A 55993-nucleotide genomic window follows, 5' to 3' on the forward strand; every position below is an offset into this window, starting at 1 on the left:
CAGTTGGACCTTTCCAACGACCACACCCGCGAGGTGACCGCGCTCGACGGCGTCGAGGATTTCAGCCTGTCGCCAGACGGTGGCCGCCTGCTGGTCCGCCACTCGCGAAGCTACCTGCCGCCGCAGCTGTCGGTGGTCGGCCTGGACGGCACCGTGCGTGCGCTGACCGACACCCGCAGCGCCGCGTTCAAGGCGCGCCAGTGGATCCAGCCGGAAATCGTGCAGGTGCCGTCCAAACACGGCGCCGGCACCATCTGGGGCAAGTACTACGGCCCCCGCAACCCCGAAGCCGGCAAGCGCTACCCGGTGGTGCTGTTCGTGCACGGCGCCGGCTACCTGCAGAACGTGCACCAGCGCTATCCGGCGTACTTCCGCGAACAGATGTTCCACAACCTGCTGGTCGAACGCGGCTACATCGTGCTGGATCTGGACTACCGCGCCAGCGAAGGCTACGGCCGCGACTGGCGCACCGCGATCTACCGGCAGATGGGTCACCCGGAACTGGAGGACTACCTGGACGGGCTGGACTGGTTGGTCGACAACCGCCAGGGCGATCGCGACCGCGTCGGCATCTACGGCGGTTCCTACGGCGGCTTCATGACCTTCATGGCGCTGTTCCGCGAGCCGGGCGTGTTCAAGGCCGGCGCCGCGCTGCGCCCGGTGGTCGACTGGACCCAGTACAACCACGAGTACACCAGCAACATCCTCAACACGCCGGAGCTGGACCCGGAAGCGTTCCGCAAATCTTCACCGATCGAGTACGCCGACGGTCTGCAGGGCCATCTGCTGATCGCCCACGGCATGATCGACGACAACGTGTTCTACAAGGATTCGGTGGTGCTGGCGCAGAAGCTGATCGAGCTGCGCAAGGACAACTGGGAGCTGGCCTCGTATCCGCTGGAACGTCATGGCTTCAGCCGCGCCGATTCCTGGCTGGACGAATACAAGCGCGTGCTGAAGATTTTCGAAACCAACCTGAAATGATTCTGAGAGCCGATACATGAGCGTACCCACCCCCCCCGCCCCGCCGCGGCCGTCGCAACTGGTGACGGTTGCAGCCAAGATCTCCATCGTGCTGGGCATCGCCGGCACGCTGTACGGCGTGTTCCAGGCGGCGCTGATCACGCTGGTGATGGGACGCGGCTGGCTGCAACAGATGCTGACGCGGGCTCACGGCGAGGACATGCCGCCAGCGGCCGACTGGCTGCTTGCCAACCTGCCCACGATAGGCTGGGCGCTGGCCGCCAGCTCGGCGCTGTTCCTGGCAGTGGCCATCGGCTTGCTGAAACGGCACGAGTGGGCGCGCTGGGGTTTCATCGTCTTCATGGTGCTCGGCGCGCTGTGGAACTTCGCCGGCGTCTGGCTGACCGTGCATGTGTTCGACTGGCTGCAGACGATGCCGCTGTTCGCCGACCTGCCGGACATGCAGGCCGAACTGCTGCAGATGCGCTGGATGTCGCTGGCGACCAGCGTGGTCACCGCCACCGCGTTCGCCGCGCTGCACGGCTGGATCGTCTGGAAGCTGTGCACGCCCGCCATCCGCGCCGAGTTTGTCCGCTGACGCCGGCGACTGCTCATGCGGGATCGGAGTATCGGAAAGATGCGGGGAAGTTTTTGACCCGGATCGGAGCGGATAGGAACGGGCAAGGCTGCGCCAGCAAGCCAGAACCCGTTGTCCCGGCGGCTTGCGCTGCGTTGCCATAGCGACAGCAGCTGAAGTGCTCGCAAGATTCCTGTTCGTTCCTATCCGCTTTGATTCGGTTCGAAAGCTTCTGCGCCATCGCGATGCCCGGGGCATCCGGCGCAACCGGCCGGCGGCAATCGCATCGCCGGGCGGCGTGCTGCTCTAGAATGCGCGCCATGAACGACATCAGCCCCGTACGCGACTACCTGACCGATCTGCAGGATCGCATCTGCGCCGCCATCGAAACCGCCGACGGCCAGGCGCGCTTCCATGAGGATGCCTGGACGCGCGCGCCCGACGGCGCCAGCGGCAGCCCGTCGATCCGCGGCGGCGGCCGCACCCGCATCCTGCGCGAAGGCGCGGTGTTCGAGCAGGCCGGCATCGGCTTTTCCGATGTTTCCGGCAGCAAGCTGCCGCCTTCGGCCTCGGCGCACCGCCCCGAACTGGCCGGCGCGTCCTGGCGCGCGGTTGGCGTGTCGCTGGTGTTCCATCCGCGCAACCCGCACCTGCCTACCACGCACGCCAACGTGCGCCACTTCCGCGCCGAGCGCGACGGCCAGACGGTGGCATGGTGGTTCGGTGGCGGCTTCGACCTGACCCCGTTCTACCCGGCCGATGAAGATGTGCTGCACTGGCACCGTACCGCACGCGCGCTGTGCGAGCCGTTCGGCGGACAGGCGCGCTACGACGCGCACAAGCGCTGGTGCGACGAGTACTTCTTCCTCAAGCACCGCAACGAGACCCGCGGCATCGGCGGCTTGTTCTTCGATGATCTGTGCGACGACTTCGACCGCGACTTCGCCTACCTGCGTGCGGTCGGCGACGGTTTCCTCGATGCCTACCTGCCGATCGCCGCACGCCGCAAGGACACGCCCTATGGCCAGCGCGAACGCGATTTCCAGCTGTACCGGCGTGGTCGCTACGTCGAGTTCAACCTGGTCTACGACCGCGGCACGCTGTTCGGCCTGCAGAGCGGCGGCCGCGCCGAATCGATTCTGATGAGCCTGCCGCCGCTGGTGCGCTGGGAGTACGGCTACACCCCCGAGGACGGCAGCGCCGAACAGCGCCTGTGCGACTACCTGCGCCCGCGCGACTGGCTGGGCGAGCTGGGCTGACTTCGCACGCGCGCTTGTAGGAGCGATGCAAGTCGCGACCGCGCCCCGGCGGCCGTCCGGCCGGGCGGCGGCGAATGCGCCGCAGCGCGACCGGATGGCGGACATCGGCAGCGGCACCGCGCCAGGTAACTGGTCTCGACTCGCATCGGTCCGGCATGGACGGCCTACCCTTCGCGCGCGACCAGGGTGATGTGGCCGTTGTTCTCCAGCACCGCCAGGCGGATGTCGGCCACGTCCAGGCAGCCGGCCCCGCGCATCGCCTTCTCGAAATCCTCGTTGCTGATCAACTCCCGACGCAGCACGTCGCGGTAGACCTGGCCGTCGCGCGCCAGCAACACCGGCGCGCCTTCTACCCAGGTCTCCACTTTCGCGCTGCGCGCCGATGCCAGGCCCACCAGCCAGTTCATCGCGATCAGCGTGGCCGCCAGCAACATCCCGCCAGCCATCGAGGTGTCGCTGCCCAGCAGCGCGTTCTGCACTGCGTTGCCCAGCAGCACCACCAGCAACATGTCGAACGCGGTGAACTGACCCATCGTGCGTTTGCCCGACAGCCGGATCAGCGCCAGCAGGATGAAGTACACCGCGACAGCGCGCAGCACGAACGCCCACCACGGCATGGAAAGATCGAACATTTCCGCGAATGCGTGTTGCATGGCCGAGCTCCGGAAGGACTGCGCGCACGTTAGCGCATGCGATGTTCCGGAAAGCGCAAATAAAAAGCCCCGCGGACCAGGGGGAGGTCAGCGGGGCCAGGGAACGGGACCTGGGGAGGGGTCGCCGTTCCGGGGAGATCGCTCCAGGGGATGGGAGAGATCCAGCGACAGACCTTGCATCTGTCGCGAGCTATATGACCACTTTCCACATGGATGGTTCGTGAAGATTGTCGTTAAAAAACCGTGATATTTACACTCGATTCATTTTAATAAACTACGCAGTTCACAATTTATCCTGAACCGATTTTCGGGGCGCGCGGCCAAGTCCGTGTTTGCCAAGGATTTCCCGGCTAATGCGCCTGATCCCAGTTGTCGCCCACCCCGCTGTCGACCACCAGCGGAACGCTGAGTTGCGCCGCCGCCGACATCCGCGCTGTCGCCTCTTTCAGCAAAGTCGGCACGAACTCCGCATCGGTTTCGAACACCAGCTCGTCGTGCACCTGCAGGATCATCAGCGCCTGCGCGCGGTGATCGGCCAGCCACGCATCCACCGCAATCATCGCCCGCTTGATGATGTCCGCGGCGGTGCCCTGCATGGGCGCGTTGATCGCCGCGCGCTCGGCGCCGGCGCGCAGGTTCTGGTTGCGCGCGTTGATCTCGTTCAGGTACAGCCGGCGACCGAACAGCGTTTCCACGAATCCGCGTTCGCGCGCTTCCCGGCGCATCCGCTCCATGAAATCGCGCACGCCCGGATAGCGGCTGAAATACAGCGCCACGTAATCCTGCGCCTCGCCGCGGCTGATGCCCAGGTTGCGCGCCAGGCCGAACGCGCTCATGCCATACATCAGGCCGAAGTTGATCGCCTTGGCGGCGCGGCGTTCGTTGGGGGTGACCTCTTCGATCTTGCGGCCGAACACTTCCGCCGCGGTGGCCTTGTGGATGTCGGCGCCGGACTCGAACGCGCGCACCAGGCCCGGGTCCTCGGACAGGTGCGCCATGATGCGCAGTTCGATCTGCGAGTAGTCGCAGGCGACCAGTTTGCGTCCCGGCGGGGCGACGAAGGCGCGGCGGATGCGGCGGCCATCCTCGGTGCGGATGGGAATGTTCTGCAGATTGGGATCGGTCGAGGACAGCCGGCCGGTGGCGGCGCCGGACTGGTGGTAGCTGGTATGCACGCGGCCAGTGGCCGGATTGATCATCTCCGGCAGCTTGTCGGTGTAGGTGCTGCGCAGCTTGGCCAGGCCGCGGTACTCCAGGATGATGCGCGGCAGCTCATGCTGGTCGGCGATGGCCTCCAGCGCGTCCTCGTTGGTGCTGGGCTGGCCCTTGGGCGTCTTGACCAGGGCCGGCAGCTTCAGTTCGTCGAACAGCAGCGCCTGCAACTGCTTGGGCGAATCCAGATTGAAACTGCGCCCGGCCAGTTCGGTGGCCTTCTGCTGCGCGGCCAGCATGCGCTTGGACAGATCCGCGCTCTGCCGGCGCAGTTCGTCCATGTCGATGTTGACGCCGTTGGACTCGATGCGCTGCAGCACCGGCACCAGCGGCATTTCGATGCTGCGATACACCGACTCCAGCGTCGGCGCGGCGGCAAGCCGGGGCGACAGCACGTTGTGCAGGCGCAGGGTGATGTCGGCGTCCTCGGCGGCGTAGCGGGTGGCATCGTCGATGGCCACCTGCGAAAACAGGATCTGCTTGGCGCCCTTGCCGGCGACCTGCTCGAACTTGATGGTCTGGTAGCCCAGGTAGCGCTGCGCCAGCGAATCCATGTCGTGGCGGCTGGCGGTGGAGTTGAGCACGAAGCTTTCCAGCATGGTGTCGTCGGCATAGCCCTGCACGTCGATGCCGTGGCGCGACAGCACATGCAGGTCGTACTTGCCGTGTTGGCCCAGCTTGGGCTTGGCCGGGTCCTCCAGCAGCGGCTTCAGCGCCGCCAGCGCCGCGGCGCGATCCAGCTGCGCCGGCACCCCGGGATAGTCGTGCGCCAGCGGCAGATAGGCGGCCTGGCCGGGGGCGACGCAGAAGCTCAGCCCGACCAGGTTGGCGCGCATCGGGTCCAGCGAATCGGTTTCGCTGTCGAACGCGAAGCGTCCGGCCTGCCGCAGCCGTTGCAACCAGTCATCGAGCTGGGCCTGGGTCAGGATGGTTTCGTACTCGCCGGGCGCCGACAGCGCCGCATCCGGCGCCTCATCGCCGGCGCCGGAGGACTTTACGTAACCGGCTGCGGTGCCGCGCACGCTGAGTGTATCGCTGCGCGCATCGGCGGGCGCATCGCCGGCGCCGCCGCCTTCCAGCTCCTTCAGCGCCTGGTTGAACCCGTAGCGGCGGTACAGTTCGCGCAGGGCCTCCACATGCCGCTCGCGCGGCGCCAGCGTCTCCGGGCCGCCGTCCAGCGCCACATCGGTCTTGATGGTGACCAGTTCGCGGTTCAGCGGCAGGCGCGGCAGCGCCGCGCGCAGGTTCTCGCCGATCTTGCCCTTGATGCCGTCGGCCGCGGCGATGACGCCATCCAGCGTGCCGTATTCGCCCAGCCATTTGGCCGCGGTCTTGGGCCCGCACTTCTCCACGCCGGGCACGTTGTCGATGGTGTCACCCATCAGCGCCAGCAGGTCGACGATCTGATCCGGGCGCACGCCGAACTTCTCCACCACCGTGGCGTCCGAATCCAGCCGGCTGCCGCTCATGGTATTGACCAGCGCGATGGAGCCGCCGTTCGAGGCCGCGGGGCGCACCAGCTGGGCGAAGTCCTTGTCGCTGGTGGAGATGGTCACCTCCATGCCCTGCGCGGCGCCCTGCAGCGCCAGCGTGCCGATCACATCGTCGGCCTCGACCCCTTCCACCCGCAGCAACGGGAACCCCAGCGCCTGCACGATGGCGATCATCGGCTCGACCTGCGCGCGCAGTTCCTCCGGCATCGGCGGCCGGTTGGCCTTGTACTGCGGATAGAGCGCTTCGCGGAAGGTCGGGCCGCTGGCGTCGAGTACGAACGCCATGTGATCGGGTTTTTCCTTCAACGTGGCGCGCAGCATGTTGACCACGCCGAACAGCGCCCCGGTGGGTTCGCCATCGGCGTTGGTCAGTGGCGGCAGCGCGTGAAAGGCGCGGAACAGATAGCTGGAGCCATCAATCAGGACGAGTCGGGTCATCCGGTGATTCTACGCGCACCGTCGCGCGGCACGTCATGTGCGCATGGCCGCTTTCGGCGCATAATCGGGGCCTCGAATGCTGCCAGGAGCAGGCCATGTTGCGCACGACTGTGGAAATCGCCCTGCTTGCCGGCCTGCTGGCGCTGGCCGGTTGCGCTTCGTTCGGCGGCGCGGACGTCGACCCCGGCGTGGACCTGGCCGATGCCCAGGTCGCGGTGCGCACCGAGAAGAACGGCGACGTCATCGAGGAGTACCGGGTTGGCGGCCAGCTGCGGATGGTCAAGGTCACCCCGGTCCGCGGCCCGGCCTACTACCTGATCGACGAGAACGGCGACGGCCGTCTGGACAGGAGCAAGGGCAACAACGACGTCTCGCCGGTGTACTGGAAGCTCTACGGCTGGTGAAGGGCCCGGGGTCCCACGCGCTGCCGGACACGGAGAAACCGGCGGATCAGCGGATCACCAGCACCGGAATCCTGCTGCGCGCCAGCACCTCGCTGGTCTGGCTGCCCAGCACCAGCCGCCCCAGACCGCGCCGGCCATGCGAGGCCATCACGATCAGATCGCTGCCGCGGGCTTCGGCGGTCTCGATGATGGCATCGGCGGCGTAGCGGTCCGGTACGTGCACCACCTCGGCGGCGATGCCTGCCGCCTGGGCCTTCTCGCGTGCCGCATCCAGGACCCGCGTGGCGGCTTCCTGCTGGGCGCGTTGGTACTCCGGTAGCAGGTTGTAGGCGCCGCCCCAGCCCAGAGCGCCCTCGTAGCCGGTCACCTGCGGCTCGCTGACGGTGACCACCGCCACTTCGGCCTGCAGTTGCGACGCCAGCACCAGTCCCTGCTCGAGCCCGCGCGCGGCCAGCTCGGAACCATCGACGGCAATCAGGATGCGCTTGTACATGGCGTGCTCCAACGGCGGACGATGGCGTCATTACACGCCAGAACCGCCGCCGCGGTGTTGATCCGAATCAAGTTTCCGATGGCCGGCCGCGCCGGCTCAGGCCAGTTGCAGGTTGGCGTAGGCCAGCACCAGCCACTTGCTGCCTTCGTCGTCGAAATTGACCTGCACGCGCGCATGCGCGCCGGCGCCTTCGTAGTCGGTGACCACGCCTCGGCCGAACTTGGCGTGGACCACGTTCTGGCCCAGCTTCAGGCCTGGCGCCTCAATGGCGGCATGGCCGGGATCGCGGCGCGGCGCATAGCTTTGCACCACCCGCGAAACCTGCACCCGCGGGCGCACCTCGTGCAGCAGGCCGGAAGGAATCTCGCGCAGGAACCGCGAAGGAATGCCGTACATGTCCTGCCCGTGCAGCCGGCGGGCCTCGGCATAGCTGAGCACCAGCTTCTGCCGGGCGCGGGTGATGCCGACATAGGCCAGGCGGCGCTCTTCCTCAAGGCGACCGCTTTCGTCCAGCGAGCGGTTGCTGGGGAACAGGCCTTCCTCCAGACCGGCCAGGAACACCAGCGGGAACTCCAGGCCCTTGGCCGAATGCAGCGTCATCAACTGCACGCCGTCCTCACCGGCCTGGGCCTGGCCCTCGCCGGCCTCCAGCGCCGCGTAGGCGAGGAAGGCGACCAGTTCGGACATGCCTTCACGGCCGTCATCCGGCATGTCCTCGTCGTCGCGGCGGACGAAGCGCGAAGCCACCGAGACCAGTTCGTCCAGGTTGTCGGTGCGCGAATCGAGCTGGCCGCGGCTTTCCTTTTCGTAGTGATCGCGCAGGCCCGAGCGCATCAGCGCATGATCGATCTTGTCCTTGAGTTCCAGCTCGGCGGTTTCGACCGACAGCGCTTCGATCAGCGCCAGGAACGCCGCCAGCGCATTGCGGGCGCGGCCGGCCAGTGCGCTGCCGGCGCTGAGCCGGCGCGCAGCCTCCCACAGCGGCACCGCATCCTCGCGCGCGCAGCGGCGCACTTCGTCCATCGTGCGATCGCCGATGCCGCGAGTGGGCGTATTGACCGCGCGTTCGAACGCCGCATCGTCGTCGCGGTTGGCCAGCAGGCGCAGATAGGCCAGCGTGTCCTTGATTTCTGCGCGCTCGAAGAAGCGCATGCCGCCGTAGACGCGGTACGGCACCTGTTCGGACAGCAGCGCTTCCTCGAACGCGCGCGACTGCGCGTTGCTGCGGTAGAGGATGGCCGCATCGGCCAGACTGCCGCCATCGCGCACCCACTGGCGGATGCGTTCGATGACGAAGCGTGCCTCGTCAACCTCGTTGTAGGCCGCGTACAGGTCGATCGGATCGCCATCGCCGGTATCGGTCCACAGTTGCTTGCCGATGCGGCCCGGGTTGTGCGCGATGACGCCGTTGGCGGCGTTGAGGATGTTGGCGCTGGAGCGGTAGTTCTGCTCCAGCCGGATGGTCGAGGCGCCGGGGAAGTCCTGCAGGAAGCGCTGCACGTTCTCGACCTTGGCGCCGCGCCAGCCGTAGATGGCCTGATCGTCGTCGCCGACCACGAACACATGCCCCGAGTCGCCGGCCAGCACCCGCACGAACGCGTACTGGATGGCATTGGTGTCCTGGAATTCGTCGACCAGGATCTCGCGAAAACGCGTGCGGTAGTGCGCCAGCAGCGCCGGCGTATCGCGCAGCAGTTCATGCGCGCGCAGCAGCAGCTCGGCGAAATCGACCAGGCCGGCGCGGTCGCAGCGCTCCTGGTACAGCACGTAGGCGCGGCGCAGCGTGTCCATCCACACGTCCTCGCCCGGCTGGATATGCGCCGGGCGGCGGCCCTCGTCCTTCTGCGCATTGATCCACCAGGCGATCTGGCGCGGCGGAAAACGCGCCTCGTCCAGCTCCATCTGCTGCACGACGCGCTTGATCAGCCGCAGCTGATCGTCGCTGTCGAGCACCTGGAAGCTTTCCGGCAGCTTGGCCTCCTGCCAGTGCAACCGCAGCAGGCGATGGGCCAGCCCATGGAAGGTGCCTATCCACATGCCGCGGCTGCCGTTGCGCAGCTGCAGATCCGCGCGCGCGCGCATTTCGCCGGCGGCCTTGTTGGTGAAGGTCACCGCCAGGATGCCGTGGGTGGGCACCCCGTGGACCTCGTTCAGCCAGGCGATGCGGTGGGTCAGCACGCGGGTCTTGCCGGAGCCGGCGCCGGCCAGCACCAGGTAGTGGCCGGGGGCGGCGGAGACGGCCTCGCGCTGGGCCGGGTTCAGATCATCGAGTAGGTGAGAGACATCCACCGCGGCATTTTACAGGAGCGGCGGATGCACCGGCTGCGACAGCCGCGCATGCCATTCCGGAAAACGCAGCGTTTGGCCGAATTCGCCCGGCCCGCCGCGGGCCGGAGCCGACACAGCAGCCAGGCAAGCCCGGCTCTGCGAAAGCTTCAGTGCGTGGCGTGTTCGCGCTTGGTCGAGCTTTGGGTCATCAGCTTGTCGGTGTAGGCAATGCCGACCGCCGACAGGATGAAGACGATATGGATGATGGTCTGCCACATCACGCCCTGGGCGGTGAACTTGCTGCCCGGCATGCCCAAGTCGCCCACTTCGATGAACGTCTTTAGCAAATGGATGGAGGAGATGCCGATGATCGCCATTGCCAGCTTGACCTTCAGCACCGAGGCATTGACATGGCTCAGCCATTCCGGCTGATCCGGATGGCCTTCCAGGCGCAACCGCGAAACGAAGGTCTCGTAGCCGCCGACGATCACCATCACCAGCAGGTTGGAGATCATCACCACGTCGATCAGGCCCAGCACGATCAGCATGATCGCGACTTCGGCGGTCGGCCCGCCCTCGGCCAGCGCCGCGGCCTGTGCCTCCTCATTGCCGTTCAGGAAAACCTGATGGATCAGATGCACCAGTTCCACACCGAACTGCCACACATACACCGCCTGGGCGAAGATCAGTCCCAGATACAGCGGCAGTTGCAACCACCGCGAGGCGAAAATCAGGTTGGGCAGAAAACCGAGACGGGCAGGAGGTTGCGACATGGGCGGGACACTGCTTTCCAAGGATGCGGCAGAGTACCGGCCCGCGATGACACTGCCAAGCGGAACCGGCGGCTAAACTCGCACATCGCACCCGCCATCCCCACTCAGGAGCCGCCTCATGATCGATCTGCACTATTGGCCAACGCCCAACGGCCACAAGGTCACGCTGCTGCTGGAGGAAACCGGCCTGGACTACACGATCAAGCCGGTGAATATTGGCGCCGGCGATCAGTTCAAGCCGGAATTCCTGGCCATTTCGCCCAACAACAAGATGCCGGCCATTGTCGATCACGCGCCGGCCGATGGCGGCGCGCCGCTCGGCGTGTTCGAATCCGGCGCGATCTTGCTGTACCTGGCCAACAAGACCGGCCGCTTCTTCGGTGCGGACACGCGGCAGAAGGTGGCGGTGAACCAGTGGCTGATGTGGCAGATGGGCGGCCTGGGTCCGATGACCGGGCAGTATGGCCACTTCAACGTCTATGCGCCGGAAAAGATCGCCTACGCCATCGACCGCTATACGCGCGAAGCCCAGCGCCTGCTTGGCGTGCTGGATCAGCAGCTGCAAGGCAGGGCGTTCGTGGCCGGCGATGACTACAGCATCGCCGACATGGCCATTTTCCCGTGGGTCAACCCATACGATGCGGCGCCGCTGGACCTGCAGCCGTATGCCCAGGTACGCCGCTGGCACGCCGCCATCGCCGCGCGCCCGGCCACTGGGCGCGCCTACGCATTGAAACAGCAGGTCAATCCCAATGCCGGCCAGCCGCTGAGCGAGGAAGAGCGCAAGCATCTGTTCGGCCAGGGGACAAAAAGCCCGGTGTAGGAGCGCCGTCCCCGGCGCGAGCTCTGGCTTTGTGGCAGGGTCAAGGGAAGATCTCGCGGCCGGGAGGCCGCTCCCACAGCCCGCGCTCCCACAGGCATCGCCTCCGATCCGGGTGATAATCCGGGGCTGACCGGCCCCGCCGCCCGAGATCGCCCATGCGCTTTGCCCTGCTGACCCTGATGACGCTCGCCACCGCCCTGCCCGCCCACGCCGAAAAACTCACGCTGGAAGCCATTACCGGCAGCGCGCCGCTGTCCGGCCCCACCCTGACCAAACCGCAGATTGCCCCGGACGGTTCGCGGGTGACCTTCCTGCGCGGCAAGGACAACGACCGCAACCGGCTGGATCTGTGGGAGTACCACGTCGCCGATGCGCAGACCCGGCTGCTGGTCGATTCGTCGCTGCTGCTACCCGGCCAAGAGGTGCTCAGCGATGAAGAAAAAGCGCGCCGCGAGCGCCAGCGCATCGCCGGGCAGAGCGGCATCGTCGATTACCAGTGGTCGCCCGACTCCAAGGCGCTGCTGTTTCCGCTTGGCGGCGAGCTGTATCTGTACGCGTTGGACAAGGCGGCTCCACAAGCGGTGCGCAAGCTGACCGATGGCGGCGGCTTTGCCACCGATCCGAAGATCTCGCCCAAGGGCGGTTTTGTCAGCTTCATCCGCGACCGCAACCTGTGGGTCATCGACCTGGCCAGCGGCAAGGAAATCCAGCTGACGCGCGACGGCAGCGAGGTCATCGGCAACGGCGTGGCCGAATTCGTCGCCGACGAGGAGATGGATCGCCATACCGGCTACTGGTGGGCGCCGGACGATTCGGCCATCGCCTTCGCCCGCATCGACGAAACCCGGGTGCCGGTGCAGAAGCGCTACGAGGTCTATCCGGATCGCACCGATGTGGTCGAACAGCGCTATCCGGCGGCGGGCGAAACCAATGTCGCCATCCGACTGGGGGTGATTGCGCCCAGCGCCGCAGCCAAGCCGCAGTGGATCGATCTGGGCGCCGATACCGACATCTACCTGGCCCGGGTGGATTGGCGCGATGCCAAGCGGTTGACCTTTCAGCGCCAGTCGCGCGATCAGAAAAAACTGGAACTGATCGAAACCGACCTGGCCAGCGGCAAGCAGCGCACGCTGATCACCGAGACTTCAAAGACCTGGGTGCCGCTGCACAACGATCTGCGTTTCCTGAAGGATGGCCGCTTCCTGTGGTCGTCCGAACGCAGCGGTTACCAGCACCTGTATCTGGCCTCGGAAGACGGCCGCCAACTGGTGCCGCTGACCCAAGGCGAGTGGGTGGTGGACAAACTGCTGGCGGTCGACGAGCCCGCGGCGGCGGTCTATTTCAGCGGCAGTCGCGAGTCGGCCGTGGAAAGCCAGGTCTATTCGGTGCCGCTGCAGGGCGGCGACATCCGCCGGCTGTCGCAAACCGCCGGCATGCATACGGCCACCTTCGCGAAGAATGCCAGCGTCTTCGTCGACAGCTGGTCCAACCATGCCACCCCGCCGCAAATCGAGCTGTTCGCCGCCGATGGCAGCAAGCTGGCCACCCTGTTGACCAACGATCTGGCCGATCCGCAGCACCCCTACGCGCGCTACCGCGATGCGCAGCGGCCGATCGAATTCGGCACGCTGACCGCCGCCGATGGCGCAACGCCGTTGCACTACAGCCTGATCAAGCCGGCCGGTTTCGATGCGAACCGGAAGTATCCGGTGGTGGTATTCGTCTACGGCGGCCCCGCCGCGCAGACCGTGACCAATGCCTGGCCCGGACGCAGCGACAGCTTCTTCAACCAGTATCTGGCCCAGCAGGGTTATCTGGTGTTTTCGCTGGACAACCGCGGCACGCCGCGGCGCGGCCGTGAGTTTGGCGGTGCGCTGTACGGCAGGCAGGGCACGGTGGAAGTGGACGACCAACTGCGCGGGGTCCATTGGCTGAAGTCGCAGGGTTTCGTCGACCCGCAGCGCATCGGCGTATACGGCTGGTCCAATGGCGGCTATATGACCCTGATGCTGCTGGGCAAGCACAGCGACGCCTATGCCTGCGGCGTTGCTGGCGCGCCGGTCGCCGACTGGGCGCTGTACGATACCCACTACACCGAGCGCTACATGAACCTGCCGGAGGCCAATGAAGCCGGCTACCGCGAGGCCAGCGTGTTCACCCACCTGGACGGGCTGACTTCGCAGCTGCTGCTGATCCACGGCATGGCCGACGACAACGTCCTGTTCACCAACTCCACCCAGCTGATGAGCCAGCTGCAGCAACGCGGCACGCCGTTCGAACTGATGACCTACCCCGGCGCCAAGCACGGCCTGCGCGGCGCCGATCTGCTGCACCGCTACCGGCTGACCGAAAACTTCTTCGACCGCTGCCTGAAGCGCTGATCGCGCGCAAGGATCCGACGATGAACATGAGCGCAACCGCGCAACCCAACTGGTGGACCCGCAACTGGAAGTGGTTCGTGCCGGTGCTGGCGGTGACGCTGGCGTTGCTGTTTGCGGCCGCCATCGCCGGGTTCCTTGCGCTGGTGATGGGAATGATGAAATCCTCCGAGCCCTATCGGCAGGCGATGGCGCGCGCGCAGGCCGAGCCGGCGGTGATCGCGGCATTCGGCGAGCCGATCGCCGATGGCTGGTTCGTGCAGGGCAATATCAACATCAGCGGCAGTTCCGGGGACGCCAGCCTGGCCATTCCGGTGCGCGGCCCCAACGGCGAAGGCAAGATCTATGTGGACGCCATCCGTACGGCAGGGGCGTGGGAATACCGCACGCTGATCGTGGAGCTGGGCGATGGCGAACGCCGCATCGATCTGGGCGACAAGGCTCGGGCCGGGATTGCCGCGTTGCCGGAACGGGAACCGCCGCTGTGACCTCCGCCTGATTGTCCGCTCCGGAGTAGCGGCGTAGCGGGGCCGGACTTTTCCGGAGAAAGCCGCCCATGAAGCCGCTCGTCCCTGCCATTGCGCTGATCCTGGGCGCGCCCTGCCCGCACTGGCGCAAGCCGTTCGTGCCGGCGCAGCGGAAGAAAAAGTAGCGGGCTTCGGGTCGGTGCATCGATAGCCCGATCATCCCGGTGGCTGGGACCCTGATGCCGGAACGCCGCTGGGGCCCGGCCTGCGCCGGGATGACGAAGGTATCGCCGCCTGGCCCGCAACGTTCCTGGATGCGTCGATGGCGGCAGCGCGGACCCTTCCGTGCTGCCGCCTCAAGCCTGGCGGGATCAGTTTTCCGGTTCGGGCTGCACCAGCGAACCCGGCTCCACCGGCGTGCCCGGCGGCACGTAGATGGCCACGCCGGCCGCGCGCCGCTGGGTGGTGGGGATGCCGATGCCGACACCGCCGCCGCTGTGACGGCCGTAGCTGCCGGCGCCGACCGACATGCCGACCGGCGAACCGCTGGAACCCACCCCCATCAGCACCACGCCGTTGGCGCCCAGCGCGGCCGCTTCCCGTTTCAGCCGGGCGACCGCGGCATCGGTCTGGCCTTGGGTGCCGAACCCGACCGCGCTGGTGGACTCCAGTTGCGCGATCTCCTGCGAGCCGGCTGGCGGAGTGCGGTAGATCTGGACCTGGGCCGGGTCGACCGGCGGACGCGGCTGCCCGAGCATGACCTTGGAACTGCCGGCGCACCCGCCCAGTACGGCAGCCAATGCAAGGGTTGCGACAAGACGTAGCGCCATGACGAAGGTCTCCGTTGGAACCTGCGGCCCATGTTCCGCCGCGGCCGCTGAATATCGCATATCCGCTGTCGACGGCGGGGTTGCCCGCAGCGGGCGCGTTATCATTGCGCCCCTGAATGTGCCATTCCCGTCCCCGATGAGTGTTGTTCCCGAGCCCCAGTCCGGACCGCTGCGGCTGGCCGTCGATTATGTGCATGCCAGCTCGCCCGGCGCCCTGCTGACCCTGCCGGAAACGCTGGCGGTGTTCGGTTTCGGCGGGCTGACGCCCGAGCGCTCCGAAGTCGCCGATGCCCGCTACCTGCGGGTGCCGCTGTCGGCACCGGCGGGGAGTGCGCCGCTGGAAGTCTGGCGCGCAACCGGGCCGGTGAGGCACGGCTTCAGCGACGGCATCGCCCACAGCAGCGATGGCGAATTGCAGTTTGGTGCGCTGGAAGTGGCCGAGCACCAGGGCGACATCCTGCAGGCCAGCCAGACGCTGTATGCGCGGCTGGCCGCCTTCTGGCGCGGCAGCGGCTATCCGCACCTGCTGCGCATCTGGAACTATCTGGACGCCATCACCGATGGCGAAGGCGACGACGAGCGCTACCGGCAGTTCTGCGTCGGCCGGGTGCGCGGGCTCGGGCAGCTGGATACCCGTGCATTGCCGGCCGCCACCGCGATTGGCTGCCGCGACGGCCGGCGCGTGTTGCAGGTGTACTGGCTGGCGGCGCGCACGCCGGGCACGCCGGTGGAGAATCCGCGCCAGGTCAGCGCCTACCGCTATCCGCGCGAATACGGCCCGCAATCGCCGAGTTTCGCGCGCGCGCTGCTGCCGCCATCGGCGCAGATGCCGCTGTTGCTGTCCGGCACCGCCAGCATCGTCGGCCACGCATCGCAGCACGCCGAATCGTTGAAGGCGCAGTTGGACGAAACCCTGACCAACCTGGACAGCCTGATCGCGGTGGCGCGTGCGCGCCGCCCGGATCTGCCGGCGCACCTGGGGCCGTCATCGCGGCTGAAGATCTACCTGCGCGATGGCGAGGACGCCGATGCGGTCAAGGCGCAGCTGGCGGCCCGGCTCGGCAACCAGGTGCCGTATCTGCTGCTGCAGGCCGACGTGTGCCGGCGCGAACTGCTGGTGGAAATCGAGGGCATGCACGGCGTGCTGGCTTGATCTTGCGCGCCGCGGGCCTATAGTCGTCACGCGCCAGCGCTTTGTCCCTTCAACCTTTTACGGAGCCAGAACCGCCATGGGCCTGATCAGTCTGCTGTGGGGCATCGTCTCGATGATCTGGATGATCCTGGCGCTGATCCCGCTGCTGGGATGGGGCAACTGGTTCCTGATCCCGTTCGCCGCGGTCGGCGCGATCATCGCCGCAATCGGCATCCTGTTCACTTCCCCCGGCAATCGCGGCCGCGCCAAGACCGGGCTGGTGCTCAACGGCATTGTCATCGTGGTGGGCATCGTCCGCCTGTCGCTGGGTGGCGGGGTCATCTAGCCCTGGATTCCTAGGGGCTGTTGCCGTTTCCCGAGCAGGGCCGGCCGCGTCCGCATGAGGGCCGATCCATGGCGTGAGCGCGATGCCCATGCGGTGGCCCCTTCCTTCCCGATCTGGCCGTTCGGCGCCGCAAGCGACGTGGCGCTTGAACCGCGGTCGCGTGCGGGCGCAGACTCGCCAACGGCCAGGCCTTCCCCCGGCACCAACGCCTGGTCATGTCCTCCTGCGGTCCCGCGTGACCCACGGGCATGCGGACTGCGGGTATTCCACCGTTGCCCGGAGAGCACGATGAAAAGCATGACCCACCCCTGGTGGCTGCTTGCGGGACTGGCTGTCTTCCCTGCCGCACAGGCCGGCAGCCAGAGCACCGACAGCAGCACTGAAGCCGCCGTTCCCGCAACCGCCGACAGCAAGATCGCCATCGATCCCGCCACCGGAAAGCCTCGCCCGCTGACCGCCGAAGAACGCCAGCAACTGGCCGCACAGCGGCCTGCCGCAGCGGCAAAATCGCGCCGCAGCGAGCCGCTGGGCGCCGGCAAGCGGGGGTTCGTTGCGCCGGCCACCGAAGCCGAAGCGCAGGCGAGCCTGCGCACCCTGCCCGGGGGCGCGGTCATGCAGCAGGTACCGGAATCCATGATGTCCGAGCTGACCGTGTACCGCGATGCCGAAGGCCGGCTCCATCTTCGCCATGGCGACAGCAGCGCTGCACCGCAGTCGACGGAGGAGCCGCCCCATGAATAGGCTCTCCCATGGTTTGCGCATCGCCCTGCTCGCTTCCGCGCTGGGCGCGGTTCCGGCGATTTCGGCGCACGCCGCCGAGCTGGTGCTGGTCAGCGGCGATGCCGGCACCGGCCTGGGCCTGGAAGATCCCACGCCCAAGGCGCCGGAAGGCTTCAACCCCGGCACCACGCTGGGCCAGCAACGCACCATCGCCTATCAGTTCGCGATGGACCTGTGGGGTTCGGTGCTGGAAAGCGAGGCCACCATCTTCATCGGCGCCAGCTTCCAGCCGCTGGCCTGCACGCCCACCAGCGGCACCCTTGGTTCGGCCGGCACCACGTTCGTGTTTTCCGATTTCGCCGCCGGCATCCTCGCCGACACCTGGTACCCGTCGGCACTGGCCGACGCGATCGCCGGCTCCGACCTCAATCCCGGCTTCATCGACATCAATTCGCGCTTCAATGGCGACATCGGCGTCAACCCGGACTGCCTGACCGGCTCGGACTGGTACTACGGCCTGGACGGCAACACCCCGGCCGGAAAGATCAATTTCCTGAATGTGGTGATGCATGAAATCGGCCACGGCCTGGGTTTCCAGGGATTCACCAACTCGACCGGCGGCTTCTTCAGCAACCGGCAGGACATCTATTCCACTTTCGCCTACGACAACGTACTGGCCAAGACCTTCCCGGAAATGACCGCGGCCGAGCGCAGCACCGCGTTGCGCAACACCGGCCAGCTGGTCTGGACCGGCGACGACGTGACCTCGCAGGCGGCGCTGATCCTGGACAACCGCAACGTGCTGCGGGTGACCGCACCGGCCGCCATTGCTGGCAGCTACGAGGTGGGCCTGGCCGGTTTCGGCCCGGCGCCGACGGTGGCCAACTTCAGCGGCACGCTGGTGGCGGCGCTGGATGGCGGCGGCGTCAGCACCACCGACGCTTGCGAACCGATCGCCAATGCGGCCGAGGTGGCCGGCAATGTCGCGCTGGTCGACCGCGGCACCTGCACCTTCGTCATCAAGGCGGCCAACCTGCAGGCCGCAGGCGCCACCGCCATGCTGCTGGCCAACAACGCGCCGGGGGCACCGGCACTGGGAGGCGCCGATCCGTCCATCACCATTCCCAGCATGAGCGTTTCGCTGGCCGACGGGGCGCTGCTGCGTGCCAACCTGCCGGCGCAGGTGGGCTTCTTCGTGGACCCGGATCTCTACCAGGGTGCCGACAGCCAGGGCCGTGTGCGCCTTTACGCGCCCAACCCGTACGAGTCCGGATCCTCGTTCTCGCACTACGACACCGCGCTGGCGCCCAATGCGCTGATGGAACCGGCAATCACATCGACCCTGCGCGGCGACGTGAATGTGGACATCACTCCGGCGCTGTTCAGCGACATCGGTTGGAGGCTCAATTCCGGCAACGCCCGCATCGGCAACTGCGATACCACGGTCGATGTGATCGGCGATGGCGGACTGATGCCGGGCGCCAACGTGCAGGCATGGAGCAATCTGTGCCTGCGCACGCAGCCGCGCAAGGGCGACTACCAACGCTGCATGGATGCCTATAAGACGCGCGCATTGGCCGATGGCATCCTGGTCGGCAACCAGGGCGGCAAGGTGATGACGTGCGCGGCAAGGATCAGCCGGCCGTGACCCTGGCGTAAGCGCCTGGGTGGAAACGCGCAACGGCGCCGCAAGGCGCCGTTGCTGCGCAGGCAGGGCCGCGCCTTTGGCGGGAAGCGTATGATCGACCCGATCGCAAAGGAGTCGATGATGGCCTATCCGTACACCCGCCCGCGGCGCTTGCGCCGCGATGATTTTTCCCGCCGTCTGATGCGCGAACATGTGCTGACGACCAACGATCTGATCTACCCGGTGTTCGTGCACGAGGAAAAGGGACGCGCGCCGGTACCGTCGATGCCGGGCGTGGAGCGGCTGTCGATAGACGAACTGTTGCGGGTGGGCGAACAGGCACTGGAGCTGGGTGTGCCGGTGCTGGACCTGTTCGGCGTGCCCGACGCATCGGCCAAGACCGCCGACGGGCGCATCGCCTGGGACGAGGACGGCATCATCCCACGCGCGATCCGCGCGCTGAAGGCGCGCTTCCCGGAACTGGGCGTGATGAGCGACCAGGCGCTGGACCCGTACACGACCCATGGCCAGGACGGGCTGATCGACGACAGCGGCTACATCCTCAACGACGAAACCATCCAGGCGCTGGTCAAGCAATCGCTGGCGCACGCGGCCGCCGGCGTCGACATCCTCTCGCCCAGCGACATGATGGACGGCCGCATCGGCGCAATCCGCGCGGCGCTGGAGAACGCCGGCTTCATCAACACCCGCATCATGTCGTACGCGGCCAAGTACGCCAGCGCGTTCTACGGCCCGTTCCGCAGCGCCGTGGGCAGTGCCGGCAACCTGGGCAAGGGCAACAAGTTCACCTACCAGATGGACCCGGCCAACTCCAACGAAGCGCTGCACGAGATTGCGCTGGACCTGGAGGAAGGCGCGGACATGGTGATGGTCAAGCCGGGGCTGCCCTACCTGGATGTGATCCGCCGGGTGAAGGACGAGTTCGGCGTGCCGACCTTCGCCTACCAGGTCAGCGGCGAGTACGCGATGCTGAAAGCCGCCAGCGCCAACGGCTGGCTGGACGAAAAGGCCTGCGCGCTGGAAGCGTTGACCGCCTTCAAGCGCGCCGGCGCCGACGGCGTGCTGACCTACTTCGCGCTGGACGCGGCGCGCTGGCTGCGCGAGGGCTGATCGCCGTCTTCGTTGACGGTATTCGCCCTGTGCGAGCGGCATGGCTCCCGCCCCGCCGTGCGCGCCTACGCTGGACGGAAACGGCAGCCCTCGGCTGCCGTTTCCGTCGCGCCCGGGAAGATTCTCAGAAGCGCGCTTCGATGCCCAGCATCACCGTGTCGGCGCGGTTGAACCGGCAGTCGCCGAAATCGTCGCAGTCGTCGTAGTAATAGTCGTCGGCATAGACGAAGGCGGTGTAGCCAAGACTGATGTTGAAATGGCGGTTGATGTCCACGCCGATGCCCAGTCCGGCGTAACCGCCGTCGGTGGAGAAATCGCCGCCGTAGGGATTGTCCTGATCGGCGCTGAAGTAGCCGCCGCGCACCACCGCAAACCAGCGGCTGTTGCCGAAATTGAAGCGCGCATTGGCGCCGATTGCGCCATAGGTGGCCTCCGGGATCAGGTAGCCATCCTCACGGGTACTGTCCAGCCGGCCGCCGGAGATCTCCACGCCCACCTGTGCCCAGGGACCGGTCTGCCAGCGGTAGCCGGCGCTCACCGCCGCCGCCCGTTGCTCGATGTCCTCGTAGATCCAGCCCCGCCCGCCATGCGCGCCGAGAAAGAAACCGCCATCGTCACGCCCGCGGGCAGGAGGGGTGCGCGATGCGGCCGGCGCCGCGTAAGGCTGGGCCTGCGGCGTCGCCGCGCCCGGCGGCGCGGCCGGCGCCTGCGGTTGCGCAGGCCGTTGTTCCTGCACCGGAGCCTCGGCGGCCTTGTCTTTCTTGCGGTACTCGTCCCAGGCGGGCGACAGGGATTGCGCGTTTACGTGCAGGGCAAAGGCGGCCAGCACGAGCGGCAGGTAACGGATGGGATGTTTCATGGATGACTCCTCTTCCTTGGCGATTCGGGATGTTTCCCAGGTCCATGCGTGGTCGAACGACCAAGCCAGGCAGATGCCGGTGCGGCCGAACTGGAATGTGCACACGCCGACCGCACCGCCAGCGATGGCAGGCGCTTTCGACGGAATCGATGAAAGGCAGGCCAGATGCCGAACCCGCCAGCTTCATGCGATGGAACGCCCACTCCCCTGGGCGGGAGCAACATTGGAGTGCGGCGTGAACGCTGTCAAGCGCCTGTAGGAGCGGCATCCTGCTGCGGACCTTTTTCCCCGTGGCGCCAAGCACGGGCTTGCGGCGAGGATGCCGCTCCGGGGGTGGGATGGGTTACCGCAGACATCCCGCTGTGCCGCGGCCAACAGGCGCCAGCGTGCGGTAGATATCCAGCTTGCCGGCCCTGGGGGCGCGTGCCGAACCGGTCACCACGATCTCCGCCGGCTTGGAAGCATCCAGCACCGGCGCGCGGGTCATGCCCTCGGCGGTGTTGAACGAGAGCGCCCACGGCTGCGCATCGACGTAGGCGTGGCCGTCGCAGGCCGCCGCGTACAGCCGGGTCGCTTCGCCGCCGGCCTGCACGGAGCGCGAGAACAACAGCGCGCGGCCTTCGTCCAGCCAGGCGCCGTCGATCTCGTCGGCCGCGGTGTTCACGCCGGGCACCGGCCGCGGGTCGGCGAACGCCTCGCCATTCCAACGCGCGAGAAACAGATCGTATCCGCCCGCGTGCTTGCGCCCGTCGCTGGCGAACAGCAGCCAACGGCCGTCGGCGCTGACCGTCGGCGAACGCTCGTTGCCGCGCGAATTGACGCCCGGCCCCAGCGATTCGACGGAACCGTACCCGCCATCGGCCTGTATGCGCACGCGGTACAGATCATGGCCGCCTGCGCCGCCAGCGCGGTTGGAGGAAAAGTACAGCCAGCGGCCATCGGCGCTGAACATCGGTTCGGCATCGTCGGCCGTGGAGTTGGACGGCAGCGGCGCGGGCTCCGCCCAGCGCTTGTCGATCAGCCGCGCCTGCCACAGATCCCAGCCGCCGGCGCCACCGCTGCGATCGGCGCTGCCCCAGACGATCCGCTGGCCATCGGGGCTGACGCTGGCGCGGACCTCGTTGTCGCGCGTGGAGACCACGCCCATGCCCTCGATGCCGTACTCGGCCAGCTGCGCCGCCGCGGCGGCACAGAGTAGACTGGCCACTACCGCGGCCGCCATCTGCCCGTATTTCATGTGATGGTCCCCGTTTCCGTTCCCAACCGGATTTATACCAAGCCATGTCCACACGTCGTTATGCCGTCTTCGGTCATCCGGTCGCCCAGTCGCTGTCGCCGCGCATCCATGCGGCGTTCGCCCGGCAGACCGGGATCGACCTGGAATACACCGCCATCGATGCCGAGCCGGCGGATTTCGTTGCCGCGCTGGAGCGCTTTGCCGCTGACGGCGGAGGCGGCGCCAACGTCACGCTGCCGCTGAAGGAGGCCGCATTCGCGCTATGCCAGCACAGCAGCGAGCGCGCACGACGGGCCGGTGCGGTCAACACGCTGACCCGCAACGATGGCCACTGGCATGGCGACAACACCGATGGCGTGGGCCTGGTGCGCGACCTGACCGACCGCCAGGGACTGGACCTGCGCGCGCGGCGAACCCTGCTACTGGGCGCCGGCGGCGCCGCGCGCGGGGTCGCGCCGGCGCTGCTGGATGCCGGCGTGGAGGAATTGATCATCGTCAACCGCACGCCCGAACGCGCCGACGCGCTGGCCGATGCGTTGGGCGAGCCGGAACGCGCGCACTCGCGCTACTGGGAAAGCCTGCGCGACGAGGGCGACTTCGAATTAATCATCAATGCCACATCCGCCGGCCGCAGCGGCGGCCATCTGCCGCTTCCGTCCACGCTGACCAACAGCCGCACGCTGGCGGTGGACTTGAGCTACGGCGAGGGCGCCATCGCGTTCCTGGCCTGGGCCCGTTCGGTCGGCTGCCGCAGCGTGGTCGACGGGCTGGGCATGCTGGTCGAACAGGCCGCCGAGAGCTTCCGCATCTGGCACGGCGTGCGCCCCGATACCGACGCCGTCTACGCCGCCTTGCGCGAACAGAACGCGATACTGGTGACGGCCGACTGACACGCCGACGAAGGATAACGACATGGATGGAATGGGCATGCAGTTGCTGACGATGGCGGGCTATCAGTTGCCGGAGTTGATTGCCGCGTTGGTGGCGTTGGCATTGCTGTGGACATCGGCGCAGTCCGGCCCGGCCCGCAGCAAAGGCATTGCCGGCGTCGGGCTGGTGCTGTTTTCCGGAATCGGCCGCTTGGGAATGAGCGTGCTGCAAACCTGGATCATCCAGCAGCGCGATGCGGTGCTGGACCTGCAGCATTTCTTTGCGGCCATGGGCATCGCCGGGATGCTGCTGAACGCGCTGTCCGCCGTCGGCCTGGTGCTGGTGGTCTGGGGCCTGTGCCAGGCCACGCGAGCGCCAGCTCGGCCTGCATAGTTCGGTACCGCAGAGCCTGCGCGCTGACCGGAATAGCGGATCGCGCGGATCGGCATTGCCGCTGCGCTAGTGTGGTGTCCCGCAAATAGCTTGCTTATATGGCGCAGTGGATTGGCCTCCGAGCCAAGGCGCGAGGAGGAGGCATAGCGGGACTATGGTGACGACGAGCAACGCGGGATCGGGGGCCAGGACCAAGTCAGATGGGTAGGTTATTTGCGGGACACCACACTAGGATGCGGCAATGAAAACGATCGTCCTTACGCTTGTCAGCGCGTTGGCGCTGCTGGCCGGCCCGGTGCAGGCGCAGCAGCAATACAAGGTGCTGGTCGCCGCCATCCCCAACAGGTACCACAACGACTATGCCGTGGTGGCCAAGCCGTCGTTCGAACGGATGGCGCGCCGCCACAACTTCGAACTGGTCTGGGCCTGGAACACGGCGCCGTTCGATGGCGAGTTGTCGCAGTACGCCGCCATCGTCTTTCTCAATACGCCCGGCGAGGAACTGCAGGGTGCGCAGCGGCAACGGCTGGAAACCTATGTGCGGGCCGGCGGCGGAGTGGTGGCGGTGCACCGTGCGTTGATCGCCGCGCCCGGGCAATGGCCGTGGTTCGAACGGCTGATCGGCCGTCCATTCCGCACCCACCCGTATATCCAGACCGCCGCGGTCGATGTGGTCGACCGCAATTTTCCCGCCACCTTCGGATTGCCGCAGCGCTGGCTGTGGACGGACGAATGGTACGAGTTCGGCCCGCCGCATTCGCCCGACCTGAAAGTGGTGCTGACGGTGGACGAGTCCAGCTACGATCCCACCCTGATCTGGCCCGGGCAGAAGGCCGAGGGCATGGGCAAGCCGCACCCGGTGGCGTGGTATCACCACTACGATGGCGGCCGCAGCTTCGTTACCGCACTGGGGCATACGCCGGATCTCTACAGCGATTCGCTGTACCTGGAGCATCTGTACGGCGGCATCTACTGGGCCGCCACCGGGCGCGGCATCGTGCCCGAATAACGTGAAGCGGAGCTTGCCCGAGCGCCGCCGGACAAGCTTGGGGTTGCATCACCGCCGCGGGTTTGCGGTTCCGCAAAGGTTCGGCTCTTCCAGCCGCTCGGCCGCTTCGCCGCACAAGAATGCCAACTGCGCTTCACGCGTGTCGGCGCCGTCATACGGCAGCACCGTCCACCGCTCCGCAGCCTCCATCGACTGGCCCGGCTGCAGCGTGCGATACGGCGCATGCACTTCCATTTCCAGCAATCCGTCGCCGGGGTCGGCCGCATCGTCCAGGTACAGCTCCACCTGCCCCTGTTCCGGATGGATCGACGACCGTGCCTGATGCGGGAACCGGATGATGAAAAGCTGATCGCCCGCGAAGCCGGCCATCCACCCCGCCGATGGCTGCAGGAACACCTTGCCGCGGCGGGTGGTCGCGCCAGCCGGCAACGGCGAGCGTTCGAACGAAAACAGCCCGTCGCCGACACGCGGCAACAGCGGGGCGATGGTCGCGCCGGTGGACGGCTCCACCCGGACATCCTGTTGCCCCGCCACCGGCACATAGACCCGCGTGGACGGCGCCACACGGGTGTTGAACCATAGGTCCCAGGCCACCGGGGTGTCGCGGACATTGCGCGCTTGCGCCCGCAGCTCCACCGTATCGGGCCGCTCCGGGTCCAGCGCGAAGATCTTGCGCAACTGCACGCCCGACACCGGGCTGGGCGCGCCTTCCAGCACCAGACGCTGGCCAGTAGCTTCCACGATGCGGGTCGTGGCCAATGCCAGGTAAGGATCCGGTGGCCAGTTGGCCGCGGCCTTACGCCGCGCCCGGTTGGCGTCCTGTTGCAGCCACCACTGGCTTTGCGGGCCCAACCAGACATCGTGGCCCAGGTAACCGATATCGTCGGCCGTCGCCGAAACCTCCGGAGCCGGCTGGGTCTCCACGGCCGCGCCCACCTTGAGCACGTTGCCGCGTCCCTGCAGCGAGAACCACAGGCCGCGCCCGCCCAGCTCAGGCGTCACCTCCAGCACGACGGCATCGCTTTCCAGCCGTATGGTTTCCACCGCCAATGCCGTCATCGGCGCGCCCAGCAACATCGCAATCAGCCAGCGCTTCATGGTGCCTCCCCCGCGAATGCGTCGCCGCACTTTAGCAAGCCGCGGCGTTGTTGATCGCGAGTGCCGCGTTCTGGCGCCGAACCGAGCCGGCGCTGTGGGAGCGACGTAAGTCGCGAAGAAGCCTTCCGATGAAAGCCTCATCGCGACTTACGTCGCTCCCACAAGATGAATGTGCTGGCGCCGCAGCAACCACTCGGCTACAGCAAACCGTCGCGCTTGAATGCCAGATAGCGCTCCACCAGCGCGGCTGGCAGATCCTCGCTGCCGACATCCAGCACCATCACCCGATGGCTGCGCAGCGCTTCGTGCGCGGCGGTGCGCTGTTCCAGGTAACGGGCGACCGCGCCGGCGCGGATGGCGCCGGACAGGTCCTGCACCTCGTCTTCCAGCGCCAGGTCCAGCGCCTTCTCGCGCAGGCTGGCGACGCAGACCAGATGGCGCTTCTGCAACAGCCGCACCGCCGCCAGCAGATCCTCGATGTCCTCGTCGCGCACGTTGGTGACCAGCATCACCAGCGAACGCCGGCGCTGGCGCAACGACAGTTCGGTGGCCGCGGCCAGGTAGTCGGTGGCCACCGCGCGCGGCTGCAGGTCGTAGCCGGCGCGCAGCAGCGTATCGATCGCGCCCATGCCGCGCTGCGGCGCCACCCAGCGGCTGTCGCCGCCGGTGGCGAACAGCCCGACCGCGTCGCCCTGGCGCAGCGCCAGATAGGACACCACCAGCGCGGCATTGAGCACATGGTCGAAGTGGGCCAGTTCGTCCTCGCGCGCCAGCATGCGGCGGCCGGTGTCGATCATCATCACCAGCTGCTGGTTCTTTTCGTCCTGGTATTCGCGCGAAATCAGCTTGCGCGAACGCGCGGTGGCCTTCCAGTCGATCTGGCGCAGGCTGTCGCCGACCCGGTATTCGCGCATCTGATTGAAATCGGTGCCCTCGCCGCGGCGCCGCTTGAGGTGCGCGCCGACCAACCGCGAGGCCTGTTCGGCGCTGAACAGCGCAAACTTGGTCAACGGCGCGAAGTTGGGGTAAACGCGCACGCGCTGCGACGCGCCGGCCATGCGCGATTGCCGCCACAGCCGCAACGGCGAATGCAGGCGCAACTGGATGCCGGCGAACTGCGCATCGCCGCGCTCGCTGGGTCGCAGCCGATAACTGAAGGTGCTGGCGCTGGCCGCCGCCAGCGTCAGCCGCTGCGGCAACCCCTGCGACGGCCAGTTGCCCGGATGCAGATCGAACACGTCCAGCCGCTGACGTCCGTTGGCCGATTCCAGCCGCAACTGCACATCGCGCTCGATGCCCAGCGGCAGCGCCTCGGGAATCTCGCGGATCGCCAGCGGCGTGGGCCGCCGCCGCAGCCACAGCCAATCGGCCAAGGCCAGCAGCGCCAGCGCCGCGCCAGCGAGTTGCCATGCCGAGGATGGCGTATCGAGAAACAGCACGGCAAAGCCGGACAGGCCCCACAAGATCAGCAACGTTATCAGCAGCGGTGCAGGTCGCATGGCATGGCCCTTGTGGGAGCGACGCAGGTCGCGATCAAAATTCCACGCGCAGCTGCAACCTGTCCGCGGGCCATCGCGCGGTCGCGGCTTAGATCGCCCTCACAGCAGAAACGGACCGTCGCGGAAATACTCAGGATCATTTCCGTGGCGCTTCCACCTTGGCCAGCAGCGCGTGCAGGGCATCGTCGGGCGACTGGCCTTCGATCTGCAGTTCCGGCGCCAGCATGATGCGATGGCGCAGCGCCGGCTTGGCGATCTCGCGCACATCGTCGGGGGTGACGAAGTCGCGCCCCTGCAGCACCGCCTGCGCACGCGCCGCGCGCACCAGCGCGATGCTGCCGCGCGGGCCGGCGCCGAGCGAAATACCGGGCCACTGACGGGTGGCGGCGACGATCCTCACCGCGTAGTCGACCACCTGTTCGTCCACCGCGACCGCGGCGGTGCCGCGCAGCATGGCGATGATGTCGCCGGCACCGAGCACGCGCCGGACCTGCGACAGATCGAAATCGCCGGCGCTGCGGCCGGTGGTGATGGCATCGACCATGCGCTTTTCGTCGTCCAGCGCCGGGTAGTCGATCAACACCTTCAGCAGAAAGCGATCCAGCTGCGCTTCCGGCAACGGGTAGGTGCCTTCCTGTTCCACCGGGTTCTGCGTGGCCAGGGTCATGAACGGCGGCTCCAGCGCGAACGGCTTGCCTTCGATGGTGACCTGGCCTTCCTGCATCACTTCCAGCAGCGCCGACTGGGTCTTGGCCGGCGCGCGATTGATTTCGTCGGCCAGCAGCAGATGAGTGAACACCGGGCCGCGGCGGATCTTGAAGCTTTCGGTCTTGGGGTCATAGACGGCGTGGCCGCTGACATCGCTGGGCATCAGGTCGGGGGTGAACTGCACGCGCGCATAGGTCAGCTCCAGCGCCTGCGCCAGTGCGCGTACCAGCAGCGTCTTGCCCAGTCCCGGCACGCCTTCGATCAGCACATGGCCGCCGGCCAGCAGCGCTATCAGGATCTGGTCCAGCACTTCCGGCTGGCCGATGAAGGCCTTAGATACTTCCTCGCGTACGGCGGCGGCGCGTTCGGCGAGCGCTTCGCCGGTCAGCGGAATGGCGGCGGTGTCGTTCATAGTCGGTTTCTCAGTTGAACCAGAGTGGAAATTCGGTCGCGAAACGCGGCCTTGTCGTGCGAGGACGGAGTCTGCAGCGCGCTGCGCACACTCTCGGCCGGCAGCGACAGGCGCTGCGCGATGGCCGCGATCTGCGGCTCACCGCTCAAAGCGGCGGCCACCGGATCGCGGCGGCGCAGGCGCATCAGGAATGCCTGCCGCACCGCCGCGTACAGCATCACCCCGCGACCGTAGCGGAACAGGTGCTCGCCGCTGGCGCGGACGTGTTCCAGCAACGACCGGCGCTCGCCGGCCGGCGCCGGCAGCTGCGGCCCGAAACGCTGCATGCGCGACCACAGCCACGCCAGCAGCGCCAGCGTCAACGGCAACCACACCATCCAGCCCTGCACCAGGATCATCCGCAGCAGCGACGGCATCTGCGCGTCATAGACCAGGTGCATGGTGCCCTTGCCGTAGTTGGGTGCCAGCACCTGCCGCGCCAGCGCGCGATGCGGACCGTCGCGCAACCCGCCCTTGGGCGCGTCCAGGCCGCCATCGGCGAACAGGCCGCCACTGGCTTCGCTGTTGATCAGGAAATCGAAGTCGGCCAGTACGTCGACATGGCCCTGGCCATGGGCAAGGCGCGCGTAGACATAGCCGGATTTCAGGTCGCCCCAGGCCAGCTCGGGCTCGACGCCGTCCAAGCGGAAGCGCTGCCCGCGGCAGAATTCGACGTGGTGGTCTTCGCCTTCGACCTGGAACGGCTCGCACTGGCGCGAACCGGACATCGGCACGACATCCAGTTGCGCCAACAGTGGCGAGTACGCGTCGTCTCCCCAACGCGCCAAGCCGGGCGTGCGCACCAGCAGATGGCCGCCACTGTCCACCCATTGCAGCAGGCGGCGAGCCTCCGGCGGTGCCATCGATCGCGGATCGTTGAAGATCAGCAGCGTATCGGCCGGCGTCAACGCGTGGCCGGCCAGGTTCAGGCGTTGCCGGGATTGCACCGCCACGTCATCGGCCAGCAGCGTCTGCTTCAACGCATACAACGGGTTGTAGCCGGCTTCGCCGCGCGGCGGCAGATGGATGACCTGATCCACGCGCTGGTAGCGATGCAGGAACCACCACACGCTGGCCGCCACCAGCGCGACCGCCAACACCGCGATGGCGACCGCGCGCAGCAGGCGCATCGTCCGGCTCATGCTGCCCACCGGTAGCGTTGCTGCAACTCGGCCAGCAGCGTATCGAACTCGTCCTGCCCCGGCAGCCGCTGCGCATACGCCGCGTACTGCCACACGCGCACCATCCGCGCGAACAGGCTGCGGTCGCCTTCATCGGGCATGCGCCGCGAAGCGCGCAGGCATTGCGCCTCGGTGGCGCCGGGCGGCAGCACGATGTTGGCGCGGGAGGCCATGGTTTCCACACTGGCGCGGTACAACAGCGCCAACGCATGCCGCGGCCGGCCTTCGACCCACAGCTTGCGAGCGGCGGTGGCAATGTCGTCGGGCAGCGTCTCGGGAACCTGCAAGGCCTCGGTTTCCACCTGCGCCGGTAGCTCCGCGCGGCGCCTGAGGGTGCCGCGCATCCACGGCAGCCAGTAGCGCATCGTCGCCAGCAGCAACACGACCAAGACTGCGACCAGCAGCCACAATCCCCACTCGGCAACGAAGGCCAGCAACGCGGCAGGACCGGACAGCCAGGCCGGCAAGTTGTTGCCTGCAGACGGTTGTTCCTCTTTTTCGTCCTTTGCGCGCTGTTCCCAGACCCGGCGGGTGCGCTTGCCGTCCAGCAACGGATCCCGATAGGCGCGGTCGGCCGCTTCGCGGAAGCGGCGGTCGTCGACCCGCTGCTCGCCGAACACGATCGGCAGGGTCGGCGGCGTCCCGGGCTTTTCCACCTGCCCGGCCGGCTGCTGCGGTGGCGCGGCCGAACGCTCCTGCGCCTGCGCCAGCGGTGCCCATGGGATTTCCGCCAGCAACAACAGCGCCAGCAGCGGAGCGCCCGCCGCCAGCAGCCGCTTGCGCAGCTTGCGGAAGGCGATTTCCACGTCCCAGGCTTCGATCTGGGTGCGGCGGTTGAGGTAGAGCCCGAAGCCGGCGCCGACGAAGAACGGTTCGATCAGGCTGGTCGCCAGCCACAGCAAGGCGTTGCGGCCGATCTGCGCCCACGCCGGCGGCTGTTCGCTGACCAGCGCCCAGGCTGCGCGCGCGGTTTCCGGCAGGTAGTCCAGCGGCACGAACAGGAACACCGCCATCGCGCAGGCCAGCACCAGCGCGCCCTCGAAGTGCAGGCACACCAGCGTCAGCAGCGCGGCATTGCCATAGACTGCGCCGCCCAGCACGCTGCGGCGTTCGCCCAGCCGCGCGCCGCCCACGCCCTCCAGCAGATCGATCGGCAGGTACAGCGAACGCGCCGGGCCAAAACGGCGCCAGCTCAGGTAGTGCAGCATCGGCTTCCAGCCCCAGCGCCATTGCGCGATCAGCGTTTCCTTCGGCGCCGGCGTCGCGCCGAACACCGCGCGCGAGATCACGAACAACGGTATCCGGTCGAACACCGGCTTCAGCCACCACATCAGCAGCGCCGCCAGCCAGATCTGCCCTATCGCCCATGCCGCGGCGTTGAGCAGCGCGAACGCCGGCAGGGTCAACAGCCACCATGGCTTCCAGATGGCGGCGGCATGCCGTCGCACCAACGCCATGCCCAGTTCCATCGCCTCCCACGACGAGCGCGCGCGCAGGCGCACGGTCAACAGATCAAGGCGCATCGACGCCTCCGCGGCCACCGCGCCACAGCCACGCCAGCACCAGCGCCCACAGCACGCCCGATACGCTGTACTTGATCGCTGCAGGAACCGATTGGGTCGAGGACCAGAACGCTTCGATGAAGGCGGCGATGAAGAACATCACCGCCGCGCCCAGGCAGATCCTGGCGCCCTTGCTGCCGGCATACACCAGCGCGTCGATGCGCCGCCTGCGACCCGGCGCGATCAGATTGAAGCCAAGCCGCAGGCCGGCGCCGCCGGTCAAGACGATGGCGGTCAGTTCGAACGGCGCATGGCCGGCGATGAAGCGCCACATCGGATCGCCGGAACCGATCTGCTGCAGATGCCCCAGCGTGGCGCCGATGCCAACGCCGTTGAAGATCAGCACGTAGACCGTGCCCACGCAGGCCAGCAGGCCGCTGGCGAACGTGCGCAGGCCGATGCTGGTGTTGTTCATGATGTAGTGGCCGAACATCTGCCAGTCGCTGCCGCTTTCGCGGCCCAGCTTGGAATGCGACGCGGCCGGATCGAAGCTGCGCTCGGCCTGGACGATGTGCTCGGGCGCCATGATGCCGTGGATCAGTTCGGGAAAGTACTGCAGCAGCGCGAATATCGTCAGCAGCGGCACCGCGAACAATGCCGTGGCCGCCCACATGCAGCGCGCCTCGCTGCGCACCAGCTGCGGGAAATCGGCCAGCAGGAATTCGGCCGCCCGCCGCCAGCGCGGCGCCGGCGTGCGGTACAGCAGGTTATGGCCGCGCTGCATCAGTTGTTGCAGGCGGTCGGTGACCGCCGGGCTGTAGCCGCGGCTGCGCGCCAGCGCCAGTTGCTGGCACAGCCGCCGGTAGCGCGTCGGCACGTCCTCGTCGCTGAGCGCGCCGCTGTTGCGTTCGCGGCGCGCAGCCCTGGCGTTGCCGCCGCGGGTTTCCAGCCAATGCTCGAACGCCTGCCATTCGCCCTGATAGCGGGCCAGGAACTGTTCCTGCCTCATCGCCGCCCCAGCAACCAGTTGGCCATGCCGTACAAGCGCAACACGCCGGTCTGTCCGTGCGCCTGCGTCAGCGGCTCGGCAATGTCGGCCAGTTCGGCCTGGCGTGCCGGGGTCAGCAGCGGCGCGCGTTCGCCGAAAGCCACCACCGCGGCCTGCTCTTCCGGCTGCAGCGCCACCGACGGCGCCAGCACCGCATTGACCGGCGCGTTGGCGGCATCGCGATGCGACTCGACATGCACGACCAGCGTACCGGCCACCATGTCGCCCAGGCGGCGGCCATGCGGATCGATCAGGCTGGCCGCCAGTCCGGCCGCATAGCCGAACGGCAGCATGTCGACCGTACGCAACAGGTTGCGGGTGATCGCCGCCAGCCAGCCCACCGGGGCGCCGTCGGCAGCGACCACGCGCAGGCCCAGCGCCTTCTTGCCGACGGTCTGACCGTTCCACAACGCTTCCAGCACGATCGGATAGGCCCAGAAAATCAGGAACAGCGCGATCAGATGGATGCCCTGCCCGATCCGCCCCAGCATGGCCAGGATCATTGCCAGGATCACCAGCACGCCGAGCCGGATCGCCAGATCCAGCGCCCAGGCGATCGCCCGCGGCACCGGCCCGGCGGCGGGCAGGTGCAGGGCCACGCCCTCGGGCGTGATTACTTCGCGGTAGGTGTCCAGCATCGTACGGTCATCCGGCACGGAGCAGCTCTCCCGCCGACCGATCTGGTATTGAGCGGCATCCTGGCCGGACGCCCGCAGTGCGCGGCGGCATTCCTTGTTGTCCTTGTCTCCCGAGCGACGACTTTAACGGCCAATCCGGTCCTTGCCCAGCCCGCTACACTGGGCGCGCCATGCCATCCACGCCCTTTCCCTGCCGCGGCGGCTGCGGCGCCTGTTGCACGGCGCCGTCGATCGCTTCGCCCATCCCTGGCATGCCGCAGGGCAAGCCGGCCGGCGTGCCCTGCGTGCAACTGGACGCCGGCTATCGCTGCAAGCTGTTCGGCCGGCCCGAGCGGCCGGCGTTCTGCGCATCGCTCAAACCGGGCGCGGAGATGTGCGGGAGCAGCCGCGGCGAAGCGATGGCGTTCCTGGCGGCGCTGGAAGCAGCGACAACGCCATGAATGCCCGCCGTTTGCATTGGGACGGATGCGCCGGCGCCTATTCCGCTTCGCCGGTCAGATAGCGGTCCTTCAGCCGCACGTAATGGGCGGACGAATAATGCAGGCTCTCGATTTCCTTGTCGCTGAGCTTGCGGGCAAAGCGCGCCGGGTTGCCCAGCCACAGTTCCGCTTCGCCGACGGTCTTGCCCGGCCCGACGACCGCGCCGGCGCCGACGAAGCCGTATTTCTTCACCGTGGCGCCGTCCAGGATGCAGGCGCCCATGCCGATCAGGCACAGGTCCTCAATGGTGCAGGCGTGGATGATGGTGCCATGGCCGATGGTGACATCGGCGCCGATCAGGGTCGGGTGGCCGGCCTGGTTGTAGGGGCTGTGATGGCTGACGTGGATGATGGTGCCGTCCTGCACGTTGGTGCGCGCGCCGATGCGGATGTAGTTGACGTCGCCGCGGATGATGGTGCCGGGCCAGACCGACACGTCCTGGGCCAGTTCGACATCGCCGATCACGGTGGCGGCCGGGTCCACGTAGACGCGCGGGCCAAGGACGGGAAAGCGGTCAAGATAGGGGCGGATAGCGGTCATCCTGCGATTGTAGCGGGCAGGCGCCGGCGGGCCGGACTAAACTCCGGCGTATGGACACCTTCTCCGACACGCCGACCGCCGAACTGGCCCCGACCTTGCAGCGGCTGCGCGAGGCCTGGCAGACCCGGCGCCCCGACTACCGCCAGCGTCGCGACGATCTGCAGCGGCTGCGCGCTGCGCTGAAACGCCGGCTGGCGGAAATGGCCGACACGGTGGCCACCGACTTCGGCCACCGTTCGCGCCACGAGACGCTGATTGCCGACGGCATGACCGTGCTCAACGAGATCGATCACCTGGCCCGCCACCTGCGCGGCTGGATGAAGCCGCGCCGGGTCGGCGTGGGCTGGCGCTTCTGGCCGGCGCGGGCGGAAGTGCGCGCCGAACCGGTGGGCGTGATCGGGGTGATTTCGCCGTGGAACTATCCGGTCAATCTGGCGCTGATTCCGCTGGCCACCGCCATCGCCGCCGGCAACCACGTCTATCTGAAACCCTCCGAACACACGCCGCGCACCACCGGGTTCCTGCGCAGCCTGCTGGCCGAAGTATTCCCGGACGAACGCGTCGCCGTGGCCGCCGGCGGCGCGGACATCGCCGGCGCATTCGCCGCACTGCCGTTCGATCACCTGGTATTTACCGGCTCCACTGCGGTCGGCCGCAAGGTGATGGCCGCCGCCGCACCCAACCTGACCCCGCTGACGCTGGAACTGGGCGGCAAGTCGCCGGCCATCGTTTGCGACGACTACCCGCTCGAACAGGCCGCATCGCGGCTGGCCACCGGCAAATGGTTCAACGGCGGGCAGACCTGCATCGCCCCGGACTATGTGCTGGTTTCGGCGGCGCGCCGCGATGCGCTGGTGCAGGCGCTGCGCCGCCAGGTGCAGGCGCGCTACGGTTCGCCGCAGGCGGCCGTCGACTACACCCGCATCATCAACGACAGCCAGTACGCGCGCCTGCAAGGCTATCTGGACGACGCCCGCGGACGCGGCCTGGACGTGATCGCATTGTCCGAACGGCACGACCCGCAACAGCGCCTGTTCGCCCCGCATCTGGTGCTGGACCCGGGCGATGACGCCAAGGCGATGCAGGACGAAATCTTCGGCCCGATCCTGCCGATACGCTCGGTGGAGTCGCTGGATGAAGCAATCGCGTATATCAATGCGCACGACCGGCCGCTAGCGCTGTACCCCTTCAGCCACGACCGCCAGAACGTCGAGAAAATCCTGCACAGCACGCTGGCCGGCGGCGTCACCGTCAACGACACCGTGCTGCATTTCGGCATCAACAATCTGCCGTTCGGCGGCATCGGCCCCAGCGGCATGGGCGCCTACCACGGCCGTGCCGGTTTCGATGCGATGAGCAAGGCGCTGCCGATCCTGTGGCAATCGCGCCGTGCCGGCAGCGACCTGCTCAAGCCCCCCTACGCCAAGGTCCAGCGCTTCATCGATTTCATCATCCGCTAAGCTATTCCTGCTGTGGGGCGACATCCGTCGCGACTCACATCGCTCCCACAGGAACAGGCCCATGAAAATCGCCAGCTGGAACGTCAACTCGCTCAACGTGCGGCTGCCGCACCTGGAACAGTGGCTGCAGGCGTTTGCGCCGGACATCGTCGGCATCCAGGAAACCAAGCTGGAGGATCACCGCTTCCCCGATTCGGCGCTGGCCGGGCTGGGTTACCGCAGCGTGTTCGCCGGGCAGAAGACCTACAACGGCGTGGCGATCCTGTCGCGCGAGAGCGCCACCGATGTGCAGATCGGCATTCCCGGTTTCGAGGACGAACAAAAGCGCGTCATCGCCGCCACCGTCGGCGATCTGCGCATCGTCAACCTGTACGTGGTCAACGGCCAGGACGTGGGCACCGACAAGTACGCCTACAAGCTGCGCTGGCTGGACGCGGTGCACGGCTGGCTGGCGCAGGAGCTGGCGGCGCATCCGAACCTAGTCGTACTGGGCGATTTCAATATCGCTCCGGACGAACGCGACGTCTACGACCCCAAGGTCTGGAACGACGGCCACATCCTCACCTCCACCGCCGAACGCGACGCGTTGAAGCGGCTGTACGCGCTGGGGCTGCACGATGCCTACCGGCTGCACAGCGACGAAGCCGGCATCTTCAGCTGGTGGGATTACCGGATGGGCGGGCTGCGCCGCAACCTGGGCCTGCGCATCGACCTGACCCTGGTGTCGGACGCGCTGCGCGCCAGCGCCAGCGCCTCCGGCATCGACCGCGAACCGCGTACCTGGGACCGTCCCAGCGATCACGCGCCGGCCTGGGTGCAGTTGGACGCCTAGCGGACGCCGGCCAAGGTGTCCGTTGCCCAGGACCGAATAAACAAAGGCCCGGATAAACCGGGCCTTTGCGATGCCACGAACCTTGGGTGCGTCTTAAAACGCGCACGCGGCCGCAGCGAAACGGTTCAGCGCGCTCTTCCGCGCGTAAACAGGTTGACGATCAGCAGCAGTACGACCGCACCGATGAAGGCGGTAATCAGAAATCCGACCCATCCGCCTCCCAGTCCCAGTCCCAGCGTTGGCAGCAGCCAGCCGCCCAGAAACCCGCCGATAATGCCGACCACCACGTTCAGGATGATGCCCTGCGAGCTATCGCGCTTCATCACGATGCTCGCCAACCAGCCTGCAATGCCGCCGACAATCAGATAGATGAGAAAGTTCATGCTTCTTGTCTCCTTCCTGTGTGGACACCTGGCCCCGTCGTTCGCCTGGAGCATGCCTGGATTAAGCTGTTGCCTGTGTGAAACGTCCGTCAACGCATTGTGGGGCGCCATCCGTGCGGTTGCAGTGATAGCGCGAAACGGCGGCGAATGCACGCCGCTTCGCACCAGTCCGATGGACGGCGCGCCCCTTACCCCGCCGCATGGTCCCCGCACTTATGGCTGAAACCGATACGCTGCCGCCGCACTGGAAACTGGGGCCGGCGGAGGTATGGCTGTACCCGCACCGCCTGCGCGAACGCGGCGAGCCGACCGCGCGATTGGCATTGGCGCAGGCCCTGGGGCAACGCCCGGACGCATTGCCCATAACGCGCGATGAGCGTGGCCGGCCGCACCTGCTGGCGCCGTTCCACTCCCACGATGTGGGTTGGAGCCACAGCGGCGACGCGCTGCTGGTGGCGCTGGGACAATCCGTACAGATCGGCGTGGATCTGGAAAAAATGCGCCCGCGCCCGCGCGCGATGATTCTGGCCGAGCGCTTCTTCCATCCCGAAGAACTGCGCTGGCTGCAAACGCTGCCGGAGCAGGCGCGCGAGCCGGCCTTCGTGCGCCTGTGGTGCGCCAAGGAGGCGGTGCTGAAAGCGCACGGGCATGGCCTGTCGTTCGGACTGGACCGGCTGTGTTTCGTCGAGCAGGACGGCGCCCTGCACCTGAGCCATTGCGACCGCCGGCTGGGTCCCGCCAGCGACTGGACCCTGCACGAGTGGAGTCCGCTGGAAGACTATCGTGCGGCGTTGGCGTGGCGGCCGGGTTAAGGGGACTCGGGACTCGGGACTCGGGACTCGGGACTCGGGACTCGGGACTCGGGACTCGGGACTCGGGACTCGGGACTCGGGACTCGGGACTCGGGAAAGGCTCGGCTTTCACCTCTCCCTTGTAAAGGGGAATTGAAGACTGGGGAGGATTTGCTGTTGCTTCTTCAACAGCAGCAAGTCCCCGTCGCCTGCTGCGCGGCCCCCCTTGGACCGCTATCGGCCTGTCCGCAGAGCCCCGCAAAAGGCGGGCCGTCTCCGCGACCTGAATACTGCCCTCGCCCCTCGCCCCTCGCCCCTCGCACCGAGTCCAGAGTCCCCAGTCCCCGCCCCACCGCCCCACCGCCCCCAGCCTGCGATAATCCCCCAATGACCCCCCCCGCCTTCCCCGCCGTTCTGCGCGACGAGCTGCAGCATGGACTGACCGCCCTGGGTCTGGATGCCGCTGCGCTGACGCCGCCGCTGCTGGCCTACCTGGCATTGCTGGACCGCTGGAACCGCACCTACAACCTGACCGCCATCCGCGACCCGCGCGAGATGGTCACCCGCCACCTGCTGGATTCGCTGGCGATGCATCGGTATGTCGTGGACAGCGGCACGCTGGCCGATCTGGGCACCGGCCCGGGCCTGCCCGGGATTCCGCTGGCCATCGCCAAGCCGCAGTTGCGCGTCACCCTGGTGGAAAGCAACGGCAAGAAGGCGCGTTTCCTGCGCGAAGCGGTGCGCACGCTGGGCCTGGCCAATGCCCGGGTCGCCGAATCGCGCGCCGAGGCGCTGGACGAGCCCGGCGCCTACGACGCCATCACCGCCCGCGCGCTGGACGTGCTGGCCGGCATCATCGGCGTCGGCGGGCATCTGCTGAAAGCCGACGGGCGGCTGCTGGCGATGAAGGGCGTGGAGCCTACCGAGGAAATCGCCGCATTGCCCGCCGGCTGGACGGTCCAGGCCCTTCACCGGCTCGCCGTGCCGGGCCTGGCGGGCGAACGCCACCTAGTAGTGGTGGGCCGGGCGGCGTGAAACCCGCATAATCCCCTGTCCCGCTTTCCTTCCCACCCGCACAGAGGCACCCCCACGCATGGCCCGCATCATCGCGATCGCCAACCAGAAAGGCGGCGTCGGCAAGACCACCACCGCCGTCAACCTGGCCGCCGCGCTGGCGCGCGCCCCGCAGCGGGTGCTGCTGGTCGATCTGGACGCCCAGGGCAACGCCACCATGGGCAGCGGCGTGGACAAGCATCAGCTGGAAGCGTCCACCTGCGATGTGCTGCTGCAGGAAGTCGACGCCGCCGCGGCCATCGTCACCGCGCCGGAAGGTTTCGATCTGATGCCGGGCAACATCGACCTGACCGCCGCCGAAATCCAGCTGATGGAAAGCCAGGGCCGCGAACTGCGGCTCAAGTCGGCGCTGGATCCGCTGCGCGACAACTACGACTTCATTCTTATCGATTGCCCGCCGGCGCTGTCGCTGCTGACCCTCAACGCGCTGACCGCGGCCGATTCGGTGCTGGTGCCGATGCAGTGCGAGTACTACGCGCTGGAAGGGTTGAGCGCGCTGATGGAAACCATCGAAGCGATGCGCACGCGGCTGAATCCGGGACTGGAAATCGAAGGCGTGCTGCGCACGATGTTCGACATCCGCAACAACCTGGCCAACGCGGTGTCCGGCGAACTGACCAACCATTTCGGCGACAAGGTGTTCCGCACCATCGTGCCGCGCAACGTGCGCGTGGCCGAGGCGCCCAGCCATGGCCAGAGCATCGTCGGCTACGACCGCGCTTCGCGCGGCGGCGTGGCCTACCTGGGCCTGGCCGGCGAAATCCTGCGCCGCCAGGCCGACCGCAAGAAACAAGAGCAGAGAATGGAGCACGCCTGATGAGCGCCCCCAAGAAGCGCGGCCTGGGCCGCGGCCTGGAAGCCCTGCTTGGCCCGAAGGCGGCCGAGGCCATACCCGCCGAGGCGCAGCCGGGCGAGGCGATGCGCACGCTGCCGGTGCAGCAGCTGCAGCCGGGCAAATACCAGCCGCGCACGGCGATGGATCCGGGCAAGCTGACCGAGCTGGCCGAATCGATCAGGGCGCAGGGCGTCATCCAGCCCATCGTGGTGCGCGAACTTTCGCCCGGCAAGTTCGAGATCGTCGCCGGCGAACGCCGCTGGCGCGCCTCGCAGGAAGCCGGCCTGGCCGAAGTGCCGGTGGTGGTGCGCGAACTGGACGATCGCACCGTCATCGCGATGGCGCTGATCGAGAACATCCAGCGCGAAGACCTGAACCCGTTGGAAGAGGCGCAGTCGCTGCAACGGCTGATCAGCGAATTCGCGCTGACCCACGCCGAGGCCGCCAGTGCGGTCGGCCGTTCGCGCGCGGCGGTATCCAACCTGCTGCGCCTGCTGGAACTGCCGCCGGCGATCCGCGCGCTGCTGGAAGCCCGCCAGTTGGAAATGGGTCACGCGCGCGCGCTGCTGACGCTGTCGCCCGAGCTGGCCAGCAAGCTGGCCGCCGAAGCCGCCGCGCAGGGCTGGTCGGTGCGCGAAGTCGAACACCGCGCCCAGCAATTCGCCGCCGGCAAGGTGCCGGTCGCCGGCCGCAAGGCCAAGCCCGGCAAGGCCGCGCCGCAGCCGGACATCCTCTCGCTGGAGACCGAGCTGTCCGAAAACCTGGGCACCAAGGTCAGCATTGCCCATGGCCGCGGCGGCAAGGGCCGGCTGGTCATCCACTACAGCGACCTGGACACGCTGGATGGCGTGCTGGAAAAGCTGCGGCCGAAGGCCGGCTGAGCTTGTTCGTAGGAGCGACGTCAGTCGCGATGGCGCCCCGATAGCCCTACAGTGAGCAAGATGAAAAGCGCGCCGCGGCGCGTCCGGATCGCAAACAGGGCAGGCCTTATGCCGCCGTTGCGACCGCATGAAAAGCCTCGCGACTAACGTCGCTCCTACAACACAGATCATCCGCGCGCGGCTGTACTACCATCCGGTTTCCGCTTCCACCGGATGTCCGTCTTGAAATTCCGCACCACCGCCCTGCTGCTTGCGTGCCTGCCGTTGCAGGCGATCGCCTCCGCCCCCTCCACTGCCGACCAGCGCTTCCAGGCCATCTACGAGAAAGAATGGCGCTGGCGCCAGGAACAGACCGGCCAGGCCGATGAGGACGCCGATGGCAGCGGCAACAAGACCCGGTTGCCGGATGTGGATGCCGCCTCGCAGCAGGCGCGGCTGAAGGTCTGGGAACAGGTGCTGCGCGATCTGGACGGCATCGACAGCGCCCGGCTCTCGCCGGAAAACCGCGTCAATCTGGCGATCTATCGGCCGCAGGTGGAGAACCTGGCCGACGAGGTGCGCCTGCGCGCCTACGAGATGCCGTTCAATTCCGATTCCTCGTTCTGGGCCAACCTGGCATTCATGGCGCGCCGCCAGATGAAGACGGCCGACGACTACCGCGCCTATGCCGCGCGGTTGCGCGACGTGCCGCGCTACTTCGATCAGCAGATCGACAACATGCGCGCCGGCCTGGCCCGCGGCTTCAGCGTGCCGCGCGCGGTGCTGGCAGGACGCGATGTCTCCATCGCCAATGTCGCGCAACTCACCGACCCCGAGGCTTCGGCGTTCTATGCGCCGTACAAAAAGATGCCGGCCAGCATCCCGGCCGCCGAACAGGCGCAGTTGCGCGCCGAAGCCCGCGCCGCCATCGCCGAGCAGTTGATTCCGGCGTACGCCAGGCTGTTGGCGTTCTTCCACGACCACTACGTGCCGCAGGCGCGCGCCACGCTGGCGGCCGAAGCGATGCCCGGCGGCGAAGCGTTCTACCGCCAGCAGATCCGCAAATACACCACGCTGGATCTGTCGCCGGAGGAAATCCACCAGATCGGCCTGCAGGAAGTGGCGCGGATCCGCGCCGAGATGCAGGACGTGATCGCGCAAACCGGTTTCAAGGGGAGCTTCGACGAGTTCCTGGCCTTCCTGCGCACCGATCCGCAGTTCTACGCGACCACGCCGCAGCAACTGCTGGACCGCGCCGCGTGGATCTCCAAGCGGGTCGATGGCGAAGTCGGCAAGTTCATCGGTACGCTGCCGCGCGGTCGCTTCACCATCGTGCCGGTACCCGACGATATCGCACCGTTCTGGACCGCCGGCCGCGGCGGCGCGGGCACCTACTGGCTCAACACCTACGATCTGCCCTCGCGGCCGCTGTACAACCTGCCAGCGCTGACCCTGCACGAGTCCTCGCCCGGCCACGCGCTGCAGGGCGCGCTGGCGCAGGAACAGGGACAGCAGCCGGCGTTCCGCCGCGAGAACTACATCTCCGCCTATGGCGAGGGCTGGGCGCTGTACACCGAAAAGCTGGGCAAGGAGATGGGCATCTACGAAACCCCGTACGAGGACTTCGGCCGCCTGACCTACGAGATGTGGCGCGCCAGCCGGCTGGTCATCGACACCGGCGTGCACCACATGGGCTGGAGCCGCGAGCAGGCGCTGGCCTACCTGCGCGAACACACCGCGCTCAGCGAGCACGAGGTCACCACCGAGGTCGATCGCTATATTTCCTGGCCGGCGCAGGCGCTGAGCTACAAGCTGGGCGAAATCGCCATCGTCCGCCTGCGCGGCGAGGCCGAGGCCGCGCTGGGCGCGAAGTTCGACATCAAGGCCTTCCACGACGCGGTGCTGGCGCAAGGCTCGGTGACCCTGCCGGTGCTGGAAAGCCAGATCCGGGAATTCATCGCCGCCAGCAGGGCAGCCCCCGCCGCCGGCGCCAAGGCCGCTCCCTGACGCCGGATAGCGGTCTCACGGCTCCGGAGGCCGGTGGCTTCCCCTGTGGGAGCGACGTGAGTCGCGACGGGGGGTTTACCGGTAAAGCCCCATCGCGACTCACGTCGCTCCCACAGGGAAAGAGCGTCTAAGTGCTTGCGGCGAAAGGGGAAGCCGGGCATAATGCGCGGCTCGCTGCGTCCGGCCCGTCCGGATTCGCGGCCGGAAGCGCGATTCCGGCTTGGGTCTGCAGCGTGTTTTTACCCGTATCGCATGGTGTCGGCCTGCCCCGCAGGCACGCCGCCGGGGCCGCCGTCTTCCTGGCCAAGGGAGGCAAAATGAATATCGAGGTGCGTAATGTCCCGCGTATGCCAAGTTTCCGGCAAGCGTGTGCAGACGGGTAACAACGTCTCCCACGCCAACAACAAGACCCGCCGCCGCTTCCTGCCCAACCTGCACGAGCGCCGCTTCTGGGTCGCCAGCGAAAACCGCTGGGTCAAACTGAAGGTTTCCGCGCATGCACTGCGCACCATCGACAAGAACGGCATCGATTCCGTTCTGGCCGAGCTGCGCGCGCGCGGCGAAAAGGTCTGAGGAGTAATCACACATGGCTTCCAAGCGCGACAAAATCCGTCTGATTTCCTCGGCCAACACCGGCCACTTCTACACCACCGACAAGAACAAGAAGAACACCCCCGGCAAGATGGAGATCAAGAAGTACGATCCCGTCGTCCGCAAGCACGTGATCTACAAGGAAGGCAAGATCAAGTGACGCCATGACGCGAACGCGCCTGCGCGTTCGCCGGTGTCATGGCGTCACCCCCGCGCAGGCGGGGGTCCAGCGCCTTCAACAACCCCGCCCACTGGCGGGGTTGTTTTTTGGGATGGGTCTTCTCTCCCATGCAGAAACGTCTAGAAGCCAGCGGCCAGGCGTTCTGGAAAAATCTTGTAGGAGCGACGTCAGTCGCGATGAGGCATTACCGGTAACGCTTCATCGCGACTGACGTCGCTCCCACAAGGAAAGTCTGCCCCGGCGAAATGAGATGCCGCCTACCGCGGCTTCTCCCCTCTGGCATGCAGCGCCAGCCAGCACAGGCCGGTGGTGACGGCGTCGCCGAGCGCGGTGTGCCGGCCCAGCACGGTTACCCCCAATTGTGCGGCGATGTGCTCGAACTCCAGGTTGGGCGGCACCTCCGGGTGCAGCAGGTGTTCGCGCGCGGCCATGGCTTCGGCCAAATCGGCGCGCGCATTGGGCAGGGCGAAGCCGGTCAGGCCCTGCACATGCGGCGCCAGCATGGCCAGATCGAAAGCCAGGTGATAACCCAGCAGCCTGCGGCTGCCCAGCCAGTGCAGGAACTCGCGCACCGCCGGCGTCACCGAGATGCCGCTGGCGGCCTCTTCGGGCGTGATCCGGTGGTGGCGGATGGATTCGATGCCGAACGCGCGGTCGGGCCGGATCTGGCGCTCGAAACGCTCCGACAGCAGCAGCCGCCCGCCGCGGATCGGCACCGCCGCCAGGCTGAGGATGTGATCCTTGGCCGGGTCCAGCCCGGTGGTTTCCAGATCCAGGCTGACCCACTCGCCGGCCGGCGGCGGCTGCAGCAGGAAGCCCCACTCGCCCGCACCATGGCGCCGCCGCAGCCACCAGCGCCTCAGCATGCGCACGCTAGTCGCCCAGATGGAAACTGTCGCGGACGTGCTGGCGGAAGTCCTTCACCACCCGCAACGCGTCGCGCAGCAATTCGCGATCCAGCCGCCGCAACTGCTCCACCCGTACGAAATTGTCCGGTATCCGGCCCGCTTCCAGCGCCGCCAGTTGTTCGCCCAGGCGCAGACGGTGGAACACCGCCAGCGCCTGCGGCAGGTCCCGGGCCAGGTCCGCCGGCAGCAGTCCGGCCTGGTGCAGCGCCGCGCAGCGCTCGAAGCTGTTGCGTGCCTCGATGCGATGGCGCAGCGCCAGGCAGCGCAATCCGTGCACCACCGGGAACACGCCGCCCTTTTTCAGATCGGTGCCGCGCGCTTCGCCCTTGACGTTGCCCAGGAAGGTAAGCGGCGTCTGGAAATTAAGCATCGCCTGGGCCAGGTGATGCAGCAGGATCTCGTCATCGCCCAGCGTGGCCAGCGCCTGCCGCACCGGTGCGAACAGCGCGGTATTGCCGGCGATCGGCCGCGCGTCCAGCGCGATCGACAGGTCCAGCGCGGCCTGGCCGCTGTGATCGCGCCGCCAGTGGTCGATCCGCTGCCGCCATCCGCTCACCGACAGCCGCCAGTGCGCGCGGTTGACCATCACCCCGCCCGGACACGGCGGATAGCCCATCCGATCGAGCGCGGCGCTGAAGGCGTCCATCGTTTCGGCCAGCTGCGGCCAGTCCAGATCGTCGGCCATGACCAGGGCGTTGTCCTGATCGGTCTTGAGCAACTGTTCGCCGCGGCCCTCGCTGCCCATCACCAGCAGGCACAGCTGGTCCCACCGTTCCGGCGGCACCAGCAGTTCGAAGATCCGCGCCATGATGCGGGTGTTGAGCGCGCTGACCAGTTCCATCAGATAGGCGATGCGCACCCCCTGCAGGTGCAGCGTGCGCATCAGGCGGTTCATCCCGGCGGCGGCATCGGCGATTTCCTCCAGGCTGTCGGCGCGCGCCAGCCGCAGGCTGATCAGGTGCGAGTGGCTGGCGTAGTGCGCCAGCACCTCGGCCATGCCCAGCGTGCCGACCACGCGCCCGCCGTCATGCACCGCGACGCGCTCGATGTGGTGCCCGGTCATGCTGACCAGCGCCTGGAACAACACGTCGGCGGTGCGCACGCCGATCAGCGGCCGGTTGGCCAGCGGCCCGATCGGCGCCTGCGGCGACAGTTGCTGCAGCGCCAGCGCTTCCAGCAGGTCGGTACGGGTGACGATGCCGGGCTCGGGGTGCGCCGGATCGGTCACCAGCAGGCAGTCGACCCGCTGATCGCGCAATCGCGCGGTGGCCTCGGCGATGCTGGCGTCGGCAGCAACGGTCTCGGCCGGGGCCAGTTGCGCGTCGCCGACCTTGGTGACCATCAGCTCGGCCAGCTCCGACTTGCCGGCCGCCAGCTGGCCCTTGGTGGCCAGGCCCTCGTTGAAATACGCGGCAAAGCGCGGATAGTCGGCCAGCAACTGGCGGAACACCTCCGCCGGTATCAGGAAGCACAGGCTGTCGGTGTCGGTGCGGTAGCTGTGGCGGGCGCGCCCGGCCATCACCGCCCAGGCGCCGAAGACATCGCCCGGGCCGTAGTCGGCGAAAGGCTGCTCGTCGTCATCGGCCTCGTCGAACGCCTGGATCCTTCCTTTCAGGATCACGAACGCGTGCGTGGAGGGATGGCCGGCCCGGATCAGCAACTGGCCGGCCGGATGGAACTCCATGTCGACGCTGGCCTGCAGCCGGGCATGGCCGGCCGCGTCCAGCAGATCGAACGGCGGCAACGACAGATCGAGCCCAGGCACCGGTTCCATGCCGGCAGTGTGCCAGTTCGGGGCGCCGAGTTGGCTGCTACTTTCGCCGCAGCGGCGCTTCTTCTGCATCCGGGCCGGAACCGGCAGAATCGGCGGCATGGGAACGCCGCTGCTGCTGTTTGCCGATTCCGTCGCCGGGCTCTCCGTCGGCACCTGGCTGCTGATCCTGGACTGGGTCATCCGGCTGGCCGCGTTGCTGTGGATTCCCAGCCGCACCACGCCCGCGGCCGCGCGCAGCTGGATGCTGCTGGTGGCGTTCATTCCGTTGCTGGGACTGCCGTTGTACCTGATGCTGGGGCACCCCTGGCTGTCGCGGCAGCGGGTGCAGCGGCAGGCCCAGGCTTCCGGCGTCATCCGCGAAGGTCAGTTGCCGCTGAAGGCGTTGCGCTGGTCGCCGGGCGGCGGCGCGGCGGCCGAAATGGCGCCGCTGGTCGAGCGCCAGGGCGACTTCATGCCGACCCGCGGCAACGCGGTGCAACTGCTGGATCGCTATGACGACTCCCTGCAGGCACTGCTTGCCGACATCGGCGGTGCGCAACAACAGGTGCATCTGCTGTATTACCTGATGTTCGACGACGCGGTCGGCGATGCCGTGGTCGAGGCGCTGCTGCAGGCCGCCGCGCGCGGGGTGGAGTGCCGGTTGCTGCTGGATGCGGTCGGCGGCAAACGCGGCCTGCGCCGCTATCGCAAGCGCCTGTGCCAGGCCGGCGTGCAGGTGCACGACCTGCTGCCCGGCGGCCTGCGCTGGCGCCGCAGCGGACGGATGGATCTGCGCAACCATCGCAAGATCGCGGTCATCGACAGCGGCGTGGCCTATGTCGGTTCGCAGAACCTGGCCGCGGCGGAATTCGTCCGCGGTTTTCCCAACCGCGAACTGGTCGCGCGCGTGCAGGGGCCGGTGGTCACCCACCTGGAATCGGTGTTCGCCAGCGACTGGTACATCGAGACCGGCGAGCGCCTGCATGTGCCGCTGGATTGTCCGTTGCAGCCGACCGATGCGGCGACCCAGCTGCTGCCCAGCGGGCCGGCGTATCCGTTCGAGAACGCGCGCGATGCGGTCAATGCGCTGATCCATCTGGCGCAGCGGCGGGTGGTGCTGACCACGCCGTATTTCGTCCCCGACGATGCCACCCTGGCCGCGCTGCGGATTGCCGCGCTGTCCGGCGTGGAGGTGCAGCTGATCCTGTCGCAGAGCAACAACCAGCGGCTGACCGAATGGGCGCAGGAGTCCTACTACGCCGACCTGCTGGCCTGCGGCGTGAAGATAGCGCTGTACCGGCCGCATTTCCTGCACGCCAAGCACATGAGCGTGGACGACGACATCGCGCTGCTGGGTTCGATCAACCTGGACATCCGCTCGTTCGCGCTCAACGCCGAAATCGGCTTGCTCTGCTACGACCGTGCCACCGTGGCGCGCATGCGCGAAGTGGAAGCCGATTACCTGCGCCAGTCCGTTGCCGTCGATGCCGAACGCTGGAATCGCCGGCCGGCCTGGCGCCGCAGCCGCGAAGGCATCGCCCGGCTGGCCGATTCGCTGATGTAGGACGCGGCGAGCGGCCCAGGCGCGTCCCCTACAATGCCGTCATGACGCACGCCGTTCCCTCCCGCCCAATGCCTGCCGATGACAGGCCCTATGACATCGGCATCATCGGAGGCGGCGCCGGCGGCGTGCTCACCGCACTGCACGCGCTGCGGCTGGCGCGCACCGCCGTACGGATCGTGCTGTTCGAGCCGGCTCCCACGCTGGCCAGAGGGGTCGCGTATGCGACCACCCGCGCCGAGCACCTGCTCAACGTGCCGGTGCGGCGGATGAGCGCCTTCGACGCGGCCCCCGACGATTTTCTGGACTATGTGGCGGCGACCTCGCCGGCCGATGGGCCGGATCGCGATGCGCTGGCCCACCGCTACGCGGAACGGCGCCGCTACGGCGACTACCTGATGACGCGGCTGCGGCAGGCCAGGGACGCCAGCGCGGCCAGCCTGGAAATCCGCCGCCAGCAGGTGACCGCTTTGCAGGTCGCCGACGGCCGCTACCGGCTGACCACGGAAGACGGACAGACCCTTGTCTGTGCCGGCGTGGTGTTGGCGGTAGGCAATCGTCCGCGCCCGTTGCCGGCGCGCGGCGCCTCGGGGCTGGCGGCCACGGCCAGGCTGGAGGCATGGGACTTCGACGCCATCGCGGAAATCCCCGCCGATGCCGATGTCTGCATCGTCGGCTCCGGCCTGAGCATGGTCGATGCCGTGCTGACCATGGCCAGGAACGGGCACCGCGGCCGGGTCCATGTGCTGTCCCGGCACGCGCTGCTGCCGCTGGCGCATACCGCCTATGCGGTGGCCGAGTTCGATGTCGAGGCGCTGTTGCCCCTGGATCTGCGCGGACGCATCCGCTTCCTGCGCCGCGCGGCCGCGGAGGCATCCAGCCGGCAGCTGCCGTGGCAGGCGGTGATGGAACGGCTGCGTCCGCACGGCCAGGCGCTGTGGCAATCGCTGACGCCGGCCGATCAGCGCCGCTTCCTGCGCCACGCCGTGCGGCTATGGGACGTGCACCGCCACCGCATCGCGCCGTCGGTGCAGGCCTGTCTCGCCGCGATGCGCGGGCGCGGGCAGTTGCGCCTGCACCGCGGGCGCCTGGATACGGCAATGCCGGTAGGCCCGCGCATCCGCCTGAGCCTGCGCATGCGCGATGGCCGCTCGCAACAGCTGGACGTGGACCGCATCATCAACGCCACCGGCGTGGAAATGCGTGTGCAGACCATGCGCAACCCGCTGCTGTCCGATCTGTTGGGGCGCGGCCATGCGCAGCCGGGCACGCACGGCATCGGCCTCAAGACCGCGCACGACGGCAGCCTGGTCGATGCGGACGGAAACCCGCAGCCCGGCCTGATCGCCATCGGCAGCCTGCGCATCGGCTGCCTGTGGGAAAGCATCGCGGTGCCGGAACTGCGCGGCCAGGCCGAAGCGGCGGCGCGCCAGCTGTTGGCCCTGCAGGAGCGGTGAAGGGTTAACGGTCAAGCGTTAACGCAATCAAGGCGACCGCCTATTCGGCGCTGCTGCAAGGCGGCGCAGCGCAACCAGCCGCTATCGCGGCAATCGCAGCGGCGATCACCTGCGCGGGCGGCGGCGAGATATCGATCGCCAGCACATCGGGTTCGGCTTCCGGCGCCTGCAACGCCTCGAACTGGCTGTCCAGCAGCGCGGGCGGCATGAAGTGGCCGGTGCGCGCGCTCAGCCGTTGCGCAATCAGCCCCGGCTCGCCCTGCAGGAACAGGAACAGCAGGCGCAGCCCGCTGCCGGCTCGCAACTGCTCGCGATGCGCGGCGCGCAAACCGGAAAACGCCAGCACCGCCGTTTCGCCGCGATTGGCGTGATCGCGCAGCGCAGCGGCCAGCGCGTCCACCCACGGCGCGCGCATGGCATCGGTCAATGGCTGGCCGCTGGCCATCCGCGCGCGCGCCTGCGCGCTGTGAAAATCGTCGGCGTCCAGATAGCGGGCGCCATAGTGTTCGGCCAGCGCACGCGCCAGCAACGATTTGCCGCTGCCGGACACGCCCATCACCACGATGGCCTGCACCGGTGCGGGAACGCCAGCGCCGTTCATCGGCGGGTTTCCGTGGCCGCCGCCGCAGCGGCCACGGACGGCCCCTCGCGCAACGGCAGCACGACCTGCACGCGGTAGCGGCGCCCGGCCTCGATCGCGCCAATCGCCGCTTCGGCCATCGGCACGCCATCGACGCTCACCGCGACGCGCTCGCAACCTGCTTCGCGGCCGAATTCGACTTCGAACTCGGCGCCGCGGAAGCGGCGCCGCGCGCGCGCCTGCATCCAGTGCGACGGCAGCTGCGGCGCGATGCGCAGCACGTCGCCATCGCCATGCAGGCCGAACAGGCCTTCGATGATGCAGCGATACAGCCACGCCGCGGTGCCGGTGTTGAACAGCTGGCTGGAACGGCCGGCGCTGTCCGGATACTGGCGCCAGGCGCCGCGGTAATAGTTGGGCACGAACACCGGCAACTGGCCGCGCCGCAGGTAATCCTGCGGATCCGGACCCGGCAGCATCTGCCGCAGCAGCCGGTAGGCGCGGTCGCCGTCGCCGGTCCGATACAGGCTGTGGATGTAGAACGCGGCGGCGTGGTTGTAGACCGATCCGTTCTCGGCCGAACCGGGAAACTTCTGGGTCAACCGGCCGACATCCTCGCGCATGCCGGTATAGGCCGGCGCCAGCATCATCGCGCCGAACGGGGTCTCCAGTTGCGCTTCCACCGCGGCGATCAAGCGCGCCTGCCGTGCCGGATCGGCGGCGCCGCTGAGCATCGCCCAACTCTGCGGATTGAGATAGATACGGCCCTCGGTGTCGCTGGCCACGCCGAACACCACGCCATCATCGGTGATGCCGCGCGCATACCAGTCGCCGTCCCACAGATGGGCGTTCACCGCAGCGTTGGCCTGCGCGGCGCCGGCGCGGAACTCGACCGCCAGCTCCATGCGGCCATGGCGCTCGCAGATCCCGGCCCACAGCGCCAGCGCATGCGCGGTGGCCAGCGTCAGCCAGCCGGAGACGCCGCGTCCCTGGTAGCCGACCATGTTCATCGGGTCGCACCAGTCGCCCTGGGCGATGTAGCTCAGGCCACGGTCGTCGCGCGCGGCCAGCAGCCAGCGCATCGCCGCGCAGATCCGTTCCGATACCGTCGCCGTGGCGCCATCGCTGCCGGTCACCGCTTCGTCCAGCAGTGCGTAGTCGCCGGTCTCGTCCAGGTACGGCTGCAGGCACACCGGCAGCCAGACGCAGTGATCGGTGTGCGGAATCTGGTTGATGTACTTCAGCTCGGCGCCTTCGGCCAGCAGGATGCCGTCAGGCATCGCGCCGCTGGCTTCCTGCTGCGACAGCGCCCGCAGAATCGCCTGGCGCATGCTTTGCGGCTGCACATAGACCATGCCCATGTGGTCCTGCAGATAGTTGCGGGTCTGCGGATCGGTGGTCAGCCGGTTGCTGTCGCCGTGGTAGTACACCTGCCGCGGCAACCAGTGATTGACGAACCGATCCAGCGCCGGCTCCGGCGTTTCGATGCGCAGGCAACCGCGGCCCAGCGCCAGGTACTGGGCATAGGCGGCATCGGCCGCAGCGAAGCCCTCCGCCGACAGGTGGCGCGCACGCAACGCGGCGATTTCGGCCTCGTCGCGCGCCGGGCCGAACAGGAAGCGGAAGTGCTCGTCGGCACCGTCGGCCAGCGCCAGCCGGTACTGCAACGCGGTGGTCGGCGTTTCGTAGTGCGCCTGGCCGCCGGCCAGCAGCGGCGCCTGCACCGCGCTGGGCGCATGCAGGCCGCCCTCGCCCTCGAACGCGGCCTGGCGGGTTTCCCACGCATCCGGCGCGCGCTCGTGCAGCAGGAAGGTCAGATCCTTGAAGTCGCGGTGCTTGAAGTAGTCTTCGACGCGCTGGTAGGGGGTGACGCTGGCGCAGACGATGCCGCCCAGCTCGGGCCGGTAGGCGGCGGACTGGTTCATCCACGACATGTAGCCGACCGGGAAGTACGGGTAGAGGCTGATGTTGCGCGTGCGGCCGGACAGGTTGCGCACGCGCAGCAACCACAGCTCGACCACGTCGTCGGTGGTCAACTGCAATGACGCCTCGATCAGCAGGCCGGCCTGTTGCACGCGCCAGCCTATCCGTCCCGGCTCGGCGATGAACTCGAAGCGCTCGGCCGCCGCGCGTACCGGCTCGTACGGTACCGAGAACAGCGCGCCATCGTCTTCGTCCTTGAGGTAGAAGAAGCGGCCAGGATGGTGCGCGTAGTACGGCTGCTCCGGCTGCATGAAGGTGCGCGCTTCCAGGTTCGGCGCATGCGCGTACTTGGCCGGCTCCGGCTGCATGAACTGCGCGCTGGCATAGCCGCGGCAGTTGACCTGCACCATCATCCGCCGGTTCCACAGGAACGCCGAGGCCAGCGGCATCGCTGTCGGCGTGGACAGGCTTACGCGGGTGCCATCGTCGCTGGCGGCGATCAGCGGCGCGCTCATGGCCGCGCCGCCTTGCGCGCCAGCAGTTCGCTCTGCACCTGCGCCAGCGTTGCGTTGTCCAGCGGGTAGAAGCGCATCGTGAACGCGGCGACGAACGCCACCACGCCCGGGATCACCGTCAGCAACAGCACGATGCCCAGCTGCGAGGCGCCCGATTGCGCCTGGTTGGCCACGTAGCCCATCGCCGCCAGCAACCAGGCAATGGCCGCCGAGGCGATCGCTCCGCCCAGCTTTTGCGAGAACGTCGCCGCCGCGAAGGTCATCGCGGTCGCGCGCCGCCCCATCTTCCACTCGGTATAGTCGGCGGCGTCGGCGTACATCGAGAACGCCAGCGGCGACTTCGGCCCCAGCGCCAATCCTATCAACGTATTGAGCACGAACATCACACCTATCGCCTCGGCGGGAACGAAGAACATCGCGCAGCTGAGCGCGCCGACCGCGGCCATCAGCCCCACCATCAGCCGCTTCTTGTCGAAGTACCGGGTCAGCAGCGGGGTCAGCGCCGCACCGACCGCCAGTGCCACCGAATAGGCGCCCAGGAAGCGCCCGGTCAGATCCGGACGCAGCACGAAGTACTTCATGTAGTACACCGAAGCGCCACCGCGCATGACGATGGTCACCATGATGATCAGCGCTAGCGCGAACAGCACCAGCCAGGCCTTGTTGTTCAGCAGATCCTTCAGATCCTGGCGGACCGCGCTGTTCTGCTGCGGCGGCGGGGCGATGCGTTCGCGGGTGGTCAGGAACACGGTGACGAACAGCGCAGCCGCGGCGATGCCGTAGGCGGCCATGGTCAGCTGCCAGCCGCGCGCCTCGTCGCCGCGGCCCAGCCAGGCGACCAGATCCAGCGTGCAGTAGTTGACGATGGCAGTGCCGGCGAAGGCGGCGATGAAACGGAAGCTGATCAGCGTGGTGCGCTGCTGGCTGTCGCCGGTGATGACGCCGGACAGCGCCGAGTACGGCGTGCTCAGCACGGTGTAGCACAGCATCATCAGGGTGAACGTCGCGTACGCCCACAGCAGCTTGCCGCCGTCGCCGGCGGCCGGCACCGTATAGGTCAGCACGCCGGCCACCGCCATCGGCAGCGCCGCGTACAGCAGGTACGGCCGGAACTTGCCGAAACGGCTGCGGGTGCGGTCGGCAAGCGCGCCCATCAGCGGGTCGGTGACGGCATCGACGATCTTGGTCGCCAGGATCATCGTGCCGACCGCGGCCGCGGCCAGCCCCATCACGTCGGTGTAGAAAATCAGCAGGAACGAGGAGATGTTGGCCCAGTAGAAGTTGAATCCCATGTCGCCGATGCCATAGCCGACTTTTTCGCGCAGGCGCAGCGGCGCGGTCGGGGATGCTGTTGGCGGGGTCACTGCAGGCTCCTGGTGGTCGACAAGCGGGCGCACGCCCGGTGCGCACGTCATGGCGGCCACCCGGCGATGGCCGCTGCGGCTCTGCCGCCACGGCCCTGTTCAGCCGCGAGCTTCCCCTATCCGGCGCCAGCCGGCAAGCCGGAGAGCGTCGGCGGTCCCGTGCCCGCGCCGGGATGCGCAGCCGCCGATGCCTGGCAGTACACTGCCACCGAAGGCTGACGGGGAGGACAACCTTGGTTTCTAGCTGGGTCCTGCTGCTGGTCTCGGTCGGCTACGCTGCGCTGCTGTTCGCGGTGGCCTGGTGGGGCGACCGCCGCCCGCTGTATCCGGACCGTCCCTGGCTGCGGCCGGTCGTCTACAGTCTGGCGCTGGCGGTGTACTGCTCGTCGTGGACGTTCTACGGCGCGGTCGGCAGCGCCGTGCGCAACGGCATCGGCTACCTGCCGATCTACCTGGGTCCCCTGCTGTTGCTGCTGTTCGGCTGGCGCATCATCGAGCGGCTGGCGCTGATTGCGCGCAGCGAGAACACCGTGTCCATCGCCGATTTCGTCTCTTCCCGCTACGGCCGTTCGCGGCGATTGGCCGCGCTGGTCACGGTGATCGCGCTGATCGGCGTGGTGCCCTACCTGGCCTTGCAGTACAAGGCGGTGGCGATGAGCCTGAACGTGCTGACCGCGCAACCCGGCGGCAGCGCGCCCGGCTTCTTTTCCGATCCGGCGCTGTATGTGGCGCTGCTGATGGCGCTGTTCGCCGCGCTGTTCGGCACCCGCCAGGTCGACGCCACCGAGCACCACCACGGCATGATGCTGGCGATCGCGCTGGAATCGATGGTCAAGCTGGTGGCGATGATCGCGGTGGGCGTGTTCGCCTACCTGTGGCTGGGCGACCATGCGATCCGGGTCACCGATTCGGCGCGCACGCTGTTCGAGAACGCGCCGCCGGTCGGTTTCCTGACCCAGACCGTGCTGGCGTTCCTGGCCATCGTCTGCCTGCCGCGGCAGTTCCATGTGGCGGTGGTCGAATGCAGCGACATCGGCGACATCCGCAAGGCGCGCTGGCTGTTCGGCGCCTACCTGGTGCTGATCTCGCTGATGGTGGTGCCGATCGCCGCCGCCGGCGTGGCGCTGTTCGGCAGCGGCAGCGGCGTGCCGGACGACAGCTTCATCCTGTCGCTGCCGTTGGCCGAAGGCAGCAACGCGCTGGCGCTGGTCGCCTACGTGGGCGGGTTCTCCGCCGCCACCGGCATGGTCATCGTGGCCAGCATCGCATTGGCCACGATGGTCAGCAACGACCTGGTGATGCCGCTGCTGCTGCGGCGCGGCTGGGTCGGCCGGCATGCCGAAGCCGATGTCGCTTCGCGGGTGCTGTGGATCCGCCGGCTGGCGATCGGGCTGCTGGCCATCGCCGCCTACATCTACTACCGCAGCAGCAGCAACGACAGCACCCTGGCCTCGTACGGGCTGATGGCATTCGCGGCGGTGGCGCAGTTCGCGCCGGCCCTGATCGGCGGGCTGTACTGGCGCGGGGCCAGCCGCCGCGGCGTCGAGGTCGGCATGGTGCTGGGCTTTGCCACCTGGGTCTATACGCTGCTGCTGCCGACGATGACGCTGGCCGGCTGGTTCGACTCGGCCTGGCTGCAGACCGGCCCGTTCGGCGTTTCCTGGCTGCGGCCGCAGCAGCTGTTCGGGCTGAGCGGCTGGGACGCGCTGACCCACGGCACGTTCTGGTCGCTGCTGCTGAACACCGGCGCGATGATGATCGTCTCGGCGCGCTCGCGCCCGGGCGTCGACGAGCGCCTGCGCGCGGCGCCGTTCCTGGATCCGTATGCGCGGCGGCCGGCGCTGGCGTCCGGCGAATGGCCGGGCAACGTGCGCGTGGCCGATTTGCAGACGCTGGCCGAACGCGTGGTCGGCGAACGCCATGCCCGCCGCGCCTTCGCCGAGCAGGCGCAGCTGCTGCAGCGCGAACTGCAGCCGCAGGCCGCCGCCGACCGGGCCTGGGTACAGTTCACCGAGCGCCTGCTGGCCGCCGCCATCGGCGCGGCGTCGGCGCGCATCGTGCTGACCAGCGTGCTGCGCGGCTCGGGCATGGAGCTGGGCGAAGTGGTGGCGGTGCTGGACGAGGCCGGGCAGGAGCTGCGCTTCAACCGCGAGATCCTCTCCACCACGCTGGAAAACATCAGCGCCGGCGTCAGCGTGGTCAATCCGGCGATGCGGCTGGTGGCCTGGAACCGGCGCTACCAGCAGATGTTCGGCTATCCCGACGGCATGCTGTACGTCGGCCGGCCGGTGGCGGATCTGATCCGCTACAACGCCGAACGCGGCGAACTGGGCGAAGGCAACGTCGAAGAACAGGTCAACAAGCGCATCGACTACATGCGCGCCGGCTCGCCGCATGTCTTCGAGCGCGTGCGCAGCGACGGCCAGGTCATCGAGATGCGCGGCCAGCCGCTGCCCGGCGGCGGCTACGTCACCAGCTACAACGACATCACCGATTTCAAGCGCGCCGAGAACGCATTGCTGGAGGCCAACGAAACCCTGGAGCAGCGGGTTGCCGAGCGCAGCCATGTGGCCGAGGTGGCGCAGCAGTCCAAGACCCGCTTCCTGGCCGCTATCAGCCATGACGTGCTGCAGCCGTTGAACGCGGCGCGGTTGTTCGTCTCGGCCCTGCGCGACAGCGAACAGGGCGAAGAGCAGAAGCACCTGGCCGAGCGCGTGGACGCTTCGCTGCGCGCGGCCGAAGAGCTGCTGGACGGCCTGCTGGACGTGTCGCGGCTGGATGCCGGCGGCCTGCAGACCGAGATCAGCGATTTCGACGCCAACGAACTGCTGCGCGAGCTGGCCGCGCAGTACGCGCCGGTGGCGGCCGGACGCGGGCTGGACCTGCGCGTGCATGCGCGGCCCATGCCGGTGCGCAGCGACCGCCGGCTGTTGCGACGGGTGCTGCAGAATTTCCTCGCCAACGCGCTGCGCTACACCCGCCAGGGCCGCATCGTGCTGGGCATGCGCGCGCGCGGCGGCAAGGTGATGCTGCAGGTCTGGGACACCGGCCCGGGCATCCCGGAAAACCACATGCGCCAGATCTACGACGAGTTCCACCGCTTCCAGCAGCCGTTCGACTGGGGCGAACGCGGCCTGGGCCTGGGCCTGTCGATCTGCCAGCGCATTTCGCGGCTGCTGAATCATGAGCTGGATGCGCGCAGCCAGGTCAACCACGGCAGCATGTTCTCGATTACGGTCCCGCGCGCGGCGGTGGCCAGCGACCGCCGCGCGCCGACCCCGCGCAGGCAGTCGCCTTCCGATTCGCTGAAGGGCCTGCGCGTGCTGTGCGTGGACAACGATCAGGAGATCCTCGACGGCATGCGCGCGCTGCTCGGCCGTTGGCAGGTGGAAGTGCTGACCGCCGCCACCGTGGACGA

Annotated in this window: 50 protein-coding genes (2 of these 50 only partly in view); 28 read left to right on the top strand and 22 right to left on the bottom strand. The window is 67.9% G+C overall.

Features of this window, described 5'->3' with window-relative positions; genetic code table 11:
• The 3 genes from CRO39_RS11850 to hemF all read left to right on the top strand — a co-directional run.
• Window positions 1-984, top strand: partial view of a S9 family peptidase gene (locus CRO39_RS11850; RefSeq protein ID WP_097122157.1) — the 3' portion only. It extends 1392 nt beyond the left edge of the window; only the last 984 of its 2376 coding nucleotides appear in the window; the start codon falls outside the window, past its left edge; its stop codon occupies window positions 982-984.
• A gap of 16 nt (window positions 985-1000) precedes the next feature.
• The gene (locus CRO39_RS11855; RefSeq protein WP_097122158.1) at window positions 1001-1561 is read left to right on the top strand and encodes a hypothetical protein; all 561 of its coding nucleotides are present in this window, start codon (window positions 1001-1003) and stop codon (window positions 1559-1561) included.
• 299 nt (window positions 1562-1860) lie between these two features.
• The gene (gene hemF, locus CRO39_RS11860) at window positions 1861-2799 is read left to right on the top strand and encodes an oxygen-dependent coproporphyrinogen oxidase (protein WP_097122297.1); all 939 of its coding nucleotides are present in this window, start codon (window positions 1861-1863) and stop codon (window positions 2797-2799) included.
• A 164-nt stretch (window positions 2800-2963) separates the two neighbouring features.
• Here the strand turns inward: hemF and CRO39_RS11865 are convergent, their stop codons facing one another.
• Window positions 2964-3452, bottom strand: coding sequence for a DUF421 domain-containing protein (locus CRO39_RS11865; protein WP_097122159.1), 489 nt, complete (start codon window positions 3450-3452; stop codon window positions 2964-2966).
• A gap of 350 nt (window positions 3453-3802) precedes the next feature.
• On the bottom strand, window positions 3803-6595 hold the full coding sequence (gene polA / locus CRO39_RS11870; protein WP_097122160.1) for a DNA polymerase I: 2793 nt from the start codon (window positions 6593-6595) through the stop codon (window positions 3803-3805).
• A gap of 110 nt (window positions 6596-6705) precedes the next feature.
• Here polA and CRO39_RS11875 point away from each other — a divergent pair, with 110 nt between their 5' ends.
• Window positions 6706-6999 carry a DUF2782 domain-containing protein gene (locus CRO39_RS11875; protein WP_097122298.1) on the top strand — a complete coding sequence of 98 codons (294 nt, stop codon included), beginning with the start codon at window positions 6706-6708 and terminating at the stop codon, window positions 6997-6999.
• A 46-nt stretch (window positions 7000-7045) separates the two neighbouring features.
• Here CRO39_RS11875 and CRO39_RS11880 read toward each other — a convergent pair whose 3' ends face one another.
• The 3 genes from CRO39_RS11880 to CRO39_RS11890 form a co-directional block, all read right to left on the bottom strand.
• Complete coding sequence (locus tag CRO39_RS11880; protein WP_097122161.1) at window positions 7046-7492, bottom strand: universal stress protein; 447 nt, start codon at window positions 7490-7492, stop codon at window positions 7046-7048.
• Window positions 7493-7588: 96 nt separating this feature from the next.
• Window positions 7589-9781 carry a DNA helicase II gene (gene uvrD / locus CRO39_RS11885; protein ID WP_097122162.1) on the bottom strand — a complete coding sequence of 731 codons (2193 nt, stop codon included), beginning with the start codon at window positions 9779-9781 and terminating at the stop codon, window positions 7589-7591.
• Between the two features lie 146 nt (window positions 9782-9927).
• Window positions 9928-10533 (bottom strand): TIGR00645 family protein, encoded by a 606-nt coding sequence (locus CRO39_RS11890; RefSeq protein WP_097122163.1) that lies wholly within the window; start codon window positions 10531-10533, stop codon window positions 9928-9930.
• A 118-nt stretch (window positions 10534-10651) separates the two neighbouring features.
• On the opposite strand from CRO39_RS11890, the gene CRO39_RS11895 reads away from it, so the two are divergent.
• The 3 genes from CRO39_RS11895 to CRO39_RS11905 all read left to right on the top strand — a co-directional run bounded on the left by CRO39_RS11895 (window position 10652) and on the right by CRO39_RS11905 (window position 14222).
• Window positions 10652-11356 (top strand): glutathione S-transferase N-terminal domain-containing protein, encoded by a 705-nt coding sequence (locus CRO39_RS11895; protein ID WP_097122164.1) that lies wholly within the window; start codon window positions 10652-10654, stop codon window positions 11354-11356.
• A 155-nt stretch (window positions 11357-11511) separates the two neighbouring features.
• On the top strand, window positions 11512-13737 hold the full coding sequence (locus CRO39_RS11900) for a S9 family peptidase (protein ID WP_097122165.1): 2226 nt from the start codon (window positions 11512-11514) through the stop codon (window positions 13735-13737).
• 20 nt (window positions 13738-13757) lie between these two features.
• Window positions 13758-14222, top strand: a complete 465-nt coding sequence (locus tag CRO39_RS11905; RefSeq protein ID WP_097122166.1) for a cytochrome c oxidase assembly factor 1 family protein — start codon at window positions 13758-13760, stop codon at window positions 14220-14222.
• A 350-nt stretch (window positions 14223-14572) separates the two neighbouring features.
• Here CRO39_RS11905 and CRO39_RS11910 read toward each other — a convergent pair whose 3' ends face one another.
• The gene (locus tag CRO39_RS11910; RefSeq protein ID WP_097122167.1) at window positions 14573-15031 is read right to left on the bottom strand and encodes a hypothetical protein; all 459 of its coding nucleotides are present in this window, start codon (window positions 15029-15031) and stop codon (window positions 14573-14575) included.
• A 112-nt stretch (window positions 15032-15143) separates the two neighbouring features.
• Here CRO39_RS11910 and CRO39_RS11915 point away from each other — a divergent pair, with 112 nt between their 5' ends.
• The 5 genes from CRO39_RS11915 to hemB all read left to right on the top strand — a co-directional run bounded on the left by CRO39_RS11915 (window position 15144) and on the right by hemB (window position 19987).
• Window positions 15144-16184 (top strand): chorismate transformation FkbO/Hyg5 family protein, encoded by a 1041-nt coding sequence (locus tag CRO39_RS11915; protein WP_425479694.1) that lies wholly within the window; start codon window positions 15144-15146, stop codon window positions 16182-16184.
• Window positions 16185-16260: 76 nt separating this feature from the next.
• Window positions 16261-16509: a hypothetical protein gene (locus CRO39_RS11920; protein ID WP_097122169.1), complete on the top strand. Its 249-nt coding sequence runs from the start codon at window positions 16261-16263 to the stop codon at window positions 16507-16509.
• Window positions 16510-16797: 288 nt separating this feature from the next.
• Window positions 16798-17250: a post-PEP-CTERM-1 domain-containing protein gene (locus tag CRO39_RS11925; protein ID WP_097122170.1), complete on the top strand. Its 453-nt coding sequence runs from the start codon at window positions 16798-16800 to the stop codon at window positions 17248-17250.
• Complete coding sequence (locus tag CRO39_RS11930; protein WP_162125944.1) at window positions 17243-18877, top strand: PA domain-containing protein; 1635 nt, start codon at window positions 17243-17245, stop codon at window positions 18875-18877. The genes CRO39_RS11925 and CRO39_RS11930 overlap by 8 nt, the downstream gene beginning before the upstream one ends.
• A gap of 120 nt (window positions 18878-18997) precedes the next feature.
• Complete coding sequence (hemB, locus tag CRO39_RS11935; protein ID WP_097122299.1) at window positions 18998-19987, top strand: porphobilinogen synthase; 990 nt, start codon at window positions 18998-19000, stop codon at window positions 19985-19987.
• Window positions 19988-20111: 124 nt separating this feature from the next.
• Here the strand turns inward: hemB and CRO39_RS11940 are convergent, their stop codons facing one another.
• Both CRO39_RS11940 and CRO39_RS11945 read right to left on the bottom strand, forming a co-directional pair.
• Window positions 20112-20846 carry an outer membrane protein gene (locus CRO39_RS11940; protein ID WP_097122300.1) on the bottom strand — a complete coding sequence of 245 codons (735 nt, stop codon included), beginning with the start codon at window positions 20844-20846 and terminating at the stop codon, window positions 20112-20114.
• A gap of 343 nt (window positions 20847-21189) precedes the next feature.
• On the bottom strand, window positions 21190-22083 hold the full coding sequence (locus tag CRO39_RS11945; protein ID WP_097122172.1) for a TolB family protein: 894 nt from the start codon (window positions 22081-22083) through the stop codon (window positions 21190-21192).
• A 44-nt stretch (window positions 22084-22127) separates the two neighbouring features.
• Here CRO39_RS11945 and aroE point away from each other — a divergent pair, with 44 nt between their 5' ends.
• The 3 genes from aroE to CRO39_RS11960 all read left to right on the top strand — a co-directional run bounded on the left by aroE (window position 22128) and on the right by CRO39_RS11960 (window position 24355).
• A complete protein-coding gene (aroE, locus tag CRO39_RS11950) occupies window positions 22128-22973 on the top strand; it encodes a shikimate dehydrogenase (RefSeq protein ID WP_097122173.1) in 846 nt (281 codons plus the stop codon).
• Between the two features lie 22 nt (window positions 22974-22995).
• Complete coding sequence (locus tag CRO39_RS11955; protein ID WP_141400784.1) at window positions 22996-23346, top strand: hypothetical protein; 351 nt, start codon at window positions 22996-22998, stop codon at window positions 23344-23346.
• Window positions 23347-23587: 241 nt separating this feature from the next.
• Window positions 23588-24355 carry a ThuA domain-containing protein gene (locus CRO39_RS11960; protein WP_097122175.1) on the top strand — a complete coding sequence of 256 codons (768 nt, stop codon included), beginning with the start codon at window positions 23588-23590 and terminating at the stop codon, window positions 24353-24355.
• A gap of 48 nt (window positions 24356-24403) precedes the next feature.
• Here CRO39_RS11960 and CRO39_RS11965 read toward each other — a convergent pair whose 3' ends face one another.
• The 7 genes from CRO39_RS11965 to CRO39_RS11995 all read right to left on the bottom strand — a co-directional run bounded on the left by CRO39_RS11965 (window position 24404) and on the right by CRO39_RS11995 (window position 32480).
• Window positions 24404-25453: a DUF4380 domain-containing protein gene (locus CRO39_RS11965; protein ID WP_238394724.1), complete on the bottom strand. Its 1050-nt coding sequence runs from the start codon at window positions 25451-25453 to the stop codon at window positions 24404-24406.
• Window positions 25454-25650: 197 nt separating this feature from the next.
• Complete coding sequence (locus CRO39_RS11970) at window positions 25651-26952, bottom strand: DUF58 domain-containing protein (RefSeq protein WP_097122176.1); 1302 nt, start codon at window positions 26950-26952, stop codon at window positions 25651-25653.
• Between the two features lie 136 nt (window positions 26953-27088).
• Window positions 27089-28072, bottom strand: coding sequence for an AAA family ATPase (locus tag CRO39_RS11975; protein ID WP_097122177.1), 984 nt, complete (start codon window positions 28070-28072; stop codon window positions 27089-27091).
• Window positions 28069-29253, bottom strand: a complete 1185-nt coding sequence (locus tag CRO39_RS11980) for a DUF4350 domain-containing protein (protein WP_176520198.1) — start codon at window positions 29251-29253, stop codon at window positions 28069-28071. The genes CRO39_RS11975 and CRO39_RS11980 overlap by 4 nt, the downstream gene beginning before the upstream one ends.
• Entirely contained in the window at window positions 29250-30815 is a 1566-nt protein-coding gene (locus tag CRO39_RS11985; protein ID WP_097122302.1) for a DUF4129 domain-containing protein, read from the bottom strand. Before CRO39_RS11985 ends, CRO39_RS11980 begins: the two co-directional genes overlap by 4 nt.
• A complete protein-coding gene (locus CRO39_RS11990) occupies window positions 30805-31803 on the bottom strand; it encodes a stage II sporulation protein M (protein ID WP_097122179.1) in 999 nt (332 codons plus the stop codon). Before CRO39_RS11990 ends, CRO39_RS11985 begins: the two co-directional genes overlap by 11 nt.
• Window positions 31800-32480 (bottom strand): RDD family protein, encoded by a 681-nt coding sequence (locus CRO39_RS11995; protein WP_097122180.1) that lies wholly within the window; start codon window positions 32478-32480, stop codon window positions 31800-31802. Before CRO39_RS11995 ends, CRO39_RS11990 begins: the two co-directional genes overlap by 4 nt.
• 170 nt (window positions 32481-32650) lie before the next feature.
• On the opposite strand from CRO39_RS11995, the gene CRO39_RS12000 reads away from it, so the two are divergent.
• Entirely contained in the window at window positions 32651-32920 is a 270-nt protein-coding gene (locus CRO39_RS12000) for a YkgJ family cysteine cluster protein (protein ID WP_097122181.1), read from the top strand.
• A 37-nt stretch (window positions 32921-32957) separates the two neighbouring features.
• Here CRO39_RS12000 and CRO39_RS12005 read toward each other — a convergent pair whose 3' ends face one another.
• The gene (locus CRO39_RS12005; protein WP_097122182.1) at window positions 32958-33500 is read right to left on the bottom strand and encodes a gamma carbonic anhydrase family protein; all 543 of its coding nucleotides are present in this window, start codon (window positions 33498-33500) and stop codon (window positions 32958-32960) included.
• Between the two features lie 50 nt (window positions 33501-33550).
• Here CRO39_RS12005 and CRO39_RS12010 point away from each other — a divergent pair, with 50 nt between their 5' ends.
• Window positions 33551-34960, top strand: coding sequence for a coniferyl aldehyde dehydrogenase (locus tag CRO39_RS12010; protein ID WP_097122183.1), 1410 nt, complete (start codon window positions 33551-33553; stop codon window positions 34958-34960).
• Between the two features lie 61 nt (window positions 34961-35021).
• On the top strand, window positions 35022-35792 hold the full coding sequence (gene xth / locus CRO39_RS12015) for an exodeoxyribonuclease III (protein WP_097122184.1): 771 nt from the start codon (window positions 35022-35024) through the stop codon (window positions 35790-35792).
• A 125-nt stretch (window positions 35793-35917) separates the two neighbouring features.
• Here xth and CRO39_RS12020 read toward each other — a convergent pair whose 3' ends face one another.
• On the bottom strand, window positions 35918-36175 hold the full coding sequence (locus tag CRO39_RS12020) for a GlsB/YeaQ/YmgE family stress response membrane protein (protein ID WP_097122185.1): 258 nt from the start codon (window positions 36173-36175) through the stop codon (window positions 35918-35920).
• A gap of 215 nt (window positions 36176-36390) precedes the next feature.
• Here CRO39_RS12020 and CRO39_RS12025 point away from each other — a divergent pair, with 215 nt between their 5' ends.
• The 7 genes from CRO39_RS12025 to rpmG all read left to right on the top strand — a co-directional run bounded on the left by CRO39_RS12025 (window position 36391) and on the right by rpmG (window position 42493).
• A complete protein-coding gene (locus CRO39_RS12025) occupies window positions 36391-36987 on the top strand; it encodes a 4'-phosphopantetheinyl transferase family protein (protein WP_162125943.1) in 597 nt (198 codons plus the stop codon).
• Window positions 36988-37353: 366 nt separating this feature from the next.
• On the top strand, window positions 37354-38001 hold the full coding sequence (gene rsmG / locus CRO39_RS12035) for a 16S rRNA (guanine(527)-N(7))-methyltransferase RsmG (RefSeq protein ID WP_097122188.1): 648 nt from the start codon (window positions 37354-37356) through the stop codon (window positions 37999-38001).
• A 58-nt stretch (window positions 38002-38059) separates the two neighbouring features.
• Window positions 38060-38857 carry a ParA family protein gene (locus CRO39_RS12040; protein ID WP_097122189.1) on the top strand — a complete coding sequence of 266 codons (798 nt, stop codon included), beginning with the start codon at window positions 38060-38062 and terminating at the stop codon, window positions 38855-38857.
• Window positions 38857-39756 (top strand): ParB/RepB/Spo0J family partition protein, encoded by a 900-nt coding sequence (locus CRO39_RS12045; protein WP_097122190.1) that lies wholly within the window; start codon window positions 38857-38859, stop codon window positions 39754-39756. Before CRO39_RS12040 ends, CRO39_RS12045 begins: the two co-directional genes overlap by 1 nt.
• 213 nt (window positions 39757-39969) lie before the next feature.
• Window positions 39970-41742 carry a DUF885 domain-containing protein gene (locus CRO39_RS12050; protein WP_097122191.1) on the top strand — a complete coding sequence of 591 codons (1773 nt, stop codon included), beginning with the start codon at window positions 39970-39972 and terminating at the stop codon, window positions 41740-41742.
• A gap of 336 nt (window positions 41743-42078) precedes the next feature.
• Entirely contained in the window at window positions 42079-42315 is a 237-nt protein-coding gene (gene rpmB, locus CRO39_RS12055; RefSeq protein ID WP_097122192.1) for a 50S ribosomal protein L28, read from the top strand.
• Between the two features lie 13 nt (window positions 42316-42328).
• Complete coding sequence (rpmG, locus tag CRO39_RS12060; protein ID WP_027070918.1) at window positions 42329-42493, top strand: 50S ribosomal protein L33; 165 nt, start codon at window positions 42329-42331, stop codon at window positions 42491-42493.
• Window positions 42494-42771: 278 nt separating this feature from the next.
• On the opposite strand, the gene CRO39_RS12065 is transcribed toward rpmG, so the two are convergent.
• Complete coding sequence (locus CRO39_RS12065; protein WP_238394742.1) at window positions 42772-43380, bottom strand: exonuclease domain-containing protein; 609 nt, start codon at window positions 43378-43380, stop codon at window positions 42772-42774.
• Between the two features lie 7 nt (window positions 43381-43387).
• Window positions 43388-45196 carry a DUF294 nucleotidyltransferase-like domain-containing protein gene (locus CRO39_RS12070; RefSeq protein WP_176520199.1) on the bottom strand — a complete coding sequence of 603 codons (1809 nt, stop codon included), beginning with the start codon at window positions 45194-45196 and terminating at the stop codon, window positions 43388-43390.
• Window positions 45197-45293: 97 nt separating this feature from the next.
• On the opposite strand from CRO39_RS12070, the gene cls reads away from it, so the two are divergent.
• A complete protein-coding gene (gene cls, locus CRO39_RS12075; protein WP_097122195.1) occupies window positions 45294-46739 on the top strand; it encodes a cardiolipin synthase in 1446 nt (481 codons plus the stop codon).
• A gap of 41 nt (window positions 46740-46780) precedes the next feature.
• Window positions 46781-48193 carry an FAD/NAD(P)-binding protein gene (locus tag CRO39_RS12080; protein WP_097122196.1) on the top strand — a complete coding sequence of 471 codons (1413 nt, stop codon included), beginning with the start codon at window positions 46781-46783 and terminating at the stop codon, window positions 48191-48193.
• 40 nt (window positions 48194-48233) lie between these two features.
• Here CRO39_RS12080 and CRO39_RS12085 read toward each other — a convergent pair whose 3' ends face one another.
• From CRO39_RS12085 to CRO39_RS12095, 3 genes are read right to left on the bottom strand one after another with little or no spacing between them, the layout of a single operon-like run.
• Window positions 48234-48794 carry a gluconokinase gene (locus CRO39_RS12085; RefSeq protein WP_097122197.1) on the bottom strand — a complete coding sequence of 187 codons (561 nt, stop codon included), beginning with the start codon at window positions 48792-48794 and terminating at the stop codon, window positions 48234-48236.
• Entirely contained in the window at window positions 48791-51211 is a 2421-nt protein-coding gene (locus CRO39_RS12090) for a GH36-type glycosyl hydrolase domain-containing protein (RefSeq protein ID WP_097122198.1), read from the bottom strand. Before CRO39_RS12090 ends, CRO39_RS12085 begins: the two co-directional genes overlap by 4 nt.
• On the bottom strand, window positions 51208-52503 hold the full coding sequence (locus CRO39_RS12095) for an MFS transporter (RefSeq protein WP_425479695.1): 1296 nt from the start codon (window positions 52501-52503) through the stop codon (window positions 51208-51210). The genes CRO39_RS12090 and CRO39_RS12095 overlap by 4 nt, the downstream gene beginning before the upstream one ends.
• Window positions 52504-52808: 305 nt before the next feature.
• Here CRO39_RS12095 and CRO39_RS12100 point away from each other — a divergent pair, with 305 nt between their 5' ends.
• On the top strand, window positions 52809-55993 hold the 5' portion of the coding sequence (locus CRO39_RS12100) for a hybrid sensor histidine kinase/response regulator (RefSeq protein WP_097122200.1). The gene runs 271 nt beyond the window's last position; 3185 of the gene's 3456 nt are visible here — the first part of the coding sequence; it begins with the start codon at window positions 52809-52811; its stop codon lies off the right edge, out of view.

The organism is Pseudoxanthomonas wuyuanensis (genome assembly GCF_900215535.1).
Classification (GTDB): domain Bacteria; phylum Pseudomonadota; class Gammaproteobacteria; order Xanthomonadales; family Xanthomonadaceae; genus Pseudoxanthomonas_A; species Pseudoxanthomonas_A wuyuanensis.

What these genes read in the sequence shown, in the direction of transcription:
- CRO39_RS12065 (WP_238394742.1), bottom strand. Translation starts at nt 43,380, where the DNA reads ATGCTGAGGCGCTGGTGGCTGCGGCGGCGCCATGGTGCGGGCGAGTGG.
- aroE (WP_097122173.1), top strand. Translation starts at nt 22,128, where the DNA reads ATGTCCACACGTCGTTATGCCGTCTTCGGTCATCCGGTCGCCCAGTCG.
- CRO39_RS11865 (WP_097122159.1), bottom strand. Translation starts at nt 3,452, where the DNA reads ATGCAACACGCATTCGCGGAAATGTTCGATCTTTCCATGCCGTGGTGG.
- CRO39_RS12045 (WP_097122190.1), top strand. Translation starts at nt 38,857, where the DNA reads ATGAGCGCCCCCAAGAAGCGCGGCCTGGGCCGCGGCCTGGAAGCCCTG.
- CRO39_RS12050 (WP_097122191.1), top strand. Translation starts at nt 39,970, where the DNA reads ATGTCCGTCTTGAAATTCCGCACCACCGCCCTGCTGCTTGCGTGCCTG.
- CRO39_RS12000 (WP_097122181.1), top strand. Translation starts at nt 32,651, where the DNA reads ATGCCATCCACGCCCTTTCCCTGCCGCGGCGGCTGCGGCGCCTGTTGC.
- CRO39_RS11855 (WP_097122158.1), top strand. Translation starts at nt 1,001, where the DNA reads ATGAGCGTACCCACCCCCCCCGCCCCGCCGCGGCCGTCGCAACTGGTG.
- CRO39_RS11880 (WP_097122161.1), bottom strand. Translation starts at nt 7,492, where the DNA reads ATGTACAAGCGCATCCTGATTGCCGTCGATGGTTCCGAGCTGGCCGCG.
- CRO39_RS11940 (WP_097122300.1), bottom strand. Translation starts at nt 20,846, where the DNA reads ATGAAACATCCCATCCGTTACCTGCCGCTCGTGCTGGCCGCCTTTGCC.
- polA (WP_097122160.1), bottom strand. Translation starts at nt 6,595, where the DNA reads ATGACCCGACTCGTCCTGATTGATGGCTCCAGCTATCTGTTCCGCGCC.
- CRO39_RS11905 (WP_097122166.1), top strand. Translation starts at nt 13,758, where the DNA reads ATGAACATGAGCGCAACCGCGCAACCCAACTGGTGGACCCGCAACTGG.
- CRO39_RS11890 (WP_097122163.1), bottom strand. Translation starts at nt 10,533, where the DNA reads ATGTCGCAACCTCCTGCCCGTCTCGGTTTTCTGCCCAACCTGATTTTC.
- xth (WP_097122184.1), top strand. Translation starts at nt 35,022, where the DNA reads ATGAAAATCGCCAGCTGGAACGTCAACTCGCTCAACGTGCGGCTGCCG.
- rpmB (WP_097122192.1), top strand. Translation starts at nt 42,079, where the DNA reads ATGTCCCGCGTATGCCAAGTTTCCGGCAAGCGTGTGCAGACGGGTAAC.
- hemB (WP_097122299.1), top strand. Translation starts at nt 18,998, where the DNA reads ATGGCCTATCCGTACACCCGCCCGCGGCGCTTGCGCCGCGATGATTTT.
- CRO39_RS11960 (WP_097122175.1), top strand. Translation starts at nt 23,588, where the DNA reads ATGAAAACGATCGTCCTTACGCTTGTCAGCGCGTTGGCGCTGCTGGCC.
- rpmG (WP_027070918.1), top strand. Translation starts at nt 42,329, where the DNA reads ATGGCTTCCAAGCGCGACAAAATCCGTCTGATTTCCTCGGCCAACACC.
- CRO39_RS12080 (WP_097122196.1), top strand. Translation starts at nt 46,781, where the DNA reads ATGACGCACGCCGTTCCCTCCCGCCCAATGCCTGCCGATGACAGGCCC.
- CRO39_RS12085 (WP_097122197.1), bottom strand. Translation starts at nt 48,794, where the DNA reads ATGAACGGCGCTGGCGTTCCCGCACCGGTGCAGGCCATCGTGGTGATG.
- CRO39_RS11965 (WP_238394724.1), bottom strand. Translation starts at nt 25,453, where the DNA reads ATGAAGCGCTGGCTGATTGCGATGTTGCTGGGCGCGCCGATGACGGCA.
- CRO39_RS11995 (WP_097122180.1), bottom strand. Translation starts at nt 32,480, where the DNA reads ATGCTGGACACCTACCGCGAAGTAATCACGCCCGAGGGCGTGGCCCTG.
- CRO39_RS12090 (WP_097122198.1), bottom strand. Translation starts at nt 51,211, where the DNA reads ATGAGCGCGCCGCTGATCGCCGCCAGCGACGATGGCACCCGCGTAAGC.
- CRO39_RS11900 (WP_097122165.1), top strand. Translation starts at nt 11,512, where the DNA reads ATGCGCTTTGCCCTGCTGACCCTGATGACGCTCGCCACCGCCCTGCCC.
- CRO39_RS12005 (WP_097122182.1), bottom strand. Translation starts at nt 33,500, where the DNA reads ATGACCGCTATCCGCCCCTATCTTGACCGCTTTCCCGTCCTTGGCCCG.
- CRO39_RS11990 (WP_097122179.1), bottom strand. Translation starts at nt 31,803, where the DNA reads ATGAGGCAGGAACAGTTCCTGGCCCGCTATCAGGGCGAATGGCAGGCG.
- CRO39_RS11920 (WP_097122169.1), top strand. Translation starts at nt 16,261, where the DNA reads ATGGGCCTGATCAGTCTGCTGTGGGGCATCGTCTCGATGATCTGGATG.
- CRO39_RS12010 (WP_097122183.1), top strand. Translation starts at nt 33,551, where the DNA reads ATGGACACCTTCTCCGACACGCCGACCGCCGAACTGGCCCCGACCTTG.
- CRO39_RS11930 (WP_162125944.1), top strand. Translation starts at nt 17,243, where the DNA reads ATGAATAGGCTCTCCCATGGTTTGCGCATCGCCCTGCTCGCTTCCGCG.
- CRO39_RS12025 (WP_162125943.1), top strand. Translation starts at nt 36,391, where the DNA reads ATGGCTGAAACCGATACGCTGCCGCCGCACTGGAAACTGGGGCCGGCG.
- CRO39_RS11980 (WP_176520198.1), bottom strand. Translation starts at nt 29,253, where the DNA reads ATGAGCCGGACGATGCGCCTGCTGCGCGCGGTCGCCATCGCGGTGTTG.
- CRO39_RS11970 (WP_097122176.1), bottom strand. Translation starts at nt 26,952, where the DNA reads ATGCGACCTGCACCGCTGCTGATAACGTTGCTGATCTTGTGGGGCCTG.
- CRO39_RS11955 (WP_141400784.1), top strand. Translation starts at nt 22,996, where the DNA reads ATGGATGGAATGGGCATGCAGTTGCTGACGATGGCGGGCTATCAGTTG.
- CRO39_RS11910 (WP_097122167.1), bottom strand. Translation starts at nt 15,031, where the DNA reads ATGGCGCTACGTCTTGTCGCAACCCTTGCATTGGCTGCCGTACTGGGC.
- CRO39_RS12040 (WP_097122189.1), top strand. Translation starts at nt 38,060, where the DNA reads ATGGCCCGCATCATCGCGATCGCCAACCAGAAAGGCGGCGTCGGCAAG.
- CRO39_RS11985 (WP_097122302.1), bottom strand. Translation starts at nt 30,815, where the DNA reads ATGCGCCTTGATCTGTTGACCGTGCGCCTGCGCGCGCGCTCGTCGTGG.
- hemF (WP_097122297.1), top strand. Translation starts at nt 1,861, where the DNA reads ATGAACGACATCAGCCCCGTACGCGACTACCTGACCGATCTGCAGGAT.
- CRO39_RS12070 (WP_176520199.1), bottom strand. Translation starts at nt 45,196, where the DNA reads ATGGAACCGGTGCCTGGGCTCGATCTGTCGTTGCCGCCGTTCGATCTG.
- CRO39_RS11925 (WP_097122170.1), top strand. Translation starts at nt 16,798, where the DNA reads ATGAAAAGCATGACCCACCCCTGGTGGCTGCTTGCGGGACTGGCTGTC.
- CRO39_RS11895 (WP_097122164.1), top strand. Translation starts at nt 10,652, where the DNA reads ATGATCGATCTGCACTATTGGCCAACGCCCAACGGCCACAAGGTCACG.
- CRO39_RS11945 (WP_097122172.1), bottom strand. Translation starts at nt 22,083, where the DNA reads ATGAAATACGGGCAGATGGCGGCCGCGGTAGTGGCCAGTCTACTCTGT.
- CRO39_RS11975 (WP_097122177.1), bottom strand. Translation starts at nt 28,072, where the DNA reads ATGAACGACACCGCCGCCATTCCGCTGACCGGCGAAGCGCTCGCCGAA.
- rsmG (WP_097122188.1), top strand. Translation starts at nt 37,354, where the DNA reads ATGACCCCCCCCGCCTTCCCCGCCGTTCTGCGCGACGAGCTGCAGCAT.
- CRO39_RS12020 (WP_097122185.1), bottom strand. Translation starts at nt 36,175, where the DNA reads ATGAACTTTCTCATCTATCTGATTGTCGGCGGCATTGCAGGCTGGTTG.
- CRO39_RS12095 (WP_425479695.1), bottom strand. Translation starts at nt 52,503, where the DNA reads ATGGGATTCAACTTCTACTGGGCCAACATCTCCTCGTTCCTGCTGATT.
- cls (WP_097122195.1), top strand. Translation starts at nt 45,294, where the DNA reads ATGGGAACGCCGCTGCTGCTGTTTGCCGATTCCGTCGCCGGGCTCTCC.